Genomic DNA, 55,430 nt, shown 5'->3' with positions numbered 1-55,430 from the left:
CAAGCTTTGTTTTAATGAGTGCCTACAGAGCGTCCATTTTCCAAACAGCTCGCCGGAGATGGGTCCCGGCTCGCGCTGCGCTTGGCCGGGATGACAGGTTGAGAGTTTGAGCCAACAGAAACTTTAGCTCAACGCCCACTCCAGTGGTGGCGGCAAGTCTTTTGGGGAAAGATCGACATGGATTACGCGGCGTCGGCGCTCGGATGTCGAGGCTAGAGAGCGATGCACTATAGGCGTAGCCAGTATGACCGCATCCCCGGCTGACTGTTCGATGGCGACTGCCTTTCCCGCAGCAGCAGCACTGGCAGTCTCCGCGTCTGAAAGGCGGCCAAGACAATGTGATCCGGAAATGACTTCCAAGGCTCCATTCGTCTTATCTACATCGTCCAGATGCAACCGCATCGTTAGCATATCTTCCATGAACCGGAAGGGGGGCTCGACATGCGGCACACCACCTTTTGTGCTCCACACCTGAAACTCCGGCAACTCATGCCTCTCACGCACAGCGATGGTCCGGTCCTGATGCCAGCCCAATGTCCAGTTTCGACCCGGCTTCTTGTCAAACAGGATAATCCGTACCGGTCGTATGTCCTGAGTGGACCGCTCGGCCACCAAGGAGAGCATCGGACCGAACACAGTTTCGCGTAATTTTTCTTGCGGCTCAAACACACGACAGCCAGCTGCCTCGAAGGACAGCTGGCTGATCAGTTCTGTAATCTGGATAGTGTCTATAACAGCAGACAGTTTCTCATAACCATCTACTGCGAGACTTGGCATATAGCCTAAACCCACCACTCGTCCGGCTTGGCCGTGAATCCGGCGGACTGCTCCAGCGCGTCCGCACCTTTCAGCAACGTCTCCTCGTCGAACGGACGGCCGATCAGCTGCAGGCCGAGGGGCAGGCCCTGGCCGTCGAGACCGGCAGGCACCGAGATACCTGGGAGGCCGGCAAGGTTCGCCGTGACGGTGAAGATGTCGTTGAGATACATCTCGACCGGGTCGGCATTTTTCTTCTCGCCGAGACCGAAGGCGGCAGACGGCGTCGACGGGGTCAGGATCAGGTCGACCTGCTTGTAGGCTTCCTGGAACTCGTCGAAGATCTTCTTGCGCACCTTCTGTGCACGGATGTAATAGGCGTCGTAGTAGCCCGCCGAAAGAACGTATGTGCCGATCAGGATGCGGCGCTTGACCTCGTCCCCGAAACCGGCGGCGCGGGTCTTCTCGTACAGGGCGGTGATGTTGTCCTTGTCGTCGGCGACGCGCAGGCCATATTTCACGCCGTCATAACGGGCAAGGTTCGAGGACGCCTCCGCCGGGGCGACGATGTAGTAGACCGGCAGCGCATATTTCGTCATTGGCAGGGAGATGTCGACGATCTCCGCGCCAGCATCCCTCATCCAGTCGATGCCCTGCTGCCAGAGTTTCTCGATCTCCTCCGGCATACCGTCGATGCGATATTCCTTGGGCACGCCGATCTTTAGGCCCTTCACGCCCTGGCCCAGTACCGCCTCATAGTCCGGTACCGGACGGTCGATGCAGGTGGAATCTTTCGGATCGTGCCCGGCCATGGACTTCAGCATGATGGCGCTGTCGCGCACCGTGCGGGTGATCGGCCCTGCCTGGTCGAGCGACGACGCAAACGCGACGACGCCCCAGCGCGAGACGCGGCCATAGGTCGGCTTCAGGCCGACCGTGCCGGTAAAGGCCGCAGGCTGACGAATCGAACCGCCGGTGTCCGTCGCGGTCGCGCCAGCACAGAGCCGCGCGGCAACGGCAGACGAAGACCCACCGGACGAGCCGCCCGGCGTCAGCCCGCCAACGACTTTGCCCGCCTCGATGCGGGTGGCGTTATCGCCAGTGCGGCGCCACGGGTTGACGACATCGCCGTAATAGGACGTCTCGTTGGACGAACCCATGGCGAATTCGTCGAGGTTCAGCTTACCCAGCATCACTGCGCCGTCGGCGAACAGGTTGGTCGTCACAGTCGATTCATATTTCGGGTGGAAGCCGTCGAGGATGTGGCTCGCCGCCGTCGTCAGCGTGTCGCGAGTACAGAACAGGTCCTTGATGCCCAGCGGCACGCCTTCCAGCGCCCCGCCCTCGCCCTTGGCGAGCCTGGCGTCGGATTCAGTCGCCTTATCGCGGGCGATATCCGGCGTCGGGGTGATGAAGGCATTCAGCGCCGCCGCACCCTCGATCCGGGCGATATAGGCGTCGGTTACCTCGGCGGAAGTAAAGTCTTTTTTCTTCAGGCCGTCGCGCAGGTCGGCAAGGGAGAGTTCGGTATAATCAGTCATGTCGTGCAACTTCTTATGATATCAAAACTGGTCTGTATGCTTTCAGCAATCGTTTCACTTATCGGATCACCACCGCCGTCATCCGTGTAATCCTTCCAAACAGCATAGCCCTTTTCAAATTCTTCATCAGGCTGCTGATGGGTGCCTTTCAATCTGTCTACGCTTGAAAGTACAGCGGACTGAAGGAATGGCGTATGAAAGATATCCTCGGTTTGGCAATCATCCTTAAGCTTCGTGTGTCGGTCCTTCTGAACCGGCAGATTTCTGATCTTTATGGAAACGACTGTTTCCCCTCTGAATTCTTCTATGCGCCCAATCAGCATATCCGCCTCCTCCGGCAAGCCCTTCACTGACCAGACCTGCCCGACAGCTAATGAGACAGAATGGCTCTCACTCACTCCACCACCTTCGGCACGACGAAGAAGTGATCTTCCGTCTTCGGCGCATTGGCGACGATATCCTCCGGCTTGCCGCCGCCGGTATAGTCGTGGGTCAGCACATCCTCGCGCATCGGCAACTGTGTCTCTACCGTGGAGGCCATCGCCTCTACGCCCTCGACATCGACCTCGTTAAGCATCTCGATCCAGTCGAGAATGCCGGAGAGTTCCTTTGCGAGCGGTTCGAGGCGTTCCTCCGGCTCGGCGATGCGGGCCAGCTTGGCGACCTTGCGGACGGTTTCCTTGTCGATGGACATGGGGTTTCCCTGAATGCTTGTCGTGAAAGAATATCGTCACCGGTTAGCAAGCCCGCCCCGCAAGGGCAAGGGCGTTGCTGGGCCCAGAACCTCTAATGGGCGAGCTATAGAGAGCCCTCGAACAGGCCATCGACGATCAGGCGGCCATTGGCACCGGACCAGTCGGCGGTGACGAACTGGCGCAGCGACCGGGTGAAAGGCTCGCTGCCGGACCAGTCGGCGGCAAAGTCGTAGAACGCCTCGGCACTCTGACCGTCGCGGCGCTCAGCAGCAAAATCGGCAAAAGCCTTCCACGTAGAGACCACTGTCGCGCCCTCGCGCTGGGCCGACAACGCCGTCCACGTCATGACGCCGCAGGCATAGCTCGCCTCGTGGTCGCCGCGCGCGGCCGCCTTGTCGAGCGGACCGCCGGAAAGCGCATTGGCGCAATTTCGCTGGGCCCGGCCGAGCATCGCCGAATAATCGGCATCTGAATATTTCTCGGTGATGAACAGGCTCTCCAACCCGATCGCCTGGGCGCCGCCCTCATGGAGCCAGTCCGGCGCAGTGCCTACACCTTGGCGTTCCAGCTGCCAGAGATGGGCCATCTCGTGGGCGATATTCTCCAGCACCCGGCGCTGGGCTTCCTGCCCGACCTCGCCGAGGCCACCGCCGATGAAGCGGATCAACGCCTGCCCGCGCACACTGTCGCCCTCAATGGATATCTGTCCGGGCCGTCCGGCATCGTAGAGCATGTAGAGTTCAGGCCGGGTCGACAACTCCCCACCCAGCACACCCTTGTAGTAATCATTCAGCACGGCGATGGAATTACCGATCATGCCCTGCACAGCCTGCGGCATTGCACCCTCGTAGAGCATGACGATGTTCTCGCCCTCCCAGATCAGCGGCTGGCCGACCCACTGGAAACGCGGCCCCGCCGACTGCCCGGAGACACGATCACCATTGACCGCGACCGGCTGGAACGGCGCGATATTGATGACCGCCGCCTCGGTGCCGTATTGCACCAGCGGATAGGCCTTGGCCGGTGTCTCAAGCGAGCGGTCAAGAACGACGCTGACAAGGTCGAACGGCTCACTGCCCTCAAAGCCGATGCCGTTACCCTCGCCCGCCATGCTGACGATCTCGCCATTCATGGTGATCGTCAGCGCGGAGAGATAATCCGGTGACAGACCGATAGTCAGGCTCTCCACTGGCTCTTGCGGACGATAGCCAATTTCCACCCCCGCATCCGTCAGGAACGGATAAAGCTGCACGTGATAGCTCTGGCTCGTCTGAGGCGCAGGACGCAGGACCAGCACCAGCGCCAGAATGAACAAAGCCAGTACCCCCGCGCCCACCGCCAGGGTTGCCGCGCCGGGGTTTTTGCCCGATAGGACGCTCATGTCAGGAAATTTCATCGACCAGCTCTCAGCCTTTCCGCCGTCAGGGCCCGTCTTCGGGCTCGATCTCGGAACAAAGACAATCGGCATCGCCGTGTCAAACCCGGAAAGAAGCCTGGCAACGCCGGTCACCACGATCCGGCGCAAGAAGTTCACGCAGGACGCCGAGGCGATGCTCGCGCTGGCCACAGAGCGCCGTGTCACCGGCATCATCCTGGGCCTGCCGATCAACATGGACGGGACCGAAGGACCCCGCGCCCAGGCGACCCGCGCCTTTGCCCGCAATCTTGCGCGCCTGTCCGACTTGCCGGTCGCCTTCTGGGACGAGCGCCTGTCCACCGCTGCCGCTGAACGGGAAATGATCGCGCTGGACACCAGCCGCGCCCGCCGCGCCGAGACGATCGACGAGATGGCCGCGACCTATATCCTTCAAGGCGCCTTAGACCGAATGAAATCGCGCTAGCGAAACCACACAATTCCTGTGGCAGAATCTGCCAGTGCTGCTAGGGTAAGGCCCAGTAGTAATTGTCTGTGTGGGGCATCATGATCACTCGTCTCTTCATCATCCTGTCGTTGCTGGCTGTCGCTGCCTGCGCGACAACCGAAACTGCGACGCGCGCCGAACGCGAACCGGCGCTGACACAATTCGCACCGGCTCCTTCGGTCAATACGCGCCTCGATTACGAAGTCTGGGACGAGCTGCTGTCCGGCATGGTCTTCTCCTTCGGGCAGTCCCTGCGCACCCGGGCAGGCTCGCCGCCGCCAAAGACTGGCTCCAATCTGACGCCGGGCCATAACTCCCCCTATCGCCTGGAGGGCAACCGTGTCGTCTTTTCGCTTTTCACTGACGAGTACAAGGCGCTGATCGTCGAGTACCGCATCGCGCTGGAAGACATCGGCAACGAGATCGACATCACGACACTCAGCCGCAACGAGCAGCTGGCCTACTGGCTGAACCTGCACAACGCGCTGATGATCGAGACGATCGCCGTCAACTATCCGATAAAGCAGCCCCACCGCCTCCTCTTCGGCGATCCGGGCGTGCCCCTGGATGACGCCAAGCTGGTCACCATCCAGGGCGTGCCGCTGTCGCTGCGCGATATTCGCGAACGCATCGTCTATCCCCACTGGGACGATCCGCTGGTCATCTACGGCTTCTTCCGCGGCAATATCGGCGGGCCAAGTATCCACCGCGAGGCCTATGGCTCTTCGAATATCACCCGGAACCTGCGGTCCAATGCGACGGAATTCGTCAACTCCCTGCGCGGTGTGAGCGAGCGGACCAACACGATTGATATTTCGCAGATCTATTACGAGGCTGCGCCGTGGTACTTCCCGGACTTCGATGCCGACGTGAAGGCGCACCTTGCCCGCTATGCCACCGCCGATGTCACCGAAATTCTCGAAAACGACCGCCCCCTGCGCAAGGGCGTCTATGAGTATGACATCGCTGACCTTGCCGGCGGTGTCGAAGGCGGCTCGAGCTATTATGTCGTCGATGCCCTGAGCGGTCAGGAGGATATCAATATCGATGTGCCGCAGACGGTCACACGCCTGCTGAAAGAGTTCGAGAACAAGATCGAAACCGCCAACCGCCGCCGCCTGTTCGAGGGCCGCCCGCGTGGCACGGTGACGATCATCGACGGTGACATCGACGAGGTCGCACCTGAGATCGACTGAGGAAAACCGATCGCTGGCGGGCGCAGGATCGCGCTTGCCAGCGCCCGTCGATCACGCCTATATCCGGGGCTTGATGAGCCTTTATCCTGAACGCCCGACACCGCCCGATGGCGGCCTGTCCCGGATGCATCTGACCGGCATCAATGCCCTGTCGGATGGAGACCTGATTTTCCTGCTGAAGCTTGCCCAATATTACCGGGCGCTGGTGCGTGACGATCTCGATATCCCGCTGCGCCTGAAGGGCCGCACACAGGTGAACCTGTTCTTCGAAAACTCGACTCGTACGAACTGCTCCTTCGAACTGGCGGGCAAGAAGCTGGGCGCTGACATCATCGTCGTGCCGGTCGCCGCCTCCTCCGTCCACAAGGGCGAGGAGTTGCAGGACACGACCCAGACCCTTGCGGCGATGGGCGCGGATGCGATGGTCGTGCGCAACAAGGAGCACGACACGGCGGAGTTTGTCTCCTCGGCGCTGGGCAAGGCGAACATTCCCTGCGCCGTCATCAATGCCGGCGAAGGCACGCGCAGCCATCCGACGCAGGCGCTTCTCGACGCAGCGACAATGCTGGAAAGCCTTGGCCGCACGCCCGAGGAAGGGCTGAAGGGTATCACCGTCGCAATTTGCGGCGACGTTCGCCATTCGCGCGTCGCCGGGTCGAACGCCGAGTTGCTGCCCCGCCTGGGTGCAGAGGTGCGCTTTGTTGGCCCGGAGCAGCTGCACCCTGCCGCGAACCAGTACAGCCATGTCGAGCGCTATACCTCACTGAAGGAAGGCCTTGCCGGTTGCGATTTCGTCATGGCCCTCCGCATGCAGATGGAACGCATGGAAAGCGGCTATGGCATGACTAACGAAGAGTACCATGCAACCTTCGGCCTGACCCACGAGACGCTGGGCTTCGCCGCACTCACCGCAAAGGTCATGCATCCGGGCCCGATGAACCGGGGGATCGAGATTTCAGGGGCTCTCGCAGACGACCGGTCACGCTCACTGATCCTCGACCAGGTCGCCCATGGCGTGACGACCCGCATGGCCGTGCTCGACGCGCTTTTGACCGAACAGGAGTGACTTCAATGTCCGACACCGTGCTTGTAACGGGCGCATCAGGTTTCATCGCGCAGCACTGTATCGTGCAGTTGCTTGAAGCGGGGTATGACGTGCGGGGCACGCTGCGCAGCCCGAACCGCGAACAGGAAGTGCGCGATGCCATAAGCGCCATGCTGCCCAGCGGTGGCGAGAAGCTTTCCTTCGCCTATGTCGACCTGTTGAAGGATGATGGCTGGGAAGAAGCGATGGCAGGCTGCACTTACCTGCTGCATGTCGCCTCGCCCTTCCCGCTCGCGCAGCCGAAGGACGAGAACGAGATCATCCGCCCGGCGGTCGATGGCGCCCTGCGAGCACTGCAAGCTGCCGCCCGCGCCGGTGTGAGACGCACTGTCCTGACCTCGTCTCTCGTCGCCGTCATGTATGGCCATAACGGCCGCGAGCGCCCGTTCGACGAACACGACTGGTCGAACCTGTCGGGCGACGGCATCAGCGCCTATGCGAAATCGAAAACACTGGCAGAAAAGGCGGCGTGGGATTTCATCAGCACACCCCGCAATCGCGGCATGGAACTGGCCGTCATCAACCCCGGTCTCGTGCTCGGCCCGATCACGACGCCGGACACGTCGACCTCCATGGAGCCGCTGGTGCAGATGATGAGCGGGCAAATGCCGGCCCTGCCCCGCCTGTCCTTCCCCGTCGTCGATGTGCGCGATGTCGCTGCCGCCCATGTCGCGGCGATGACCGAGCCGGAAGCGGCGGGCAAGCGGTTCTGCTGTGCCGTCGATGAGCTCTGGTTCAAGGATATCTCGGACATGATTAAAGAACCGATGGTCGCCCATGGTATCAAGGTACCGACCACCGTCCTGCCGGACTTCGCCGTGCGGCTATTCGCCCTGTTCCGTCCGGACCTGAAGGCGCTGTTGCCGGACCTCGGCATCGAACGGAAGATCAACAACATGCAGATACGCCGTGTACTGAACTGGTCGCCGCGGAGCGCTGAGGAAGCAACCCTCGCCGCTGCGGAGAGCCTCGTTGCCGCCGGCGTCGTAAAGGCTAAATCATGATGCTCGTTCTCGCCCTCGTCCTCGGCTATCTGCTCGGCTCCATACCCTTTGGCCTTGTCATCACGAAGCTAGCCGGCCTCGGCGATATCCGTGCGATCGGCTCCGGCAATATCGGTGCGACGAACGTGCTGCGTACGGGCCGCAAGGACCTGGCGCTGGCAACACTGCTGCTCGACTCCGGCAAGGGTGCGATCGCGGTCATTATCATCGGGCTGATCACCGGCTGGGCGGAGGCCCCGATGGCTCTCGCCGGTGCTGCAGCCTTTCTCGGGCATTGCTTTCCGGTCTGGCTGAAATTCAAGGGTGGCAAGGGTGTCGCAACATTTCTCGGCACCCTGCTGGCACTCAATTTCTTTGCCGGGCTGATCGCCTGCGCCATCTGGCTTGTGACCGCTTTCATCAGCCGCATCTCGTCCCTGTCGGCGCTGGTTGCCGCTGCCGTGTCGCCGCTGGTGTTCTATGTCGGCTTCGGCGAGGCGATTACCGCAATCGCTGCCCTGTTCATGACAGTGCTTATTTTCATCCGCCATCGCGCCAATATCGAGCGCCTGATGGCAGGGACGGAGCCCAGGATCGGCGGCAAGAAATAATCCTTTCACCCGGCAAAACCGGGTTGAACATAACGGGAACACATGCGAGGTTGTGGACAAAGGGGAACACACCGCATGGATCTGCACGAGCTGTCTGAACGGGAAAGGCGCGACTGGCTGCGCCTGATACGATCCGAGCAGATCGGCCCCGTGACCTTTCACCAGCTGATCAAGCGCTTTGGCTCTGCGGGCGATGCTCTCGAACGTATTCCTGATATCGCAAACACCCGCAAGAGTCTGAAGCTGTGTTCTCCCGATCAGGTCGAGGCGGAACTTGAAGCGGCGGACCGGCTCGGTGTGCATCTGATCGCGTCCAGCGAGCCATCCTATCCGCGTGCCCTGCGCGCCATCAGCGATGCTCCGCCTGTGCTGTGCGTTGCCGGTGATCCCGGCCTTTTCCAGAGAAATGCAATCGCCATTGTCGGCGCAAGGAATGCCTCCGCCGTTGGGCGACGCATGGCAAGCGACCTGGCCCGTGACCTTGGGACCGCCGGTCTCGTCGTCGTCTCCGGTCTGGCCAGAGGCATTGATGGCGCCGCCCACGCCGCCTCTCTCTCATCGGGCACCATTGCCGCGGTGGCAGGCGGTATCGATGTGATTTATCCCCCTGAACACCGCGACCTGACAGAAGAAATCGCGAGGCGCGGCGCAGTTGTGTCGGAGCGGCCGATAGGGTTCAAGCCTACAGGCAAGGATTTTCCCCGCCGCAACCGGATCATCTCTGGTCTGTCGCTAGGGGTGATCGTCGTAGAAGCCGCGGTTAAGTCAGGCACGCTGATCACGGCGCGTTATGCGGCGGAACAAGGACGTGATGTCTTCTCCGTGCCCGGTTCGCCGCTCGATCCGCGATGCCAGGGCACCAACAGGTTGATCAGGGACGGCGCGATGCTGATAGAGAATGCTCAGGATGTCATCGACAGCCTGCAGGGAGCAACGAATGTCCTGAGGGAGCCGGCCGGCGATCTGTTCGACCATGCAGACGCAATGGCCATCGATGCCGATGCCGTCGCCAATGCGCGGCGAGAAATCGTGAGCCTTCTCAGCTACACCCCTGTGCACCGGGATATCATTTTGCGGGAAGCGACCGCCGCGCCTGCCATTGTTGCCGATGCCCTGCTCGACCTCGTCCTGTCGGGCGAGGCCGAGGAGCACACCGGTGGGCGGTTTAGCCTGTCATGCGATGCGAATTAGCGCCAAAACCATTATGGCGCTCCATCAGGCTGAGAGCCAGGCCGTACACCTCCGAAAGCGCAGACAGATTTTTTGAACTCGACATCTGTTTTAGCGCTCGAGTGGCATCACTCATGTAACTGATGAGGTCTGCTTCACTGATCTGACGAAGAAAGGCTTCGTCATGATCTTGAACTTGATATTCACTCATAGTTTCCCTCCTTCTGCCCGAAACAGCCTGCGACCACCAAGTAAACAAAATGTTACAGTTGTGTTACTGGGACCGTTAACAACTTAAAGTTATGGATTTTAGTTACCATGTCGCTTGATAGTGCGGGATATTGACTGACGCGCCTGCAGAAATACGGGCTTCAGATCATCATATCCCCTCATTTCACACATACTGGCTAACTCCTCTGACATATCGTGCATATAGCCGAGAATCTCTTCATCAGAAGCGGACTGGATAAAGTACTTATCGAGGGGGACCTTGCCCCTGCCATTCCCCGATCGACTCATAGAAGTGCTCCCCTTACGCGTCCCCCGGTATGCACTCCTTGCGCGATTCCATCAATATTTATTTACCATAAGTTGCGGCTTTGAGATTGCGTGTTGACAGGAAGCCCGCGCCCGACCACTTTCGCGAACCGCTGCCTGTACACTTATTTATCGCGCCGCCACACGCCTGCCGGGAACGGCAGATGGGGCGGACAGGGAAAAAAGATCGAATGCAAGTCGTCATCGTCGAGTCGCCATCAAAGGCCAAAACCATCAACAAATATCTCGGCAATGACTACAAGGTGCTCGCCTCCTACGGTCATATTCGCGACCTGCCTTCCAAGGATGGCTCCGTCGATCCGGAGCAGGATTTCGCGATGATCTGGGACATGGACGCGAAGTCGAAAAAGCGCGTCAGCGAAATCGTCGATGCGGTGAAAAATTCCGACGGCCTGATTCTCGCGACCGACCCCGACCGCGAGGGCGAAGCGATTTCCTGGCACCTGATGGAAGTGCTGCATGCCCGCAAGGCCATCAAAGACAAACCCGTTCGCCGCGTCGCCTTTAATGCCATCACGAAGAAGGCTGTCGCGGAGGCGATGGCGAACCCGCGCGATGTCGATCAGGCGCTGGTCGATGCCTATCTCGCCCGCCGGGCCCTCGATTATCTCGTCGGCTTCACCCTGTCGCCGGTACTATGGCGCAAGTTGCCGGGCTCGCGCTCTGCTGGCCGCGTCCAGTCCGTCGCCCTGCGGCTGATCTGCGAGCGTGAGCTGGAGATCGAAAAATTCGTCGCCGAGGAATACTGGTCGCTGGAAGCGCAGGTCACCTCCGGTGGGTCGTCGCCCTTCACCGCCCGCCTCGTGACGCTTGATGGCGAAAAGCTGACCAAGTTCTCGCTGGGCAATGCCGACGACGCCGCCCGCGCCAAGGCAGCGGTTGACGAAGGCACGTTCCGCATTGCCGATGTGCAGTCAAAGCCGGTGCGCCGTAATCCCTATGCGCCGTTCACGACCTCGACTCTGCAGCAGGAAGCGTCCCGCAAGCTCGGCTTCAACGCCTCGCGCACCATGCGGACGGCACAGCGCCTCTATGAAGGCATTTCCATCGGCGGCGAGACGGTCGGTCTTATCACCTATATGCGGACCGACGGCATCGACATGGCGCCGGAAGCCGTGCAGGACGCCCGCGCCGCGGTAAAAGGCACGTTCGGCGAGGAATATTTGCCCGACAGCCCGAGGATGTACAAATCCAAGGCCAAGAACGCCCAGGAAGCGCACGAATGTATCCGCCCGACCAGCTTCACCCGTCACCCGCGCGGGCTGAAGAATCTCGATACGGACGAATACCGCCTGTATGACCTGATCTGGAAACGTGCCATCGCCTCGCAGATGGAAGCGGCCCGCCTCGAACAGACGACGATCGAGATCGTGTCGTCCGATGACAAGACAGGGCTGCGCGCCACCGGGTCCGTCGTCGTGTTCGACGGCTTCCTCAAGCTCTACACCGAGACCCGCGACGATAGCGACAGCGAGGAAGATGGCGAAAGCCGGCTGCCGAAAGTCGAGGCAGGTGCAGGCGCCGACGTGCAGGACGCCAAGACCGAGCAGCACTTCACCCAGCCCCCGCCCCGCTTCACCGAAGCCTCGCTCGTCAAACGGCTGGAAGAATTGGGCATCGGCCGCCCGTCGACCTATGCGTCGATCATCTCGGTGCTGCAGGACCGCACCTACGTGACCATGGACAAGAACCGGTTCATCCCGGACGACAAGGGCCGCATCGTCACGGCGTTCCTGGAGAATTTCTTCGAGCGCTATGTCGAATATGATTTCACGGCAAACCTCGAGGAGACCCTCGACGAGATTTCCGACGGCAAGGCCGACTGGAAGCAGTTCCTGCGTGACTTCTGGCGCGAGTTCAACGCGACTGTCGAGAGCCTGTCGGACCTGCGCATCACCCACGTCCTCGACGCGCTGAACGAGGCGCTCGGCCCCCACATCTTCCCACCGCGCGAAGATGGCAAGCCGGCGCGGCTGTGCCCGACCTGTAACGAGGGCGAGCTGTCGCTGAAAATCGGCCGGTTCGGCGCGTTCATCGGCTGCTCGAATTATCCGGACTGCAACTACACTCGCCAGCTGGCGAAGTCAGAGGCTGACGATCCCGAACTCGCCGAAGGCAAGGTGCTGGGCGTCGATCCGAACACGTCGCTCGAGGTTTCCCTGCGCACGGGCCGGTTCGGGCCCTATGTGCAGCTCGGCGAGGAAAACAAGGAACTGAAGGAAAAGCCCAAGCGCGCGTCCATCCCCAAGGGCTGGGAGATCGCCGATATCGATTTCGACAAGGCGATGATGCTGCTCTCCCTGCCGCGCGAAGTCGGTCCGCACCCGGAAGATGGCGAGATGATTGAAGCCGCCATCGGCCGCTACGGCCCTTATATCAAGCACGGCAAGACCTATGCGAACCTCCCGAGCGCGGATGAAGTGTTCGAGATCGGTCTAAACCGCGCCGTCACGCTGATCGCCGAAAAGAAAGCCAATCCCCGCGGTCGCGGCCAGACGGCCAAGCCTCTGCGCGAACTTGGCGCCCACCCGGAAACCGAAGACCCGGTCAATGTGTTCGACGGTCGCTACGGCCCTTACGTGAAGCACCAGAAGATCAACGCGACCATCCCCAAAGGCATGGACCCGCAGAAGATCACGCTGGAAGAGGCTGTAACCCTGATCGCCGAGCGCGAAGCCAAGGGCGGCAAGAAGAAAAAGGCGACCAAGAAAAAAGCCGCCAAGAAGACTGCAAAGAAGAGCACGAAGAAGGCGGCCAAGAAGTCCACCAAGAAGGCTACGAAGAAAGCTACCAAGAAATCTACGTAACCCGATGAGGTGCCACTCCGGCGCCTGGAAAGAACCCAGTGGCTCGATTACCCTCGAAGAAGCAGATACGCGACTTCATCGAAGAAGCTCAGAACAATTCCGGCAAGGTGACCCGGCGCGAGATCGCGCGCGCCTTCAATATCAAGGGCGATGATCGCGCCTGGCTGCGCCAAACCCTGAAAGAAATGTCCGGTGACGGACTGATCGACCTGTCGGGCAAGCGCACCAGCGTCAAGGCCGACCTGCCGCCTGTTGCCGTGCTCGATATTCATACCGCAGACGATGAAGGCGACCTGCAATGCTTTCCGCCGGAATGGAAAGAGGACTACGCCCCGCCGACCATCATCCTGCCGTCCAGCTCCGCCGGGAAAACCCGTCCTGCGCTCGGTGTCGGCGACCGCTTCCTTGGCCGCCTGGCCCGCCAGAACGATGGCAGCTATATCGCCAAGCCGATCAAGCAGATCGGCCAGGCGGCAGAGCGCGTGCTCGGCGTCTTTCGCCCGCGCAAGGTTGGCGGTGTGATCCAGCCGGTTAACCGCCGCATCCGCCGCGACCTGATCGTCGAGCGAGGCGATGAAGGCGGCGCCGCTGACGGTGATCTCGTCTGGGCCGAGCAGAAACGCTCGCGCGGCTATGGCCCGAACAAGGCCCGCGTGCGCGAGGTCGTCGGCCAGATCGAAGACCAGTCGTCCTACTCCCTCATCGCCATCGCCAATCACGATATCCGCGTCGACTTCCCGCCAGAGGTGAACAAGGAAGCCAACGAGATGTCGCTGCCGGACCTCGAAGGCGGGCGCGAGGATTTGCGCAACCTGCCCTTCATCACCATCGACCCGGCAGATGCCCGCGACCATGACGATGCCTGCTTCGCCGAACGGGACCCCGATCCGAAGAACAAGGATGGCTGGCGCGTCATCGTCGCCATCGCCGACGTGTCGTGGTTCGTCACTCCCGGTTCGGAACTGGATCGCGAGGCGAGGAAACGCGGCAACTCCACCTACCTGCCCGACTATGTCGTGCCGATGCTGCCGGAGAAGCTGTCCAACGACCTCTGTTCACTAAAGGAAGGACTGGACCGCCCTGCCCTGTGTGCCGACATGCGCTTTGCCGCCGATGGCCGCAAGATCGGCCACCGCTTCTATCGCGCCATGATCCGCTCCCATGCCGGGCTCTCCTATAACGAGGCGCAGGACGCGATCGATGGCGCGATCAACGAACACGCCATGCCGGTCTATGAGAGCGTGCTGAAGCCGCTCTGGGCTGCCTACGCCGCAGTGAAAACCGCGCGCGACAAGCGTGCGCCGCTCGATCTCGACCTGCCGGAACGCAAGATCGTCTTCGACGACAACGGCCATGTCGAAGGCGTGAAGCTGCGCGAGCGCTTCGATGCCCATCGCCTGATCGAGGAATTCATGATCCAGGCCAACGTCTCCGCCGCCGAGGCGCTGGAGGAGACCAAGCTGCCGGTCATCTATCGCATCCACGACCAGCCGGACCCGGAAAAGCTTGAGGGTGTACGGACGTTCCTCGACAGCATGGATTACAACCTGCCCAAGGGCCAGAACCTGAAACCGTCCGCGCTGAACAAGATCCTGCAGGATTCCGCCGAGCGGGACGAGGCACGGATGATCAGCCAGGTCGTGTTGCGCTCGCAGGCTCAGGCGATTTACGATACGGACAATATCGGCCATTTCGGGCTGAACCTGCAGCGCTATGCGCACTTCACTTCCCCCATCCGGCGCTATGCCGACCTGACTGTCCACCGCGCCCTCGTCGCCTCCTTCAATCTTGGCAAGGGTGCGCAGACAGACCGTGAAGCCAAGGAACTGGACGCGATTGCCGAAGATATTTCCGTGCTTGAGCGCCAGTCCATGGCGGCAGAGCGCGAGGCGACAGACCGGTTCATGGCCGCCTGGCTCGCCGACCGGGTCGGCGCTGAATTCCGCGCCCATATCAATGGGGTCACCCGCGCCGGCATCTTCGTCACTCTCGATGAGACGGGTGCGGACGGGTTTGTGCCCATGCGCACCCTCGACGGCGAATATTTCCGCCACGAGCCTGACCTGAACATCCTGATCGGCGAATCGACCGGCGGCATCTATCGCCTCGGACAGGGTGTGACCGTCCAGCTGACCGAGGTCACGCCACTGCAGGGCGGGCTGTTGTTCAAGATGATCTCCGACCCGATGAAGGGCGAGAAACCGCCGAAATCATCCCGCAAGGGCGGCGGGCGCAAAGGTGAACGCCGGGATTCAGGAAAGCCCGGTGCTGGCCCCTCCTCGCGCAAGCGATCCCGCCGCAAGCCGGGTACCGCGCCCGGCGCCCGTGGCCCGAGCCAGAAGCCACGCGCCGACGAGGCGGGCGAACCCCGCAAGGGGCGGAAAGGTCCTGCCCGGAAAGGCGCAGGCCAGAAACCGGGCAAAAGACCTGGTCAGAAACCCCGAAAACGCTAGGCCTTTGCCCTCCTCCCACCGATGCATGTGAACCATGGACAGCCGGGGCTGTTCGGGGCTCTAATGGTGCAGGGAAACGAGGTTAACGCCATGAGAAAACTGCCAGTCCTGCTTTTTGCCGCTGTCTTGTGCCTGTCGGCCTGTTTTGGCGGCGATGAAGAACCCGATGACATCATTGTCGAAGAGGAGAAAAGCGAGCTCTTCTCGGCTGACGATGACAGCGACGGAGAGGCTCGGGAAGAAAGCGAGCCAGCCCCGACTGAACAGGAAGATGCCGTTGGCCCGTCTTCGCCAACCCCTGTCCGTTCCCTGCAGGCGGCTGGGGCCATGACGCAAGGCAGCTATACTGCCGTTTCTACCACAGCCATGGGCATCACCGGCGATATCAGCTTCGATTCCGACCTGATCAATTTTGGCAAGGGCCAGACGATGACGACGCGCCTGACAGAGATGGTGCCGGCGACAGAGGCTTATAATGTTAGCGGCGACAGCTGGGCGAGCCTGCTGTTCACCCCCGAAGTGGCCGAGATCGAGATCCGCGAAGTTGTGGGCATGACGACGTCAGAAGAGGCCCAGCCCCTGTGCAGTGAACCTCCCCAATGGGTTGGTGTCGGCTCGGACCGTGGCCTAAAAGACAGCTCGGTTTCCGTGTCCATCGCGCTGCTGACAGGCGACACACCGCCTGGCCCCGAGGCGCCGGAAGACAATGTCTGCGCCACCTACAGCTTCTCGAAATGACAGATTGACGCCCCGCCCTTGCGTCGTGACATGGCCAGGCGCATGTTCGCGCGATGAGCAATAATACACCCCTCGTATATGGCGGCCACGATGACGGCAAACGCAGCGTACGCAGCGCAATGTGGCGCGGCATGAAGAAACGCTGCCCGCAATGCGGCAAAGGCCACATCTTCAAGGGTTATACCAAGATCAAGGACCAGTGCGAAGAATGTGGCCTGGTCCTGTCCGGTCACGAAGCCGATGACGGCCCGCCCTATTTCACCATGCTCATCGCCGGGCACGCCATTATCCCGTTGATGCTGGAATGGAAACGCCATTTCCATCCGCCTGTCGGTCTGCAATTGCTCGTTTCGCTGACGCTCCTCGGGCTGGCTATCTGGTGGCTCTTGCCGGTGACGAAGGGTGCCCTGATCGGCATCCAGTGGGCCAATCGCATGCATGGCTTCTCGGATCATCCCGATGAAGACATAGAGGACAGCCTGCGGGCCGAGGAGCCCTCCCGCTAGACTACAGGCTGGGCGTCTTTCTTGCCGGAAATGCCTTGACTTTAGGTCGAAGGCCGGTATTTTCCGCGCTTCGCGCTAACGCGTTTCAAGGAGTTTTACGATGGCCAAACCGACAACCATCAAGATCCGGCTGAACAGCACGGCTGACACCGGGTATTTCTACGTCACGAAGAAAAACACCCGCAACATGACCGAGAAAATGGTCAAGAAGAAATACGACCCGATTGCGAAGAAGCATGTCGAGTTCAAGGAAGGCAAGATCAAGTAAGATCCGCCTGACCTGTTTTTCTGGCTACCAGAATCGAAAAAGCCGCCTCTTCCGGGCGGCTTTTTTCTTTTGTGGGCGTTTCACGAAATCTGATCAGGCTGCCGTATCATAAACAACGCGATTGCGGCCCTGTTCCTTGGCGCGGTAGAGCGCCTCGTCAGCACGCTTCAGAATCGCCTGAGGGGTATCGCCCTCATGGGACGTCGCAGCGCCGATGCTGACGGTTATTGGGATTGACTTATTGCGATCACTGCCAAGATCGAAAGGTTCTGCCTCGATCTCTTCGCGAATGCGCTCCGCCACGATGGAAACGGTTGCGGCATCGGTTTTCGGCATCAGCAGCACGAATTCCTCACCGCCATAGCGGCAGGCAATGTCCATGCCCCGAATCGAGCCGGTGAGACGCTTGGCCAGGCCCTGCAGCACCACATCGCCAATATCATGGCCATAGGTGTCGTTGATCGGCTTGAAGTGATCCACATCGATGATCAGCACGGAGGCTGGCATCTTCGCCTGTCCGCCGACATCGAACATGGTGCTCATGTGATTGGCGAGATAGCGGCGGTTATAGAGCCCGGTCAGCTGGTCTGTCACGGCAAGCTCCAGGCCCACCTGGAAGGACTCGCGCAGCTGGTCGATATAATGCTTGCGGCGCAGCTGGGTGCGTATGCGTGCGGTAATCTCGCCGGAATCGACGGGCCGCGTGATATAGTCGTTCACGCCGAGGTCGAGTGCCCTGACCAGTTTGCGCGTATCGCCCTGGCGGACAAGCGCGAGCAGCGGCGTAAGGCGCGTTTCATTCAGCGTGCGGACGGCAGAGCAGAAACGCAGCGAATCGTAACCTTCAAGATTGAGATTGACGATAACCAGATCGACTTTCTCGGTGCGAAGGATGTTCAGTGCTTCCTTGACGTCGGAGTAAATTTCGCGGCGGCAATTGTCCGGCAGCGGTGCGACGAGGCTCTCGTCAACATCGCCCGTGTCGTCGATGATCATTACCCGGCTATCGAGATTGTCGAACTCGGCCAGCTTGGCGTTGGTCAGGATACCGAGTTCGGCGCCGGTCGCGTGGGACAGGCGCAGCTCGTCGGTCATCATCTTCAGTCGGGTCAACGAACGCACGCGCGCGAAAAGCGCGACATCCTCGACCGGCTTGGTCAGGAAATCGTCAGCGCCAGCCTCGAGGCCGGCAACACGGTCAGCCTGCTGATCGAGTGCGGTGACCATAACGACTGGAATATGGCATGTCTCATGATCGGCCTTGAGCCTGCGGCAGGCTTCGAAGCCATCCATAACAGGCATCATGACGTCAAGCAGGATGATATCCGGCTGTTCCTTATGGGCGATCTCGATCGCCTCGGCGCCTGATAAGGCTGTGTACACCTCGAAATATTCCGCGCGCAGCTTCGCTTCGAGAAGCTTCACGTTAGGCTCGAGATCATCTACAACGAGTACTCTTGCAGTCATGGGACCACCACATCCTTCCGCTTGTTACGGAAGAGCCTAATCCAGATATCTTTTTATTTTCTCAATAAAAACGGGAACTGATATCGGTTTTGCTAAATAATCTTCACACCCGCCATCGCGGATGCGCTGCTCGTCACTCTTCATGGCGAAGGCGGTGACGGCAATGACCGGAATATTGGCAAGCTCGGGGTCTGCCTTGATGTCGCGGGTCACTTCAAGACCGGAACGCTCAGGCAACTGAATATCCATGAGAATCAGGTCGGGACGGTGCTCGCGGGCAAGCTCCAGCGCGTCGTGGCCGTTCTGGCTTTGAACAATGTCATAGCCGTTGGCCTCCAACAGATCGTTGAAGAGCTTCATATTGAGCTCGTTATCCTCAACGATGAGAATGGTTTTTGGCATGTTCGACAGGTCGAAATTCTCCATGCTTACCATGACGCACTTTCCGAATGATTCGGCTGCATAGCCCCTGACAGTTGCCATGCTTATGGGCCATAATGCTTAATCGAGCGTTTAAATCGGATTTCCGTGCCAGACTTGAGTCCTGGCGACCACACCCAATTAACCAATGTTTAACCGGATATGGCTTCGCAAGCGACAGAATTAAAGACAGCCCACTGGGATGGCCGTCACTCCGGATCGGCAGGGTTCTGCCGGGATTGCTTCACGCCGCAGCCCGATGCGGCAACGCGGCGTTGCCCCGCCTGCGGCGGCATGCGCCTGTTGCGCCATGAAGAGATCTACAGCCTTTCCATTGCCCATCTGGACTGCGATGCCTTCTTCGCCGCCGTGGAAAAGCGTGACAACCCGGAGCTGGCCGACAAGCCAGTGATTGTCGGCGGCGGCAAGCGCGGGGTCGTCTCCACCGCCTGCTACATCGCCCGCATCTACGGTGTCCACTCCGCGATGCCGATGTTCAAGGCGCTGAAAGCCTGCCCGCAGGCGGTCGTGATCAAAGGCAATTACGAGAAATATACCGAAGCCTCCCGCCAGATCAGGGCTGAAATGGAAGCACTCACCCCCCTCGTCCAGGCGATCTCGATCGACGAGGCGTTCATGGATCTGTCCGGCACGGAAAAGCTGCACCACGCCCCGCCCGCAGTAACCCTCGCCCGCCTCGCCAAGCGAATCGAGGAGACGGTCGGCATCTCGGTTTCCATCGGCCTGTCGCACAACAAGTTTCTCGCCAAGTCTGCCTCCGACCTCGACAAGCCACGCGGCTTTGCCGTGATCGGACGGGAAGAGACCCTCACCTTCCTGGCGGAGAAGCCGATCAGCTTCATCTGGGGCGTAGGCGCCAGTTTTTCGGGCAAGCTGGCCCGCGACGGGTTCAACACCATCGGCGACCTGCAGCGGGCCGACCCGCGCGACCTCGTCAAGCGGTATGGCGAGCATGGCTTGCGCCTCGCGCGCCTTTCGCAGGGCGAGGACTCGAGGCCCGTGAACCCGGAGCGGGAGACCAAGTCCGTTTCCGCGGAGACGACCTTCAACGACGACCTGCGCGACTATGCCCCGCTGGAGGATATCCTCTGGAAGCTGTGCGAGAAAGTCTCGCGCCGGATGAAGGAGAAGGGCTTTGCCGGCCGCGTCGTGACGCTGAAGCTGAAGACCGCACAATTCCGCAGCATGACACGGCGCTCGACACTCGACCATCACACCAACCTCGCCCGGGAGCTGTTCGCCGCTGGCAAGGCATTACTGCGCGAGGAGATCCCGGGCGGCCAGTCGCGCGACAGCTATCGCCTGATAGGGATCGGTTTTTCAGACCTCGTCGCTGCAGAACAGGCGCGCCAGTCCTTCTTCTTCATGGACGACCACATCAAGCTGGAAGCGCAGGAAAGCGCCATCGACCGATTGCGGGCGAAGTTCGGCGACGACATCATCGGCTCAGCGAGAGGACTGGACACAACCACGCCCAGGAACAACAAAGACAGGCAATAGTCTTCATCCTGGCGTATGTATCCGATTGGACACACTACGATGAAATTCGTTTTTCATTTTGATACCTGAACACAAATAAAATCAAGCATATAGACCGCCTCCGACGACCGTCTATCGAAAAACGTATTGCCAGCCCCCACGATTAGACACATCGTTTTATGGGCAGTAGCAAGAAAGCGGCGGCACCGGCTAAATTGCGCGGACCACTTGTCGACCCAGGATTGCCCACTTCTTATTATTCAGTTTGGAGATCCTGATGACACTCATCCGTCGCTTATGCGCGGGCACGTGTGCAATCGCACTCGTGGCCGGGTTTGGCACCGCTGGCGCCTATGCACAATCAACCGAGACAAACACTGAAGAAAACGCCAGTGACGACACGATAACGATTACCGGCTCCCGCATCCGCCGTTCCAATGCCACGGCGGCAATCCCGGTACAGGTCCTGAATGCACAGGCTGTGCAGGAAACAGGCTCGGTCGATGTCGGCGAGATCGTCACTCAGATTCCCGGTGTAAACTACGATTTGTCCCCGGAAAATACCGGCCTTAGCGTACAGAACCCGGGCCTCAGCACCGTGAATCTGCGCCGCCTCGGAGGCGACCGTACACTGACGCTGATCGATGGGCGCCGCGCGGTTTCGAACGCCGGGAATGGCGAACGCGTCAGCCTCGATACCATCCCGTCCGGCTTTATCGATTCCATCGAAGTGACCACTGGCGGCGCATCGGCCATCTATGGCTCCGACGCGATTGCCGGTGTCGTCAACGTGATCCTGAAGGATGACTGGGAAGGCTTCGAAGTCAACATGCGCTATGGCGAGGCAGAAGCCTCCGGCGAGGAAGAGACGAATATCGATCTGACTTGGGGCCGCAACTTCGCCGGCGGTCGCGGCAACTTCCTGCTCGGCTTCTCCTATGAGGAAGAAGGCGCGATTTTCGCTGACGAGACGCGCCCTGATTCCATTCTTGCCGTGAACTGGTCAGAGCCCGGCGATGAAGGCAACTTCAACGATGAGACGATCCTGCCCGGTTGCGACAACTCCGGCAGGTTCTGCATCAACCCGACAGGCAGCGCCTATCTGCCAGGCGGCAAGTTCGAGAGTGACGACGCCTGGAATGTCGACGGCGTGTGGTTCAACGACCAGTCCCTGCTGCCGAATGACGGGCGCACGTCCGCTGAAGCATGGGAAACATATCCTGATGGCTTCAACGACCGCATCGGTCGCACGCTGTCACCGGAATACGAAATCTACACGCTCGCGGCGAAGACAGATTTCGAGCTGTCGCCAAACATCTCCATCTTCTTCGATGGTCTTTATACAGAGCTTGAGACGATGACTCGGAACGCACCGGAAATCGCAACAGATGGCGACACTTTTGCCTTGCTTGATGCTAACGGGATGGCAATGCGCGATGCCGATGGCCGGGTCATCACCGATGAGCTTCGCCAGATCGCCTCGTCCCACCCGTTCATCCATCCGGCTGTTCAGGAAACCCGCGTCGGCGCCGTTGCCTGGGACCGCCGCTTCACCGAAATAGGCTGGGATGACAAGATCAACGAGCGCAATACGCTGAGAACCGCGTTCGGCTTTGAAGGCGATATCTGGGGAGATTGGGAATGGACGCTTTATGGCACCTATGGCCGCTTCGAACAGACCCAGACGACGCCGAACGAACTGAACCTGCGCAATATCAACTTCGCCCTCGACGTTGAAAGCGATGGAGGTAGCGGCTTCCAGTGCGCCGATGCCGGTGCCCGCGCAGATGGCTGCGTGCCGCTCGATATTTTCGGCACCAACTCCATCTCCGAACCGGCAGCGGATTACATCCGTTATACCGCCGTCCTTGAGCAGGAGCGTACACAGAAGACCTTTGCCGGGTCGATGAACGGCGATCTGTTCCAGCTGCCTGCCGGTATGGTCAAAACCGCTTTCGGATTCGAATATCGCGAAGAAGATCAAAAAACCTCCGGCCAGGACGGCGATCTGCTTCTCGTGACCACCACGACGGCCGTGCCGGATATCGAAGCGGGCTTTGATGTCACCGAGGTTTACGGTGAAATCGACATTCCGGTTCTCGACACGCTGTCGGCACAGCTCGCCCTGCGTGTCGCCGATTACTCGACCGTTGGCGAAGTCGTCAGCTACAATGTCGGCGGCAGCTGGTTCCCGACAGACGATATCCGCTTCCGGGCGCAATATTCCCGCTCGCAACGGGCGCCGACCCTTACGGAGTTTTTCTCTCCACCCCGCGGTGACTTCGACTCGCTGGACGACCCCTGCTCCGGCCTCAACGCCGATGGCACGGGCATTACCGCCCCGGCAGGCAGTGACGCCTCGACCGCCACGATCGCGGCGAACTGTCTGGCCGAAGCCGGTATCCAGGCCTATTTCGCCAACCCGGACAATGCCGGCCAGCCTTTCGAGGGTGATGGCAGCGTGCGCGGGCCGAACCAGGGCAACAGCAACCTTACCGAGGAAACGGCAGACACCTTCACAGCCGGTTTTGTTTTGACACCATCCGCTATCCCGAACCTGACTGTCATTGTCGACTATTATGACATCAAGGTCGAGGACGCGATCGGGTCAATCGAAACACAGCTCACAGCCGACCTGTGCTACACAGCGGCGGACTACCCCGATAACCGTTTCTGTAATGTCATCACGCGGAACGGGAACAGCGGTGAAATTGCTGAAGTCATCAACCAGGTCGAGAACCTGAACGAGCTGGTCGCCGAGGGCATCGATGCCGCCATCGACTATGAGTGGGAATTCGGTTTCGCCCCGGGTGAGTTCGATATCAATGTCATCTACACCCATTATCTGGAGAACAGCTTCACCTTTCAGGGCCTGAACGGGCCGGAGGAAGAGGAACAGCTCGGCCAGATCGATAATCCGGAAGACGAGTACCGGGCCAAGCTCGGCTACAGCATTGGCGATTTCCGGGCGACGTGGACAGCGCTTTATCGCAGTGGCGGCGTCGATGACCTCGATGTGGCCGATGATGCGCCGGACTATTTCAAGGCAGGCAGCCAGACCTTCCACAACCTCTATCTCAGCTACGTCCTGCGCGACGAACCGCGCGTGCGCCTCTATGGCGGCGTCAACAACGTCTTCGACGAGATCGGTCCATTGATCCCGTCCGGGCTGGACGCCGGCAGCTCACGCAACATCGTATCGTCGCTGAACGACACCGAGGGCCGCGAGTTCTTCGCCGGTATCAGTGCGCGCTGGTAATCTGCGACATCGCGAAAAGTAAAAGGGCGGTGCCGGCAACGGCCCGCCCTTTTTATTTGCCACCATTGCCACTGCAGGTGAAAACTTGCTTAGAAGGGTTATCGTCAGACGGGAGAATACAATGACCATCGAGGAAACCCTGAAAGCAAACGGACTGTCCCTGCCGGAGGCTGCCGCCCCTGTCGCCAATTATGTGCCTTGGGTCGTAACAGGCAATCTCGTGATTATCTCCGGCCAGATTTCCATGTCGCCGTCGGGGCTGATCACCGGCAAGGTCGGCTCTGACCTAGGCATCGATGAAGGCAAGGCAGCAGCGCTGCTGTGCGGCCTGAACCTGCTGGCCCAGTTAAAAGCCGCTTGTGGCGGAGATCTATCAAAGGCCCGGCGCTGCGTGCGCCTCGGCGGGTTCGTCAATTGCACGGCTGACTTCACCGACCACCCGAAAGTGATCAATGGCGCATCCGACCTGATGGTGCTTGCGATGGGTGATGCAGGGCGCCATTCCCGCGCTGCGGTCGGGGCCCCGTCCCTGCCCTTGGATGCGGCGGTCGAAGTCGACGGGATTTTCGAGATCGCCCCTTGAGGGGCGTGACGATCGCCAGAGCCTTCCTATCTTATAGGCATGGCAGACGGTTCATCGACATTAGCGGCACGCACCATCTCCTCCCTCGACGAGATCGACCGGGAAGCATGGGATGCGCTCGCCAATCCAGCTGATTGCCCCTACCACCCGTTCGTATCGTGGGACTTCCTGCACGCGCTGGAGGCCTCTGGCTCGGTCAGGCCGGAAACCGGCTGGCAGCCCTTTCACCTGCTTCTGGAGGAAGGCGATGCGCTGATCGGCGCAATGCCGCTCTATGTAAAGGGGCACAGCCAGGGCGAATATGTCTTCGACTATGCCTGGGCCGATGCCTATGAACGCGCTGGCGGGAAGTATTATCCCAAGCTGCTCTCAGCCGTGCCGTTCACGCCGGTCCCCGGCCCGCGCCTGCTCGCCCGCGATGACGGCGCACGGCTGCAGCTGGCGGGCGCGGCAACGCAAATCGCGGAGAAATTCGCCTTCTCCTCCCTGCATATCAATTTCCTGCAGCCGGAAGAGGCCCGCATCGGTGATGCCCTCGGCCTCTTGCGCCGGTCGGGGCAGCAATATCACTTCACCAATCACGGCTATGACAGCTTCGATGATTTTCTGGGCGAGCTTGCCTCGCGCAAGCGCAAGAACTTGCGCAAGGAACGCGAGAAAATTCCGGCAGAAGGCGTCGAGATAGAGTGGATCACCGGCTCCGATATAACCGAAGAACACCTCGATGCTTTCTGGATTTTCTATCAGGATACGGGCGCACGCAAATGGGGAACGCCCTATCTGACGCGCACCTTCTTCCGCCTGCTGATCGAACGCATGGCTGACAAGGTGCTGCTGGTGATGGCCAAACGCGATGGGCAATATATTGCTGGCGCGCTGAACATGATCGGCGGCGACACGCTCTATGGCCGCTATTGGGGCTGTACGGAGCATGTGCCCTTCCTGCATTTCGAGGTCTGTTATTATCAGGCGATCGACTATGCCATCGCCAACGGGCTCACCCGTGTCGAGGCCGGCGCGCAAGGAGAGCACAAGATCGCCCGCGGCTATGAACCGGTGGAAACGCACTCCGCCCACTGGATCAGGGATGACAATTTCCGCACGGCCATCGCCCGCTATCTTGAGGATGAACGCGCCCATAACGAGGCCGATATCGACATCCTCAAACACTATACGCCCTATCGAAAAGGGTGATAGGCTGGCGGGATGCAAACACTGGCCAAATATCTCAATCAGGAAGAAGCGCGCATAGCGCTCAGCTATCTTCGGGCCAATGATGTCGACGCTGAACTCGCCGATGCCAATGCTTATTCCGCCGCCTACCCAAATCTGGCGATGGGTGCCACCATGCTGCGTATCATGGTTCCGAAGCACCAGTTCGAGGCTGCTCAGACACTCCTTAAAACTGTCTCTTCCGGCGAAGCAGAATTCGATGGTGAGGACTATGATGATGAATTTTATGGAGAGCCTGAAGATGGGGAGCAGCCCGGAAAAGGTATCTTCATCCGTTATAAATGGCTGATGCTCGCCCTGCTCGCACTGGCCTTTGTCTTTCTCTACGTCCTGTGATGCGACCAAGGAAAACTCAATGAGCCTCAAGGAAACCTACGATACGGACAATATCTTCGCCAGGATCATCAAGGGCGAGATCCCGAGCGTGAAGATCCATGAGGATGACGAGGTTCTTTCCTTCATGGACGCTTTCCCCCAGACGCGCGGGCACACGCTGGTCATCCCGAAAAAGGCGCAGGCGACGAACCTGCTGACGGTCGACCCGGACGTTCTCTCAATGCTGATCCAGCGCACACAGATGATTGCAAAAGCCATTGACAAGGCCCTCGCGCCTGACGGCATCCGTATCGCCCAATTCAACGGCGCGCCTGCGGGCCAGAGCGTCTTCCACATCCATTTCCATATTATCCCGGTCTGGGAAGGCGGCGCGATGAAGCCCCATGCCGACCCGGCGAGCGGTATGGCCGACCCCAAGGCGCTGGAAGAGATCGCGGCCGAAATCCGGGCCGCGCTCTGACGCGCCTGTCTTGCTTGCAGAAGCGGCGATTTCGGCTTAATCCCTGCGGTCATGACTGAACAACACGACCTTTCCGGGCGCTATGCCCTCGTCACCGGCGCCTCGCGCGGCATCGGCCGCGCCGCCGCCCTCGCACTGGCCAAGGCCGGGGCCCATGTCATCATTCTCGCCCGTACCCAGGGTGCGCTGGAAGAGCTGGATGACGAGATCAAGGCCGCCGGCGGCAAGGCGTCTCTGATTGCCGTGGATCTCGCCGATTATGCCGCGCTTAACCAGCTCGCCCCGGCGCTGGAAGACCGCTTCGGCAAGCTCGACATCTTCATCGGCAATGCCGGCGTGCTGGGCGAACTGTGCCCGGTCACCGATATCGACAAGAAGACGTGGGACTCGACCCTCGGCATCAACTTCCTTGCCAACTGGCAGCTGACAGCCGTGCTGGACCCGCTGCTGCGCCAGTCCGACGCCGCCCGTGTCGTCTTTGTCACCACGAGCACGACAGAAAGCAACAAGCCCTTCTGGGGTGCCTATACGGTGTCAAAAGCGGCGATGGAGGCGATGGCGCTGACATACGCCCATGAGGTCGAGAAGACGAATATCCGCGTCAACCTGATGAACCCCGGCGCGACGCGCACCCAGATGCGGGCACGGGCGATGCCGGGCGAGGACCCCTCTACGCTGCCCCCGCCCGAAGACATTGCCGAATTGATCGTGGAAATGGCATCACCGGCTTTCACCGACAACGCCACACGGATCAATTATCGGGACTGGCGTCAGAGCCGCTGATCAGCTCCAGATATCTTGAGATCGCCATGAACTCCGCCTGCAGCGCCCCTTCGCGCTCGACGGCCTCGGCATCCTCGCCCCATTTTTCGGCCTGGTATTGCTCGTCGAGGCGGGAGACCTCGAAAATGTCTTCCGCATCGGCGGCGCGATAGCCGAGCGCCAGGGCCAGCACGACAGAGCCGGTAATTTCCGTTGCCGCGGCGAGGCAGCACAGTACTTCCTCATCCATCTCGGCAATCTGTGCGTTCAGCGCCTGCAACGCTTCCGGCGGCTGGTCGACGGCGAGAACGCCGGTCGTCGTCTTGAGCTTGATCGACAGCGTATCCTTGGCCCATGCCAGATAGGCATCCCAAACGCGGGTCTGGCGCTGGACCAGCTCTTCCGGCGCACCGGCACGATAGCACAGAAGGTCAGTCTGCAGATAGTTGCGCATACCGTCGGCCCATTTGTCCCGATCCTGCTTGCCACGGTCCTGCACAAGCATCAGGCGCTGGGTCAGCGGCATGCTGGACGGGTTGACGTGTTCGCCCTGTGCATTCCATTCATCGGCAATGGCGCGGGCCAGTGCTTCGTGGATGGTCGACAGCCGTTTGCCGACCGGCGTTTTCGCCGTGCGCCCGTCCAGCGTGATGTTCCAGCATTCATCGACATAATCGACGTCTGCCGTCTTGTAGAAGCGCTTTGGCAATGGTGTCTGCTCGATACTCATGTCAGTCATCCGTCTTCGCCCTTCATGATCGGGCCAGTCCTTCAGTTGTTATGCGGCCAGATGATCTCCGGCTTTCGTTCGAACCCGAATAGGGTCCATGTCTTGTCCATATGGCCGGTCAGGTCGGCCCGTAACATCATCCTCTTGCCGGTCTTGGGATGAGGAAAGCTCATCGCCCGGCAGAACAGGTGCATCTTCGCCGATATGCCTTCGACCTTCGCCTTCTCGCCCCCATATTTCCCGTCCCCGATGATCGGGTGCCCGATGGCGGCGGTGTGCACGCGCAACTGGTGGGTCCGCCCGGTCAGCGGCCTCAGCGCGACGAAAGAAACCTTGCCGCCGGCCTCCCCGACCACCTGATAATCGGTCAGTGCCCGTTTCGCGTCATTGTCGTCATCATCGGCGGGAATCACCCGCTCCTGATCCTCTTGCATGATCCGCACCATTTTCTTGGCGATCGGCATGTCGATCTGTCCCTCCATGGGATGCGGCATCTTCCAGCACAACGCCCAGTATTCCTTGTCGACCTGGTGCTTCTGAAAAAACTCCGACAGGCGCGCCGCCGCCTTGCGGTTCTTGCCCAGCAGCAGAAGCCCGCCCGTGTCACGGTCGAGCCGGTGGACGAGCCGCGGGCGCTCCCCGCCCGGCTGCTGCAGACCATCCAGCATGCCGTCGATATGGCGGCGGGTCTTCGCCCCGCCCTGCACGGCGATGCCGAACGGCTTGTTGATGGCGATCAGCGCGTCATCCTCGTAGATGACGAGCGAGCGGATATATTTCTTGTCGGCCTCGGAGCTTTCGGCCTTTACAGCCTGCTCCGGCGTGCCGACCGGCGGAACGCGAACGGTCTCGCCGGCGACAAGGCGACGGTTGGACTTGATCCGGCCGCCATCGACGCGGATCTGTCCCTTTCGCAGCATCTTCTCCAGCTCGCCATGGCGCACATGCGGGTAATGCTGGCGGAACCACCGGTCCAGCCGCATGCCGTCATCGGCATCCTTTACCTCGACATTATTCACACCGCTCATCACAACGCTCTTTCAAACAGGCTGCGCCCGGCAGCAAGACCGGCAAACAACGCAACGATCGACAGAATGACGGATGCCCCGACGTATAGGCCGGCGGTCATCATCGCCTTGCGCTCATACAGCGTTACCGCGTCGAGCGCAAAGGTCGAAAACGTGGTGAACGCGCCAAGCAAGCCAACGGCGAGAAATGCTCTCACACCCTGCCCTGCAGGCTCGCGCGCGACGAGCCAGGCGATGACGAGGCCCATGGCGAGCGAGCCGAGCACATTGACCGTCAGCGTACCCCAGGGGAAGTTCGGCCCCAGCAGCCGCATGGCGAGCTGGCCGACCGCATGCCGCGCCATGGCCCCTATCGCGCCGCCTGCGGCGATCACCAGCCAGATCATATAGCCCTGCATCATTCTTCTCCCATGCGGTGCCCACTCCCGCGAAAGGGCTGCACAATAAGCCCGCCGAGCGAAATGTCACCTGCATCATCAAGACCGATGGGCAGATTCGCCGTGCGCTGCGTTGCGCTGCGCGTGCCGAACAGCGGGTCCCAGAACGAGAATATCGTGCCGTAATTCGAATTTGTATCAGAACGGATCACATGGTGGTGCACCCAGTGGATCGAGGGTGTGATGATCACAAAGCTCAACGGCCGCTCCAGCCAGCGCGGCAGGCGGATATTGGAATGGTGCAGCGTGACGATGACGGCGGCGACAGTCTCGAACACGATGACGCTCGACAGCGGCATGGCGAGCGCGATGATGAACGCCGCCCTGACGGAGGCTGACAGGATCACCTCGGCGAAATGAAACCGGAAGGCGGATGTCGCATCAAGAAAACCGTCGCGGTGATGGATCTCGTGAAACCGCCACAGGAACGGCACGCGATGGAAAGCGCGGTGCATCCAGTAGATCCACAGATCGAGCAGCAGGATATCTAGGGCGAGGCCCCCGAGACCACCATCTGCCCCGCTCCACCAGTCCGGCCGCTGCCACAGGGCATGGCTCACGGCGAACGCCGTGATCGGAATGACGATCAGGGGCGAGACCGGCACGGTGATCAGCCACAGACCGACATTGCGGATCAGGCGATTGCGCTTTTCCGCGCCCTGTTCCGGCTGGCGGGCGAAACCGGCGAGCCGTTCACCGGCAAAAAGCAGCGCGAAGACGCCGAAGACGATGATGGCCTTGCTGGCAATCAGGGCTTCCATCACCCCTCCCCGCCGTTATCCCTCGGCTTGCGACGAGCATTCCAGAAATCGATCCGCTTGCGGATATCTTTCTCCATCCCGCGCGGCACTGGCTCATAGAAAGACTGGCGTTCCATGTCCGGCGGGAAATAGTCGAGCCCGGCAAACGCATCCGGCGCGTCATGGTCATAGACATAGCCATCAGAATAACCGAGATCCTTCATCATCTTGGTCGGCGCGTTCATGGCGTATGGCGGCGGCATCAGAGAGCCGGTCTCCCGCGCAGCCCGCTGAGCCCGTCTGAAGGCCGAATAGGCGGCGTTCGATTTCGGTGCCGTCGCCACATAGATCACGGCTTGCGCCAGTGCCAGTTCACCTTCCGGGCTCCCCAGAAAATCATAGGCCTCTTTCGCGGCGAGGCAGACGGTGAGCGCATTCGGGTCAGCCATGCCGATATCCTCGCTCGCCATGCGCACGACGCGGCGGCACAGATAGAGCGGGTCTTCCCCGCCCGCCAGCATGCGCGCCAGCCAGTAGAGCGCCGCATCCGGATCCGATCCGCGAACGGATTTATGCAGGGCACTGATGAGGTTGTAATGCCCCTCCTGCGCCTTGTCATAGACCGGGGCGCGGCGCTGGACGATGCGCGACAGCGCGTCAGGCTCCAGGTCCTCGCCATCGACCGGCTCTGCAAAGATGTCCTCGACAAGGTTCAAAAGGAAGCGTCCATCGCCATCGGCCATGGCCTTCAGGCTTTCTCGCGCGGCAGTGGTCAGCGGCAAGCGCTGGTCTTCCTCTTCCTCGGCGCGGGCGAGCAGCTTGTCTAGAGCCGCATCGTCCAGCCGCTTCAGCGTCAGAACTTGCGCCCGCGAGAGCAAGGCGGCGTTTAGTTCGAAGGACGGGTTCTCCGTCGTCGCACCGACCAGTGTGATCAACCCACTTTCGACATGAGGCAGAAAACCGTCCTGCTGGGCGCGGTTGAAACGGTGGATCTCGTCGACGAATAACAGCGTGCCGCGACCAGTGCGGCGGCGGGCTTCCGCCTCAGCGAACACCTTGCGCAGATCGGCAACGCCGGAAAAGATCGCCGAGATCTGGTGAAATTCGAGATCGGCCTTGTCGGCCAGCAAGCGGGCAATGGTCGTCTTGCCGACGCCGGGTGGCCCCCAGAGCACAATTGAAGACAGCCGCCGCGCGTCGAGCATGCGCTTGAGTGGCATGCCCTCACCCAGCAAGTGATCCTGACCGACGACCTGATCCAGCGTCTGCGGGCGCAGCCTGTCTGCCAGCGGGCGCGGTGCACCCTTCTCTAGACCGGCGGACTGGAACAGGTCATCCGACATCTAGCGGTTGATGCGCAGGGTCGAGACCTGCCCCCGCGGGCTTTGCGTCTGGATGACCCAGCCCCGGCCAGCCTCGGCAAGCGTGTCTTGCAGCTGGTCGACGGTTTCCACATCCGTGCCGTTGACCGACAGGATCTTGTAGCCCTTGCCGATACCGAAGCGTCCGGCATAGCTGCCCTGGCTGGCATCGAGCACAACGACGCCCTTGTCGGTCAGGTCACGGCTAAGCTCCATGTTTACCGCTGGCGACAGGTTCGCGACCTTCAGCCCGGTGAACGGGTTTTCGCCCTCAATCAGTGTCTCGTCCCGCGCCGGATTTTCCGGTGGCAGGGACAGGCGGACATTGACCGTACGCTGATCACCGTCACGCAGGTAGACGACCGGCACACGGGCGTTGGCTTCTTTCGTGGCGACGCGATAGCGCATGGCGTCTGAGTCGAAGATGTCCTGCCCGTCGATCGAGATGATAACATCCCCTTCCCTGATACCGGCCTGTGCCGCCGGGCCGCCATCGAAGAGCTGCGCGACGAGCGCACCGGATGGCCGGTCGAGGCCGAGTGCCGTCGCCATGGTGCCATCGATATCGCGGGCCGTTGCGCCGATCCATGGCCGCATGATCGTGCCGCCGCCATCAACCGCCGTCGCGACGACCTGGCGCACCAGATTGCCGGGGATGGCAAAGCCGATGCCGTTAGAGCCGCCGGAGCGTGAATAGATCGCCGAGTTGACGCCGAGCAGCTTGCCGTCAACATCGACCAGCGCGCCGCCGGAATTACCCGGGTTGATCGCCGCATCGGTCTGGATGAAGAACTGATAGTCGGTGATACCGACCTGGGTACGGGCGAGCGCGGAAACGATGCCTGTCGTCACCGTCTGGCCGACACCGAACGGGTTGCCGATGGCAAGAACGATATCCCCCACCTCGGCAACGTCGGAATTGGCGAATTCGAGGAAAGGAAGCGCCTCGTCACTCTCGATACGGAGGATCGCGATATCGGTCTGCGGGTCCGTCAACAACACCTGCGCCTCATATTCGCGCCGGTCGGCGAGCACGACCTTGATCTCCGACATGTTCTCTATGACATGGTTGTTGGTGACCACGATCCCCTCAGGCCGCACGATGACGCCGGAGCCAAGTGATTGGGCAACACGATCACGGGTCATCCCGCCGAAGCCACCAAACCCGCCGAAGAAATCATCAAACGGGCTGCGCACACGCTGGCGGACGACACCGCGGGTGTAGACATTGACGACCGCCGGAGCGACATCCTTCACCACGGGCGAAAAGCTGGCCTTCAGCTGCATGGAGTCCTGTGGCACAAAGCGCTCTGCCTCCTGAGCACCTGCAGGCTGAAAGATGAATAGCGTGGCGGCGGCGATGGCGGTGATGACCGGTAATCTCATGAAATCAGACCCTTACCCTCAAATTCCCTGATACTAAGAAACCAATATAAAACAAAACGGCCCCCCGTGAAGGAGGGCCGTTCATGATAAATCAGTAAGCAAAAGCCACGTTATGCCGTGGCTTCAACTTCGTCCTGATCGGCATACATGGTCGGACCGGAATCCTGGCCTTTGGCGGTCTCGTCGCGGTCAACGAACTCGATGACGGCGATCGGCGCGTTGTCGCCGTGACGGAAGCCGGCCTTCATGATGCGGATGTAGCCGCCATTGCGCTCTTCATAGCGCGGGCCGAGGGTGTCGAACAGCTTGCCGACCATGGCAACGTCGCGAACCTTGGAGATGGCCTGACGGCGGGCATGAAGGTCACCCTTCTTGGCCAGCGTGACCAGCTTCTCTACGATCGGACGCAGTTCCTTGGCTTTCGGCAGCGTCGTGACGATCTGCTCGTGCTTGATCAGGGACGCAGCCATGTTGGCGAACATCGCCTTGCGGTGGCTCGCGGTCCGGTTCAGCTTGCGGTGCGCAAATCCGTGGCGCATGGATTACTCTCCTTTGGAAGAGATCAGCCCTGGTGGTGCTGATCCTCATATTTCTTGGCAAGTTCTTCGATATTGTCTGGCGGCCAGTCCGGCACGTCCATGCCCAGATGCAGACCGAGCTGGGCCAGCACTTCCTTGATCTCGTTCAGGGACTTGCGGCCGAAGTTCGGCGTGCGGAGCATTTCCGCTTCGGTTTTCTGGATCAGGTCGCCGATATAGACGATGTTGTCGTTCTTCAGGCAGTTTGCCGAGCGAACGGACAGCTCCAGCTCGTCGACCTTGCGCAGAAGCGCTGCATTGAAGAGAAGCTCTTCTTCGCTGCTCTCTGCAGATTCCTTCGTGGGCTCTTCGAAATTGACGAAGACCTGAAGCTGGTCCTGCAGGATACGCGCGGCATAGGCAGCGGAATCTTCCGGCGTGACAGCGCCATTGGTCTCGATTTCCAGAACCAGACGGTCATAGTCCAGAACCTGGCCCTCACGGGTGTTCTCGACCTTGTAGGCGACGCGCTTGACCGGCGAATAGAGGCTGTCGACCGGGATCAGGCCGATCGGCGCATCTTCCGGACGGTTACGGTCGGCCGGGACATAGCCCTTGCCGTTCTGGATGGTCAGCTCCATGCGCAGGTCGGCACCCTCGTCGAGGGTACAGATCACGTGATCCTTGTTGAGGATCTCGATATCAGCCGTTTCCTGGATATCGGCAGCGGTAACGACGCCCGGGCCTTGCTTGTGCAGGGTGACGCGTTTCGGGCCTTCTGCATGCATGCGCAGGGCCAGCTGCTTGATGTTCAGGACGATGATGGTGACATCTTCGCGAACGCCCGGAATGGACGAGAATTCGTGCACCACGCCATCGATATGAATGGCAGTGACGGCGGCGCCCTGTAGCGACGACATCAGGATGCGGCGCAGGGAGTTACCCAGCGTCAGGCCGAAGCCGCGCTCCAGCGGCTGGGCAATGATCGTGGCCTTCTTGGCCGGATCATACCCGGGCTGAACGTCGAGCTTGTTCGGTTTGATCAGTTCTTGCCAGTTCTTTTCCAGCACTTGTTTCTCCGTTTCAGCGCGCTTGTCGCGCCGTTGGACAGCCCCCGTTCCCAAGGGCTCAGACTATTCGGTCGACCAGATCAGACGCGGCGACGCTTGCGCGGACGGCAGCCGTTATGCGGGATCGGCGTCGTATCCTGAATCGTCGTAACGGTCAGGCCGGCAGCCTGCAGGGCGCGCAGTGCGCTCTCGCGGCCCGAACCCGGACCTTTGACCTGGACGTCGACATTGCGCAGGCCATGTTCCATGGCCTTCTTGGCGGCGTCTTCAGCAGCCATCTGAGCGGCGAACGGGGTCGATTTGCGCGAACCCTTGAAGCCCATGTGACCGGCCGTCGACCATGAGATAGCATTGCCCTGCTCGTCAGTGATGGTGATGATCGTGTTGTTGAACGTCGCGTTGACCTTGACGAGGCCGTTGGTGATGTTCTTGCGCTCGCGGCGGCGGACGCGTGTTGCGGGTGCCTTGGCCATGTTGTCCTCTTACTTCTTCTTGCCGGCGATGGGCTTGGCCGGGCCTTTGCGGGTGCGCGCATTGGTGTGCGTGCGCTGACCGCGAACCGGCAGGTGACGACGGTGGCGAAGACCGCGATAGCAGCCAAGGTCCATCAGGCGTTTGATGTTCACCGCAACCTCACGGCGCAGGTCACCCTCGACGATATAGCCTTCGTCGATAGCCTCACGGATTTTCAGCACTTCAGCGTCAGACAATTCGTTGACGCGGCGCGTTGATTCGATGCCGACCTTTTCACAGATCTCGCCAGCCTTGGCCGGGCCGATACCGTGAATATAGGTCAGCGCGATCGGGACGCGCTTGGCCGTCGGAATGTTCACACCAGCAATACGAGCCACTTTGAACCTCTTAAATTCCGCCCTTCATGGGCATTCTTTCCAAAACGAAAACCCCTGCACTTACATGCACGGGGAACATACCTTTTGGGCGAAGTGGCGTATGTATAGCGACGCCGTCCCGCCCGTCAACCGAAAACCGAGCCAAAAGCCCGGAATTTCACCCCTTTTGCACACCATCGAGAATGGCGTCGATCTCGCCCGCCACCTTGTCGATAGAGCCCATGCCATCAACCACTTTCAAAAGCCCCTTTTCCGCATAAAACGGGATCAGGGGAGCGGTCTCGGCGTTATAAACGTCCAAACGCTTGCGGAATGTCTCCTCATTGTCGTCGGAGCGCACTTCACCGCCAGCTTCCTTTGTTTCGCGAATCCGATTGTTGAGCCGGTTGATCAGCTCGCCATCGTCGACCCGCATTTCCAGCACCACGTCCAGTTTCAGGTCGTGATTGTCGAGAATCGTATCCAGCATTTCCGCCTGCACCAGAGTGCGGGGAAAACCGTCGAGCATGAAGCCCTGTTCACAATCCGGCTGCTCGATACGCTCGGCAACGATGCCGGCAACGATATCGTCTGAAACCAGTTGGCCGGCATCCATGACCGCCTTGGCTTTCTTGCCGATTTCTGTCTGGTTGGCGACGGCCGCGCGCAGCATGTCGCCGGTCGACAGCTGGGGAATGCCCCGCGTCGAGGCAATCCGCTTTGCCTGGGTGCCCTTTCCGGCGCCCGGCGGTCCGAGGAAAATCAGGATCATCGCTTCGCCCCCCTCAGGCGCGATTTCTTGATCAGGCTCTCATATTGCTGGGCCAGAAGGTAGCCCTGGATTTGTTGAACCGTGTCGAGCGTCACCGTGACCGCGATCAGCAGCGAGGTACCGCCGAGATAGACCGGGATGGAACCATTCGATTGCGAGCGCAGGATTTCCGGCAGCAGGCAGACGGCAGTCAGATAAGCAGCACCGATGACGGTCAGGCGGGTCAGCACGAAGTCGATATATTCTGCCGTACGCGGACCCGGCCGGTAGCCCTGGATATAGCCACCGTATTTTTTCAGGTTGTCGGCCGTATCGCTCGGGTTGAACACGATCGATGTGTACAGGAAGCAGAAGAAGATGATGCCGACGGCATAGAGGCCCATATAGAGCGGCTGACCAGGCGTGAAGAGACCTGCCAGGTTCTGGAGCCAGAGCGGTGCCCCCTCACCCAGCGCTCCCACGGCGGTGGCCGGCAGGAACATCAGGGACGAGGCAAAGATCGGCGGGATAACGCCGGATGTGTTCAGCTTCAGCGGCAGGTGCGATTTCTCACCCTGGGTCATGCGGTTGCCCTGCTGGCGGCGCGGATACTGCACCAGCAGGCGGCGCTGCGAGCGCTCCATGAACACGACAAAGGCGATGATTGCGATCGCGCCGATAATGATGGCGATGATGACGCCGGCATTGATCTGGCCGGATTTCGCCTGCTCCAGCAGGAAGGCGGCAGCACGTGGCAGTTCGGCGATGATACCGGCAAAGATGATCAGCGAGATACCGTTACCGACACCGCGGGCGGTGATCTGCTCGCCCAGCCAAAGCAGGAACATCACGCCGCCGACAAGCGTGATCGTTGTCGTCGCCATGAAGAAAATGCCGGGGTTCGAGACGGCAGGCAGCCCGTTGGAGTTGGTCGTCATCAGCGTCTGCGCGATGAACAGGCCCTGCACGATCGCGAGCGCCACTGTCAGCATGCGGGTGTAATGGTTGATCTGGCGGCGGCCCTGTTCGCCCTCTTTCTTGATGGCTTCCAGCGAGGGAACCATCGCCGTCATCATCTGCATGATGATGGAGGCGGAAATGTAGGGCATGATATTGAGGGCAAAAATCGCCATACGCTCGATGGCGCCACCGGCGAACAGGTTGATCTGGCCCAGAATGCCCTGTTGCTGGCTCTGGAACGCAGCACCGAATACTTCAGGATTTACGCCCGGGATCGGAATATAGGTGCCAAGACGATAGACGATCAGCGCGCCAAGCGTGAAAAGCAGACGCTTTTTCAGCTCATCGGCCTTGGCGAAGTTCCGGATGTCGAAATTTGACGTAAACTGTTCGGCTGCTGATGACATAATCTTCCAACTGTTCGGCCGGAACGGCCCTGCCTTGGTGAGTTGTTAACTCCAAGCCATGTGGCGGCGGCAGGACGCGATAACAACCCCTGCCGCGGACAATGGCGGGGCCGTATGACCGGCCCCGTTTCCCTTAGTCGGCTTGTTCTGCAGACGCTTCAACGCGGGTCATGGTGACCGAGCCGCCAGCTTTTTCGACAGCGGCTTTCGCAGCGGCAGTCGCATAGACGACTTCGATTTCGAGCTTGGCGGACAGTTCGCCCGAACCCAGCAGGCGTACGCCGTGATAAGCGCGTTTCAGCAGGCCGGCCTCGATCAGGGCTGCGGCATCGACCCTGGAGCCGGCGTCGAGCTTCTTGGCATCGACGGCAGCCTGCAAAGTGCCAATGTTCACTTCAGCGAATTTCGCCCGGTTCGGCTTGTTGAAGCCACGCTTCGGAAGGCGCATGTGCAGCGGCATCTGACCGCCTTCAAAGCCCTTGATAGCAACACCGGAACGGGATTTCTGGCCTTTTACACCGCGGCCGCCGGTTTTGCCCTTGCCGGAACCGATACCGCGACCAACGCGTTTCTTGTCCTTGCGGGCACCTGGATTGTCTTGCAGGTCGTTCAGTCTGATAGTCATGTTTTCCTCTTTGACTTGCGGCGGCCCACCCTTCCCTTGGGAAATGATGGCCGCCTCGCCTATAATGTCTGAAATAGAATCAGAACGTGTCTGATAGCCTATTCTTCGACAATTTCAACCATGTGGCTGACCTTGCGGATCATGCCACGTACAGCTGGTGTATCTTCCAGTTCACGCTCACGGCCAACCTTGTTCAGGCCAAGGCCGACAAGCTGGGCGCGCTGACGGGAATCGCGACGGATCGGGCTGCCGGTCTGGCGCACTTTCAGGGTTTTCTTCTCAGCCATCGGTGTTCTCCTTGGGCCCCGTTACTAGGCCGCGTCAACCGGGGACGCATCGTCTTGCGCACCGGCACGGCGGGAAATGATTTCGGAGACCTTCATGCCACGCTTGGCAGCAACCGAGCGCGGATTGGTCTGGTTTTTCAGCGCGTCGATCGTGGCGCGAACCATGTTGTACGGGTTCGACGTACCGAGCGACTTGGCAACGACGTCCTGGACGCCCAGCGTCTCGAAAACGGCGCGCATCGGACCACCGGCGATAACACCGGTACCCGGAGGAGCCGTGCGGATGACGACCTTGCCGGCACCGTGACGGCCCTGGGCGTCGTGATGCAGCGTGCGGCCTTCGCGCAGCGGGACGCGAACCATGTTGCGCTTGGCTTCCTGCGACGCCTTGCGGATCGCCTCAGGCACTTCGCGGGCCTTGCCCTTGCCATAGCCAACGCGGCCTTTCTGGTCGCCGACAACGACGAGCGCAGCAAAGCCGAAGTTCTTGCCGCCTTTGACCACTTTCGCGACGCGGTTGATCGCTACGAGACGATCTACAAACTCGTCCCGCTCTTCTTCGCGTTCGCGGCGATTGCCTCTGGGTTCGCGTGCCATAATCGTCTCCTAAAATTTCAGGCCGGCTTCGCGAGCCGCCTCGGCCAGGGCCTTCACCCGGCCATGATAGATGTATGCGCCGCGGTCGAACACGACTTCCTCGATACCGGCTTGCTTAGCGCGTTCCGCAACCAGCTTGCCGACTTCAGAGGCAGCCTCGACATTGGAGCCCTTGCCGACTTTGGCCAGCAGGTCTTTCTCCAGCGAGGAGGCAGAAGCAACAGTCTTCGACTGCTTGTCGTCGATGATCTGTGCCGTGATGTTCTTGGACGAGCGGAAGACGGACAGACGCAGCTTGCCTTTGGAATGCCTGGCAAGCTTGGCCCGGGTCCGCCCGGCGCGCTTAAGTAAAATGGATTTATCCTGAGCCATAATGCACCAATCCTGAAAAGAGCCTCAGCCCTATTTCTTTTTGCCTTCCTTGCGGAAGATGTATTCACCTTCGTACTTGACGCCTTTGCCCTTGTACGGCTCGGGCGGACGGAAACCGCGGATGATCGCAGCAGTCTGGCCAACAGCCTGCTTGTCGATACCGGAGATCTCGATCTCGGTCGGTTTCGGCGTCTTGATCTCGATGCCTGCGGGCACGTCGAAGTCGATGTCATGGCTGTAGCCGAGCGCCAGGCTCAGTTGCGCGCCTTTCATCTGGGCACGGTAACCAACGCCGACGAGTTCCAGTTTACGGGTGAAGCCGTTGGTAACGCCCTCACAGATATTGGAAATCATCGTGCGGCACATGCCCCACTGCGAACGGGCTTCCTTGGACTTGTTGACCGGTTCGACCTTCACGCCGTCATCGGTCATCGCAACGGTGCAAAGCTCGTTGACGACGAATTCCATCTGCCCTTTCGGGCCTTTCGCCTTCACGGTTTGTCCGTTCACTGACACTTCGGCGCCCTTGGGAACCGCTACTGGTCTTTTGCCTATACGAGACATGGCTGCCTCCAACTCCTGTTATTTCAGCTCATACCCTGATCTTAGTAGATCTGGGCGAGGACTTCTCCGCCGACATTGGCTTCACGGGCGGCGGCGTCGGACATGATGCCCTTGGACGTCGACACGATGGAAATGCCAAGACCGTTGCGCACCGGCGCCAGGTCGTTGACCGCGGAATAAACGCGGCGGCCCGGCTTGGACACGCGCTTGATGTGCTGAATGACGGGCTCGCCATCGAAATATTTCAGCTCGATCTCGAAATGCGCCTTGTTGCCGGCTTCCTCGACACGGGTGTAGCCGCGGATATAGCCTTCACGCTCAAGCACGTCGAGTACCCAACCGCGCACTTTCGATGCCGGGGTCATCGCTACCTTGTGCCCACGCATTTGCGCGTTGCGGATGCGGGCCAGCATATCACCTACTGGATCATTGATCGCCATGATTGATGCCCTCCCTTACCAGCTGGACTTCACGAGACCCGGGATCTTGCCGTGGGAGCCAAGCTCGCGCAGCGCGATACGGGACATTTTCAGTTTACGGTAGTAACCACGCGGCCTACCGGTCACGAGGCACCGGTTGCGGATCCGCGTCGGAGACGCGTTGCGTGGAAGCTCAGCCAGCTTGAGAGCTGCCTTGAAGCGATCTTCAGGAGAGGAATTCTCGTCCTTCATCACCGCCTTGAGCGACTGCCGTTTGTTTTCGTACTTCTTGGCCAGCCTGCGTCTTTTCAGATCGCGTTCGACCATACCTTTTTTAGCCATTTAATATCCTCCGTTAAGCCGGTTTCCAGACCAATTCCGGACCTTGCCTAGTTGCGGAAAGGGAAGTTGAAATGTTTCAGAAGCGCTTTTGCTTCCTCGTTCGTCGGGGCCGTGGTGCAGACAACGATGTCCATACCGCGAACCACGTCTACCTTGTCGTACTCGATTTCCGGGAACACGATGTGCTCTTTCATGCCCATCGCATAGTTGCCACGACCATCGAAGCTCTTGCCGTTCAGGCCGCGGAAGTCGCGGACGCGCGGCAGCGCGATGGTGACCAGGCGGTCCAGAAACTCGTACATGCGGTTCTTGCGCAGGGTCACCTTGACGCCAAGAGCCATCTCTTCGCGAACCTTGAAGCCGGCGATCGACTTCTTGGCCTTGGTGACGACCGGGCGCTGACCGGCGATGAGGGTCATTTCCTCGAACGCCTTGTCGATCGACTTGCGGTCGTTTACCGCATCGCCGACACCCATGTTCAGCACGATCTTGTCCAGTTTCGGCACCATCATCGGGTTCGCGTAGGAGAATTCCTCCTGCATCGCAGCCCGGATGCGATCCTGGTACAGCACCTTCATGCGCGGTGTATATGTTTCAGCCTCAGCCATCGATAACCTCACCTGAGCCTTTGGCGACACGAACCTTCGTGCCGTCATCGTTGATCTTGAACCCGACCCGCGTCGGCTTGCCGGTTTTCGGGTCTTTCAGCGCCACATTCGAAATGTGAATCGGCGCTTCCTTGGAAATGATGCCGCCATTGTTCATCTGGCTCGGGCGCGTGTGGCGTTTGATCATGTTGACCTTTTCCACCAGAACGCGGTCCTCTTTCGGCATGACCTGGAGGACAGTGCCCTCCTCGCCTCGGTCCTTGCCGGTCAGGATGATGACGGTATCGCCTTTTTTAATCTTCGCAGCCATTGCTTTCGCGCTCCTTACAGCACTTCCGGTGCCAGCGAGACGATCTTCATGTGCTTGGCAGCACGAAGCTCGCGCGTGACCGGCCCGAAGATACGGGTGCCGATCGGCTCCTTGTTGTTGTTGATCAGGACAGCGGCGTTGTTGTCGAACCGGATGACCGACCCGTCGCGACGCTTGATATCCTTGGCGGTGCGGACAACCACTGCCTTCATGACCTGGCCCTTCTTGACCCGGCCGCGCGGCATGGCTTCCTTCACCGATACGACGATGATGTCGCCGACGGAGGCATATTTGCGCTTGGCACCGCCGAGCACTTTGATGCACTGGACGCGCTTGGCGCCAGAATTGTCAGCGACATCCAAATTTGTCTGCATCTGGATCATGACGACCCTCCTTCAAAAACACTCGCAAAGGAGTGCTGCAAATAACCTGTCCTGGTGACTAGCCTTTCGAGCCTTCACCGACGACTTCCCAGCGCTTCAGTTTCGACTTCGGCGCACATTCCTGGATGACCACGAGATCACCCTCTTTATACTGATTGCTCTCGTCATGGGCATGGTAGCGCTTGGAACGACGAACGATCTTCTTGAGCAGCGGGTGCTTGAAGGTCCGTTCGATATTCACGACTACGGTCTTGTCACCCTTGCTGCTGACAACCGCGCCCTGCATCACTCGCTTCGGCATTTCTTGGTTCTCCTGTCCCTTACGCGCTGGCCTGATCGGCCTTCTGGCGCAGGATGGTTTTGACCCGCGCGATATCCTTGCGGACCTCGCCGATGCGGGAAGTTTTTTCCAGCTGACCGGACGCTTTCTGGAAGCGCAGGTTGAACTGCTCTTTCTTCAGCTCAAGCAGTTTGGTCTTGAGCTCGTCTTCGGTCATATCGCGTACTTGTGCGGCTTCCATGATGAACTCCTATTCGCCAATGCGCTTGATGATGCGCGTCTTGACCGGCAGTTTCGCGGCGCCCAGCAGAAGGGCTTCGCGCGCGATATCTTCCGGCACGCCATCGATTTCGAACATAACGCGGCCAGGCTTCACCTTGGCGGCCCAGAACTCGACAGAGCCCTTGCCTTTACCCATGCGAACCTCGGTCGGCTTTTTCGTGACCGGCACATCCGGGAAGATGCGGATCCATACGCGCCCTGCCCGTTTCATGTGGCGGGTAATGGCACGACGAGTCGCTTCGATCTGACGCGAGGTCACGCGCTCCGGCTGGAGTGCCTTCAGGCCAAAAGAGCCGAACGCCAGCTCGGTACCGCCCTTGGCGTTACCCTTGATCCGGCCTTTGTGCATCTTGCGGAACTTCGTCCGTTTCGGTTGCAGCATTTCTTATTCTCCAAATCCCAACTGGCCTGGTTAGCTTGCGCTGGCCGGCGCAGGACGGTTACCCCGTGGGGCACGATCGCGGTTGTCGCGGCCGCCACCCGGATTGCCACCGGTCTGGCTGTCGACGATGCGTTTTTCCTGGGCCATCGGGTCATGTTCCATGATCTCGCCTTTGAAGATCCAGACCTTGATGCCGATAGCGCCATAGGTTGTGCGGGCGGTTGCGACACCATAATCGATGTCGGCGCGCAGCGTGTGAAGCGGCACGCGGCCCTCACGGTACCATTCCATCCGCGCGATCTCTGCACCGCCAAGACGGCCGGAGCAGTTGATGCGGATGCCGAGGCCACCCATGCGCAGTGCAGTCTGCATCGCGCGTTTCATGGCGCGGCGGAAAGCGACACGGCGTTCCAGCTGTTGCGCGATGTTCTCGGCAACCAGCGTGGCGTCGATTTCCGGCTTGCGGATCTCGACGATGTTCAGGACGGTCTCCGACGAAGACAACTTGGCCACTTCGGAGCGCAGCTTCTCGATGTCTGCACCCTTCTTGCCGATGACGACACCCGGACGCGCCGTGTAGATCGTGATGCGGCATTTCTTGTGCGGACGCTCGATGACGATGCGAGACACACCGGCAGCAGCCAGTTTCTTCTGCAGGAACTCGCGGATGCGCAGGTCTTCGTGCAGCAGATCGCCATAGGCTTTCTTGTCCGCGTACCAGCGGGAGTCCCACGTGCGGTTGATGCCCAGACGCAGACCGATCGGGTTAACCTTCTGACCCATTAGACGGCCTCCTCAACTTCTTTGACGATAATCGTCAGTTCCGAAAACGGTTTCTGGATCCGGCCGACGCGACCACGCGCGCGGGCTTTCCAGCGCTTCATGACCAGGTTCTTGCCGACGAAGGCCTGATCGACAACCAGCGAGTCGATATCGAGATCGTGGTTGTTCTCGGCGTTCGCGATGGCGCTTTCCAGAACCTTCTTCACGTCAATCGCGATGCGCTTGCGCGAAAATTCCAGCTCGGCGAGAGCCTTCTCGACCTTCTTGCCGCGGATCAGCTGAGCGACGAGGTTCAGCTTCTGCGGGCTGACGCGCATCATACGAGCCTTGGCCATGGCCTGGTTGTCGTCGATGCGACGGGGATTTTGTGCCTGTCCCATTGTTGCCTCTACTTCCGCTTCGCTTTCTTGTCCGCCCCGTGACCGTAATAGGTGCGGGTCGGCGAGAATTCGCCCAGCTTGTGACCGACCATGTCTTCCGTGACGTGGACGGGGATGAATTTGTGGCCGTTATAGACGTTGAACGTCAGCCCGATGAATTGGGGCAGGATCGTCGAACGACGCGACCAGGTCTTGATGCCGCCTTTATGGCTGCCGGACGAGGATTCCTCGGCCTTTTTCAAGAGATACCGGTCTACAAACGGACCTTTCCAGACTGCACGTGACATAATTTATCTCCTACCGGCCCTTCTTGCGTGCGTGACGCGAGCGGATAATCAACCGGTCGGTCGCTTTGTTATTCCGTGTACGTTTACCTTTGGTCGGCTTACCCCACGGCGTAACCGGGTGACGGCCACCGGAGGTACGACCCTCACCACCACCATGCGGGTGATCGATCGGGTTCATCGCGACACCGCGAACGGCCGGGCGTTTGCCCATGTGACGCTTGCGGCCGGCCTTGCCCAGGCTGGTGTTCGAATGGTCCGGGTTGGACACGGCACCGATGGTGGCCATGCACTCTCCCGAAACGAGACGGACTTCACCGGACTGCAGGCGCATCTGCGCGTAACCGGCATCGCGACCGACGATCTGGGCATATGTACCGGCGGAACGGGCCATCTGGCCGCCCTTGCCCGGCTTCAGCTCGACATTGTGGACAATGGTACCGACCGGGATGCGCTTGAGCGGCATCGCGTTGCCAGGCTTCACGTCGACCTGGGCACCGGAAACGATCTTGTCACCAACGGCCAGACGCTGCGGCGCCAGGATGTAGGACACTTCACCGTCGTCATATTTGATCAGCGCGATGAAGGCCGTGCGGTTCGGGTCATATTCCAGACGCTCGACCGTTGCCTCGATGTCGTGCTTGGCGCGGCGGAAGTCGACCTTGCGGTACAGCTTCTTCGCACCGCCGCCCTGACGGCGAGCCGTGATACGGCCGGTGTTGTTGCGACCGCCCTTGTTGGTCATGCCCTCGACCAGTTTCTTCTCCGGACGCCCTTTCCAGAGGTCCGAATGATCCACCAGCACCAGTGTGCGGCGGCCCGGCGAGGTCGGATTGAATGTCTTCAAAGCCATTTTCTCAGATCCTGGTTCGCGTTAAAGGCCGGTCGTGATGTCGATGGAATGGCCTTCCTCGAGCGTCACAATCGCCTTTTTCACATCGGAGCGGGTATACGGACGACCGCGGAACCGCTTGTTCTTGCCTTTGGCGCGCAGGGTGTTGACCGACTTCACCTTAACCTTGAACAGGCTCTCGACCGCTTCTGCGATCTGCGGCTTGGTCGCGTCCAGCGCTACCTTGAATACAACCTGGTTGTTTTCCGAAGCGATCGTGGATTTCTCCGTGATCATCGGGGCAACAATCGTGTTGTAGTGTACTTCTTTGATCTCGCTCATTTCTGGGCCTCACCTTTAAGACGGGCCTCAAGCCCTTCAACGGCGGATTTCGTCAGAACCAGTTTCGACCGGCGCAGGATGTCATAGACGTTGGCGCCGATAACCGGCAGGACGTCGACACCCGGCACGTTGCGGGCAGCCTTGCGGAAGTTCTCGTCGATTTCGGAATCAACGATCAGCGCATCGGTCAGGCCCAGCTTGGCAAAGGTCGAAACCAGCGCCTTGGTCTTGGCTTCTTCCAGCTTGGCATCATCGATGATGATCAGCTCGGAAGCACCGTGTTTGGCCGACAACGCATGACGCAGGGCCAGCTTGCGGACCTTTTTCGGCAGGTCGATCGCATGGCTGCGCACGCGCGGGCCGTGGGCAACGCCGCCGCCGACGAAGATCGGGGCCTTGCGGTTACCATGACGGGCACCGCCGGAGCCTTTTTGGCGGACGAATTTCTTCGTCGTGCCGGCAACTTCGCCGCGTTCCTTGACCTTGTGCGTGCCCTGCTGGCGCTTGGCAAGCTGCCAGGTCACACAGCGATGGAGAATGTCCTTGCGTGGCTCAAGACCGAAGATCGCTTCGTCGAGTTCGACGGAGCCGGCCTTTTCGTTAGCAAGAGTGACGACATCGACTTTCATTATGCGTCTCCCTTGGAGTCGTCAGCGGCCTGAACGTCAGCTTCAGTAGCTTCTGCCTCAGTCGCGGTGTTTTCTGCTTCAGCCGGAGCTTCTTCCTCGGCCTTCGGCTGTTCGGCACTGCGCAGGCCGGCAGGCATCGGAGCCTCTTCCGGACGGGCACGCTTCACAGCATCGTTGATCAGGACCCAGCCGCCCTTGGAGCCCGGTACCGCGCCCTTGATCAGGACGAGGTTGCGGTCCAGGTCGATACGGACAACTTCCAGGTTCTGGGTCGTGACGCGAACGTCCCCCATGTGCCCAGCCATTTTCTTGCCCTTGAAGACCTTGCCCGGATCCTGGCACTGGCCAGTGGAGCCGTGCGAACGGTGAGAGATGGAAACACCGTGCGAGGCGCGAAGACCACCGAAATTGTGGCGCTTCATGCCGCCGGCGAAGCCCTTACCGATCGAGGTACCCGTCACGTCGACCTTCTGGCCCGGAACGTAATGTTCAGCAGACAGCTCGGCACCGATCTCGACCAGGTTTTCCGCGCTGACGCGGAACTCGGCCAGCTTGCGCTTGGGTTCTACGTTGGCTTTGCCGAAATGGCCGCGCAGCGCCTTGTTGGTGCGCGATACCTTGGCTTTGCCGGCACCCAGCTGCAGGGCAGTGTAACCGTTCGTTTCTTCCGTACGCTGAGACACGACCTGACAGCCGTCAATCTGCATGACGGTGACAGGAACATGGGTGCCGTCTTCGCGGTAGACCCGTGTCATGCCCAGTTTTTTTGCAATGACGCCCGTGCGCATCGTCAAGTCTCCTTACGCACCCAGTTTGATTTCAACGTCGACGCCAGCCGACAGATCGAGCTTCATCAGCGCGTCGATCGTCTGCGGGGTCGGCTCGAGAATGTCGAGCATGCGCTTGTGCGTGCGCATCTCGAATTGCTCGCGCGATTTCTTGTTTACGTGCGGCGAGCGCAACACCGTATACTTGTCGATGTGCGTTGGCAGCGGAATCGGCCCGCGAACCTGAGCACCCGTGCGCTTGGCGGTGTTGACAATCTCAACCGCGGACGCATCGAGAACCCGATGATCGAACGCCTTCAGCCGTATACGAATATTCTGTTGCATATCGCTTTACTTCTTTTTGAGTCAAAAAGGCAGGCCGCAAAAGTCGCTCACGGCCTGCCCGCTAATGGTTATTGCTACTCGATGATCTTCGAGACGATACCGGCACCAACGGTGCGGCCACCTTCACGGATAGCGAAGCGGAGCTTCTCTTCCATGGCGATCGGCACGATCAGCTCGACGTTCAGGTTCACGTTGTCGCCCGGCATGACCATCTCGGTTCCTTCCGGCAGCGTGCAGATGCCGGTCACGTCGGTCGTGCGGAAGTAGAACTGCGGACGATAGTTGTTGAAGAACGGCGTGTGACGGCCACCTTCGTCTTTCGTCAGGATGTAGGCCTCTGCCACGAATTTCGTGTGCGGAGTAACCGAACCCGGCTTGCAGAGAACCTGGCCGCGCTCAACGCCTTCACGCTCGACACCACGAAGCAGAACACCAACGTTGTCGCCAGCTTCCCCGCGGTCCAGCAGTTTGCGGAACATTTCAACGCCCGTGCAGGTCGTTTTCTTGGTGTCCTTGATGCCGACGATTTCGATTTCGTCGCCAACGTTGATGACACCACGCTCGACACGGCCGGTCACAACCGTACCACGACCGGAGATCGAGAACACGTCTTCGATCGGCATCAGGAAGGTCTGGTCGACCGGACGCTCCGGGGTCGGGATGTAGCTGTCGACAGCTTCCATCAGTTCCTTGATCTTGTTTTCGCCGATTTCCGGATCACGGCCTTCAAGAGCGGCCAGGGCGGAACCTGCGATGATCGGAATATCGTCGCCCGGGAATTCGTAGGAAGACAGGAGTTCGCGAACTTCCATCTCGACGAGCTCGAGCAGCTCTTCGTCATCGACCTGGTCAACCTTGTTGAGGAAGACAACCAGCGCCGGAACGCCAACCTGGCGGGCCAGGAGGATGTGCTCGCGGGTCTGCGGCATCGGGCCGTCAGCAGCGTTAACAACCAGGATACCGCCGTCCATCTGGGCAGCACCGGTGATCATGTTCTTGACGTAGTCAGCGTGACCCGGGCAGTCGACGTGCGCATAGTGACGGTTGTCGGTCTCGTACTCGACGTGTGCAGTCGAGATCGTGATGCCGCGTGCTTTTTCTTCCGGAGCTGCGTCGATCTGGTCGTACGCACGGAAGTCACCGAAGTATTTGGTGATCGCTGCCGTCAGCGTGGTTTTACCGTGGTCGACGTGACCAATCGTGCCAATGTTGGCATGCGGTTTTGTACGTTCAAACTTTTCCTTAGCCATGTCTTATTCTCCGTAAACTGTCGACTGACCTGTTAAACCAATTTCTTCATTAGGCTGGCGGCCCGTCATAGGCCGCCTCACCCGACATTAACCTGCGATCTTCGCCCGGACTTCGTCCGCCACTGCCTGCGGGACGCGCTCATAATGATCGAACTGCATCGTGTACTGGGCGCGGCCTTGAGTGGACGAGCGCAGCGCGTTGACGTAGCCGAACATGTTGGCGAGCGGCACCATGGCATTCACCACAGTTGCGTTACCACGCATCTCCTGACCCTGGACCTGGCCACGGCGGGAGTTGAGATCGCCGATAACCGTGCCCGTATAGTCTTCCGGGGTCACGACTTCAACCTTCATGACAGGCTCGAGCAGGGCCAGACCAAGCTCGCCCTTGTGCTCACGCAGGGCACCGCGGGCGGCGATCTCGAAGGCCAGCACGGACGAGTCAACGTCGTGGAAAGCACCATCGTAAAGCTCGACCTCGAAGTCGAGGATCGGGAAGCCAACCAGAAGGCCTGCTTCCTGAACGGATTTGAGGCCCTTCTCCACGCCCGGGATATATTCCTTCGGAATAGAACCACCGACGATAGAGTTGGAGAAAACAAAGCCCGTACCCGGCTCGCCCGGCTTGACCTTCATTTTCACGCGGGCGAACTGACCCGAACCACCCGACTGTTTCTTGTGGGTATAATCGATGTCTGCGTTCTTCGTGATCGTCTCGCGATAAGCGACCTCAGGCTGGCCGACATTGGCGTCGACCTTGAACTCACGGCGCATACGATCGACCAGGATATCGAGGTGAAGCTCACCCATACCGGCGATGATCGTCTGGCCGCTCTCCTCGTCCGTGCGGACACGGAAAGACGGGTCTTCGGCAGCAAGACGGTTCAGGGCGATACCCATTTTCTCCTGGTCGGCCTTTGTTTTCGGCTCGACAGCCAGGGAGATAACCGGCTCTGGGAATTCCATGCGCTCGAGAATGACCGGCTTCAGCGGATCGCAAAGCGTGTCCCCTGTCGTCGTGTCTTTCAGGCCGGCGATGGCGACGATGTCACCAGCATAGGCATTCTTGATCTCTTCCTGGGTGTTGGAGTGCATCAGCAGCATACGGCCAACGCGCTCTTTCTTGCCCTTTACCGTGTTCATCACGGATGTGCCCTGCTCCAGGTGACCGGAGTAGATACGGCAGAAGGTCAGCGTACCAACGAACGGGTCGTTCATGATCTTGAACGCCAGCATGGAGAGCGGCTCGCCATCGGACGAGATGCGCTTCACTTCGGTGTCGGTATCCGGCAGCACGCCGCGGATCGACGGAACGTCGACCGGGGACGGCAGGAAATCGACAACGGCGTCAAGCAGCGGCTGTACACCCTTGTTTTTGAAGGCCGTACCCAGAAGGACCGGGTGGAAGTCGACATTGATCGTGCCCTTGCGGATCAGCGCACGGATCGTGTCATTGTCGGGCATATCGCCTTCCAGATACGCTTCCATGGCCGCTTCATCGAGCTCGACGATCGTCTCGATCATCTTTTCGCGATACTCTTCAGCCTTCTCTTTCAGGTCAGCCGGGATCTCTACGCGGTCATAAGACGCGCCGAGGCTCTCGTCGTTCCAGATTATGGCGTCCATCTCGATCAGGTCGACGACACCCTTGAAGTCGCTTTCCATACCGATCGGCAGCTGCAGGACAACAGTCTTGGCAGCGAGACGATCGTGAATGGATTCAACGGAGGCGTAGAAGTCAGCGCCGATCTTGTCCATCTTGTTGACGAAGAACATCCGCGGGACCTTGTACTTGTCGCCCTGGCGCCAGACGGTCTCGGTTTGCGGCTCGACACCGGCGTTGCCGTCGAGCAGCGCAACAGCGCCGTCGAGAACGCGCAGGGAGCGCTCGACTTCAATGGTGAAGTCAACGTGACCCGGGGTGTCGATGATGTTCAGGCGGCGCTTGTTGCCGTCACGGCCCGGCCAGAATGTGGTCGTCGCAGCGGAGGTAATCGTGATGCCACGCTCCTGCTCCTGCTCCATCCAGTCCATGGTTGCAGCACCGTCATGGACCTCACCGATCTTGTAGCTCTTACCGGTATAGTAGAGGATACGCTCGGTCGTGGTCGTCTTGCCGGCATCGATGTGGGCCATGATGCCGAAGTTACGGTAGTCTTCAATCTTGTATTCGCGGGACATGGGAATAATACCTTAAACTTCGATCTACCAGCGGTAATGGGCGAAGGCGCGGTTGGCCTCTGCCATGCGGTGTGTGTCTTCGCGCTTCTTGACGGCGGCGCCACGGTTCTGTGCGGCGTCCATCAGCTCGTTGGAGAGGCGGTCGACCATGGTTGTCTCGTTGCGCTTGCGGGCTGCGTCGATGATCCAGCGCATGGCCAGAGCAACCTTGCGGTCCGGACGAACCTCGACAGGCACCTGATAGGTTGCACCACCGACACGACGCGAGCGAACCTCGATCGACGGCGTTACATTCTCCAGAGCCTCATGGAACAGCTCGATCGGCGGGCGCTTCAGCTTGGCTTCGACACGGTCAAAAGCACCGTATACGATCTTTTCAGCAGCCGGCTTCTTGCCGTCCAGCATGACGTAATTCATGAACTTGGAAACGATCTTGTCGCCGAACTTCGGGTCCGGGTGAACAACACGTTTTTCTGCGCGGTGACGACGTGACATTCTCTAAATCCTTACTTCGGACGCTTCGCGCCATATTTCGAACGGCGCTGCTTACGGTCTTTCACGCCCTGGGTATCCAGAACGCCGCGGATGATGTGATAGCGCACACCCGGCAAGTCCTTCACACGACCGCCACGGATCATGACGACGGAGTGCTCTTGCAGGTTATGGCCTTCACCCGGGATGTAGCCGATGACTTCGTAGCCATTGGTCAGGCGGATCTTGGCAACCTTCCGAAGGGCCGAGTTCGGCTTCTTCGGCGTCGTTGTGTAGACGCGCGTGCAAACGCCACGCTTCTGCGGGTTGCCCTCCATGGCGGGCACCTTGTTGATTTTCCGCTTCGGCTGACGCGGCTTGCGGATAAGCTGTTGGATCGTCGGCATTAAAGGTCCTCTTGGATCCCGGTTAAATCTCAAAATCGGTGCTGAACAAACCGAATAAGTTCCAGCACCTCAAACAGGCGCAGCTCCTTAAAGGAACCGCGCCATACTTACAAGGCGCAAATACAAAAATGTTCGGCGTGCTTGGGAGCGTTTCAGAAGACTGACGGCCACCCTTTCAGCGTGGCGCGGAACCTATAAAGAGTAGGCCCTCGGGTCAAGGTCTTTTGTTAGGAAAATTCGCTTTTCGCGGAGCGCCGCTTCAAGGAAGGATAGCCGGCCAATTTACTGACAGGAACGGCCGATATAATCCCCCTTTTGGGCAGATTGTTCCAGCGGCTTTCGTCAGCCACGCCGACGGCGCGCAAGGGCATGGGCAATGCCCGCCAACAGGGCCGGTTTCTGCACCGGTTTTACCAAGTGATCGTCCATTCCAGCCGCCAGAGAAGCCTGGCGATTCTCTTCATTGCCGAGCGCAGTGACGGCAATTATCGGCCGCGGGTCGATGCCTGCGTCTGATTCGGCCTGACGGATCAGCATTGCCGCCTCATGACCATCCATTTCCGGCATCTCGATATCGAGCAGGACGACATCAGGTGGGCCCCCCTCTTCCACCATGCGGATGAAGGTCTTGACCGCCTCGGCGCCATCTTCGGTCATGACAAGGTTGAAGCGCGGATCGCCCAGCATGTTGGACAGCACCATCATGTTCACCGAGCTGTCCTCGGCGATCAGGATCGTCGTCACATCGGCACTGGATGGCGCGGCTGTATGGCGCTTTTCCAGCTCTTCCCTGACAGCGGCAACCGCCCTCGCCTGTTTCAGCTCCCACCTGCCTGCCAGCCAGCTGAGAAGCACGGTGAAGACCGAAAGGGCGAGCAGGATTTCCAGCTCTCCCATCGGTGTGATGAAGCGCGATGAAGATGCCCAGTAATAGCTCGTGGTAAACGTGCCACCTGCAACAAGCCCAGTGAGGTCCATGGCGAGGCGTGCGCCGACAGCGACCCCGCCAGTGAACATCACCAGCTTCGGGTCTGTGTGGAAGCCATAGAGCACCAGAAGTGCAAAAAGGAACATGAAGGTCGGGGCGCCGGTCGCCGCAGAGACGAGCCCGCCATAAAGGAGGGCGATCGACCAGATGAGGAAAGAAAACAAGAGGATGCTCAGGCCGGCAAAAGCCCAGACCTCGGCCCGTGAAACAGGCGTCCTTATATACTGGGCGACAGCGCAGACCAGAAACAGGACGATGCCAACAGATCCCGCGGTGATGACTGGCAGCCCTGTGCCGAAAACCAGCCCCGCCCCATAGCCGAGCAGCAACAGCACACCGAATGCGATCTGCAAGACGGCAATGCGGCGCGAAACGTCCGGTTCGTAATGGGGCAAGCCCTGCTTAACCATAATCCCTCTCCGGCATGAGGAGATAAGCTGCACTCGTTAACAAGCGCTGAAATAATAGGACCAATCACGAAAAAGCCGCCCCGAAGGGCGGCTTTTCAGGTGTTTTACAAGCTTACCTATTCGGCCGGCTGATCGTCCTCTGCAGTCGAGGTCTCGTCGCTGCCATCCTCGGCCTCGGCGAAGACGGCGGCGTCTGCCGGCGGCAGGGCCGCAGCGGAGCGGACTGCCCGCTCCTCGATCAGCTTGGCGTCACGCTCGTCGGCGAGGCGCTGGTGCTTGGACATCATGCCACCAGTACCGGCCGGGATCAGGCGACCGACGATGACGTTCTCCTTGAGGCCTTCCAGCGTGTCGACCTTGCCCTGTACCGAAGCCTCGGTAAGGACACGGGTCGTCTCCTGGAACGACGCAGCGGAGATGAACGAGCGCGTCTGCAGCGACGCCTTGGTGATGCCGAGCAGTACCGGCTGGCCGACAGCCGGGTTCTTGCCCTGGTCTTCCAGCTTCTCGTTGACCTCGTCGAACTCGATCTTGTCGACCTGTTCGTCTTTCAGGAAGCCGGAATCGCCCGGATCGGAGATTTCAACCTTCTGCAGCATCTGGCGAACGATCACCTCAATGTGCTTGTCGTTGATCGGCACGCCCTGCAGGCGGTAGACCTCCTGGATCTCGTTGATGAGATAGTCGGCCAGAGCCTCGATACCCATGATCGACAGGATATCGTGCGGCGCCGGATTGCCATCGAGCAGGTATTCGCCCTTGGCGATCAGGTCACCATCCTGAACGGCGATGTGCTTGCCTTTCGGTACCAGATATTCCACCGGCTCCAGGCTCTCATCGGTCGGATTGATCGAGATCTTCCGCTTGTTCTTGTAATCGCGGCCGAATTCGACGCGGCCATCAACCTCGGCGATGATCGCGTGATCCTTCGGACGACGGGCTTCGAACAGCTCGGCAACACGCGGCAGACCACCGGTGATGTCGCGCGTCTTGGCGCCCTCGGTCGGGATACGGGCCAGCGTGTCACCCGGACGGATGGCATCGCCCTCCTCGACCGACAGGATGGCGTCGACCGGCAGGACATAGCGGGCTTCGTTGCCGTTCTCGAACTTCAGCGGCTCACCATTGTCGTCAACGATGACCATGGCCGGACGCAGGTCGGACCCGCGCGGGGATGCCCGCCAGTCCATGACCACGCGAGAGGTCAGGCCCGTCGCTTCGTCGGCGACGAGATTGACGGACACGCCTTCGGTCAGGTCCTCGAATTTCACCTTGCCAGCAATCTCGGTGAGGATCGGCAGGGTGAACGGGTCCCAGTCGGCCAGGCGCGTGCCGCGCTCGACCTTGGTGCCGTCATCGACACGCAGTTTGGTACCATAGGTGACCTTGAACGAGGCCTGGTCGTTGCCGTCCTTGTCCTGAACCTTGATGAGCGTGTTACGGCCCATGACGATCAGGTCGCCATCGGAGTCCTTCACGACGTTCCGGTTCTCAAGCTTGACCGTGCCTTCATGGCTCGATTCAACGAATGAGACGTCACCGACCGTCGCAGTACCACCAACGTGGAAGGTCCGCATGGTCAGCTGGGTACCAGGCTCACCGATGGACTGGGCAGCGATAACGCCGACAGCCTCACCGATATTGACGTGGGTACCGCGGGCGAGATCCCGGCCATAGCACTTGCCGCAGACGCCGAACTTGGTCTCGCAGGTCAGCACCGAACGGGCACGGACTTTCTGGACACCGGCAGCCTCGATCGCTTCCGACTGGCTCTCGTCGACCTCGTCACCGGGATTGCCGATAACCTCGCCTGTGTCCGGATGCTTGATTTCATCAAGCAGCGTACGGCCAAGGATTCGCTGGGACAGCGGCACGACGATGTCGCCACCGTCGATCGCAGCCTCGATCGTGATGCCCTGGTCGGTACCGCAATCGACTTCCTTGATGATGCAGTCCTGGGCAACGTCGACGAGACGGCGTGTCAGGTAACCGGAGTTCGCGGTCTTCAACGCCGTATCGGCCAGGCCCTTGCGGGCACCGTGGGTAGAGTTGAAGTATTCAAGAACGGTCAGGCCTTCCTTGAAGTTCGAGATGATCGGCGTCTCGATGATCTCACCCGACGGCTTGGCCATCAGGCCGCGCATGGCGGCGAGCTGGCGCATCTGCGTGGGCGAGCCACGGGCACCGGAGTGGGACATCATGTAGACCGAGTTCGGCTCCAGCTGACGCTCCGTCTCCGGATCGTATTTGGTGCGCGAAATCTCTTTCATCATCTCGTCGGCGACCTTGTCGGTGCATTTCGCCCAGGCGTCGACGACCTTGTTGTACTTCTCACCACGGGTGATGAGACCGTCAGCATATTGCTGCTCGTACTCTGCGACGAGCGAGCGGGTCTCCTCCACGATGCCTTTCTTGGTATCGGG

General features: G+C 60.0%; 65 protein-coding genes (1 of these 65 running past the window's edge). 18 read left to right on the top strand and 47 right to left on the bottom strand.

The genetic code is table 11. The annotated features are described in order from the left end of the window. Positions 1–123: 123 nt before the first annotated feature. The 5 genes from FF098_RS05635 to FF098_RS05615 form a co-directional block, all read right to left on the bottom strand. Positions 124–777, bottom strand: coding sequence for a phytanoyl-CoA dioxygenase family protein (locus tag FF098_RS05635; protein ID WP_155138281.1), 654 nt, complete (start codon positions 775–777; stop codon positions 124–126). Between the two features lie 5 nt (positions 778–782). After that, on the bottom strand, positions 783–2,297 hold the full coding sequence (gene gatA / locus FF098_RS05630; protein ID WP_155138280.1) for an Asp-tRNA(Asn)/Glu-tRNA(Gln) amidotransferase subunit GatA: 1,515 nt from the start codon (positions 2,295–2,297) through the stop codon (positions 783–785). Beyond that, the gene (locus FF098_RS05625) at positions 2,294–2,620 is read right to left on the bottom strand and encodes a hypothetical protein (protein WP_155138278.1); all 327 of its coding nucleotides are present in this window, start codon (positions 2,618–2,620) and stop codon (positions 2,294–2,296) included. The genes gatA and FF098_RS05625 overlap by 4 nt, the downstream gene beginning before the upstream one ends. Before the next feature lie 71 nt (positions 2,621–2,691). Next, entirely contained in the window at positions 2,692–2,991 is a 300-nt protein-coding gene (gene gatC / locus FF098_RS05620; protein ID WP_155138276.1) for an Asp-tRNA(Asn)/Glu-tRNA(Gln) amidotransferase subunit GatC, read from the bottom strand. A gap of 104 nt (positions 2,992–3,095) precedes the next feature. Next, the gene (locus FF098_RS05615) at positions 3,096–4,373 is read right to left on the bottom strand and encodes a gluzincin family metallopeptidase (protein ID WP_155138273.1); all 1,278 of its coding nucleotides are present in this window, start codon (positions 4,371–4,373) and stop codon (positions 3,096–3,098) included. Here FF098_RS05615 and ruvX point away from each other — a divergent pair. The 6 genes from ruvX (at position 4,372) to dprA (ending at position 9,940) form a co-directional block, all read left to right on the top strand. Beyond that, positions 4,372–4,833 carry a Holliday junction resolvase RuvX gene (gene ruvX, locus FF098_RS05610; protein ID WP_155138271.1) on the top strand — a complete coding sequence of 154 codons (462 nt, stop codon included), beginning with the start codon at positions 4,372–4,374 and terminating at the stop codon, positions 4,831–4,833. The genes FF098_RS05615 and ruvX overlap by 2 nt on opposite strands. A gap of 80 nt (positions 4,834–4,913) precedes the next feature. Beyond that, on the top strand, positions 4,914–6,050 hold the full coding sequence (locus FF098_RS05605; protein ID WP_155138269.1) for a DUF547 domain-containing protein: 1,137 nt from the start codon (positions 4,914–4,916) through the stop codon (positions 6,048–6,050). Between the two features lie 34 nt (positions 6,051–6,084). Continuing rightward, entirely contained in the window at positions 6,085–7,116 is a 1,032-nt protein-coding gene (locus FF098_RS05600) for an aspartate carbamoyltransferase catalytic subunit (RefSeq protein ID WP_205967397.1), read from the top strand. A 5-nt stretch (positions 7,117–7,121) separates the two neighbouring features. Continuing rightward, on the top strand, positions 7,122–8,159 hold the full coding sequence (locus tag FF098_RS05595) for an SDR family oxidoreductase (RefSeq protein ID WP_155138267.1): 1,038 nt from the start codon (positions 7,122–7,124) through the stop codon (positions 8,157–8,159). Further along, positions 8,156–8,749 (top strand): glycerol-3-phosphate 1-O-acyltransferase PlsY, encoded by a 594-nt coding sequence (gene plsY / locus FF098_RS05590; RefSeq protein WP_155138265.1) that lies wholly within the window; start codon positions 8,156–8,158, stop codon positions 8,747–8,749. The genes FF098_RS05595 and plsY overlap by 4 nt, the downstream gene beginning before the upstream one ends. Positions 8,750–8,824: 75 nt before the next feature. Continuing rightward, positions 8,825–9,940, top strand: coding sequence for a DNA-processing protein DprA (gene dprA / locus FF098_RS05585; RefSeq protein ID WP_155138263.1), 1,116 nt, complete (start codon positions 8,825–8,827; stop codon positions 9,938–9,940). Here dprA and FF098_RS05580 read toward each other — a convergent pair. After that, entirely contained in the window at positions 9,915–10,130 is a 216-nt protein-coding gene (locus FF098_RS05580; RefSeq protein WP_155138261.1) for a hypothetical protein, read from the bottom strand. The genes dprA and FF098_RS05580 overlap by 26 nt on opposite strands. A gap of 517 nt (positions 10,131–10,647) precedes the next feature. Between FF098_RS05580 and topA the strand changes: the two genes are divergently transcribed. The 5 genes from topA (at position 10,648) to rpmG (ending at position 17,249) form a co-directional block, all read left to right on the top strand. Continuing rightward, positions 10,648–13,284 (top strand): type I DNA topoisomerase, encoded by a 2,637-nt coding sequence (gene topA, locus FF098_RS05575; RefSeq protein ID WP_155138259.1) that lies wholly within the window; start codon positions 10,648–10,650, stop codon positions 13,282–13,284. Between the two features lie 38 nt (positions 13,285–13,322). Beyond that, positions 13,323–15,737: a ribonuclease R gene (gene rnr / locus FF098_RS05570; protein WP_166426346.1), complete on the top strand. Its 2,415-nt coding sequence runs from the start codon at positions 13,323–13,325 to the stop codon at positions 15,735–15,737. Positions 15,738–15,827: 90 nt separating this feature from the next. Continuing rightward, complete coding sequence (locus tag FF098_RS05565) at positions 15,828–16,475, top strand: hypothetical protein (protein ID WP_155138257.1); 648 nt, start codon at positions 15,828–15,830, stop codon at positions 16,473–16,475. A gap of 53 nt (positions 16,476–16,528) precedes the next feature. Continuing rightward, positions 16,529–16,981 carry a DUF983 domain-containing protein gene (locus FF098_RS05560; RefSeq protein WP_155138255.1) on the top strand — a complete coding sequence of 151 codons (453 nt, stop codon included), beginning with the start codon at positions 16,529–16,531 and terminating at the stop codon, positions 16,979–16,981. A gap of 100 nt (positions 16,982–17,081) precedes the next feature. Then, positions 17,082–17,249: a 50S ribosomal protein L33 gene (gene rpmG, locus FF098_RS05555; RefSeq protein ID WP_155138253.1), complete on the top strand. Its 168-nt coding sequence runs from the start codon at positions 17,082–17,084 to the stop codon at positions 17,247–17,249. A 93-nt stretch (positions 17,250–17,342) separates the two neighbouring features. Here rpmG and FF098_RS05550 read toward each other — a convergent pair whose 3' ends face one another. Together FF098_RS05550 and FF098_RS05545 are read right to left on the bottom strand one after the other, a co-directional pair. Next, a complete protein-coding gene (locus FF098_RS05550) occupies positions 17,343–18,716 on the bottom strand; it encodes a PleD family two-component system response regulator (protein ID WP_155138251.1) in 1,374 nt (457 codons plus the stop codon). 36 nt (positions 18,717–18,752) lie between these two features. Continuing rightward, positions 18,753–19,118, bottom strand: a complete 366-nt coding sequence (locus FF098_RS05545; protein WP_155139422.1) for a response regulator — start codon at positions 19,116–19,118, stop codon at positions 18,753–18,755. Positions 19,119–19,298: 180 nt separating this feature from the next. On the opposite strand from FF098_RS05545, the gene FF098_RS05540 reads away from it, so the two are divergent. From FF098_RS05540 to FF098_RS05510, 7 genes are all read left to right on the top strand, one after another. After that, positions 19,299–20,657, top strand: coding sequence for a DNA polymerase IV (locus FF098_RS05540; protein WP_155138249.1), 1,359 nt, complete (start codon positions 19,299–19,301; stop codon positions 20,655–20,657). A gap of 256 nt (positions 20,658–20,913) precedes the next feature. After that, positions 20,914–23,895 carry a TonB-dependent receptor plug domain-containing protein gene (locus FF098_RS05535; protein WP_155138247.1) on the top strand — a complete coding sequence of 994 codons (2,982 nt, stop codon included), beginning with the start codon at positions 20,914–20,916 and terminating at the stop codon, positions 23,893–23,895. Positions 23,896–24,016: 121 nt separating this feature from the next. After that, positions 24,017–24,478: a RidA family protein gene (locus FF098_RS05530; protein ID WP_155138245.1), complete on the top strand. Its 462-nt coding sequence runs from the start codon at positions 24,017–24,019 to the stop codon at positions 24,476–24,478. 39 nt (positions 24,479–24,517) lie between these two features. Continuing rightward, positions 24,518–25,672 (top strand): GNAT family N-acetyltransferase, encoded by a 1,155-nt coding sequence (locus FF098_RS05525; protein WP_155138243.1) that lies wholly within the window; start codon positions 24,518–24,520, stop codon positions 25,670–25,672. Positions 25,673–25,684: 12 nt separating this feature from the next. Then, positions 25,685–26,047 carry a hypothetical protein gene (locus FF098_RS05520; protein ID WP_155138240.1) on the top strand — a complete coding sequence of 121 codons (363 nt, stop codon included), beginning with the start codon at positions 25,685–25,687 and terminating at the stop codon, positions 26,045–26,047. Positions 26,048–26,066: 19 nt separating this feature from the next. Then, entirely contained in the window at positions 26,067–26,507 is a 441-nt protein-coding gene (locus FF098_RS05515; RefSeq protein WP_155138238.1) for an HIT family protein, read from the top strand. Positions 26,508–26,558: 51 nt separating this feature from the next. Continuing rightward, positions 26,559–27,290 carry an SDR family NAD(P)-dependent oxidoreductase gene (locus FF098_RS05510; protein WP_155138237.1) on the top strand — a complete coding sequence of 244 codons (732 nt, stop codon included), beginning with the start codon at positions 26,559–26,561 and terminating at the stop codon, positions 27,288–27,290. Here FF098_RS05510 and FF098_RS05505 read toward each other — a convergent pair. The 39 genes from FF098_RS05505 to rpoC form a co-directional block, all read right to left on the bottom strand. Beyond that, positions 27,259–28,008: an ATP12 family chaperone protein gene (locus FF098_RS05505; protein ID WP_155138235.1), complete on the bottom strand. Its 750-nt coding sequence runs from the start codon at positions 28,006–28,008 to the stop codon at positions 27,259–27,261. The two genes, FF098_RS05510 and FF098_RS05505, sit on opposite strands and share 32 nt — an antisense overlap. Positions 28,009–28,040: 32 nt before the next feature. Next, positions 28,041–29,027, bottom strand: a complete 987-nt coding sequence (locus FF098_RS05500; protein WP_155138233.1) for an RluA family pseudouridine synthase — start codon at positions 29,025–29,027, stop codon at positions 28,041–28,043. Further along, entirely contained in the window at positions 29,027–29,428 is a 402-nt protein-coding gene (gene crcB, locus FF098_RS05495; protein ID WP_205967396.1) for a fluoride efflux transporter CrcB, read from the bottom strand. Before crcB ends, FF098_RS05500 begins: the two co-directional genes overlap by 1 nt. Then, positions 29,425–30,225 (bottom strand): sterol desaturase family protein, encoded by an 801-nt coding sequence (locus FF098_RS05490; protein WP_155138231.1) that lies wholly within the window; start codon positions 30,223–30,225, stop codon positions 29,425–29,427. Before FF098_RS05490 ends, crcB begins: the two co-directional genes overlap by 4 nt. After that, positions 30,225–31,547, bottom strand: coding sequence for a replication-associated recombination protein A (locus FF098_RS05485; RefSeq protein ID WP_155138229.1), 1,323 nt, complete (start codon positions 31,545–31,547; stop codon positions 30,225–30,227). The genes FF098_RS05490 and FF098_RS05485 overlap by 1 nt, the downstream gene beginning before the upstream one ends. Beyond that, the gene (locus tag FF098_RS05480; RefSeq protein ID WP_155138228.1) at positions 31,548–32,951 is read right to left on the bottom strand and encodes a Do family serine endopeptidase; all 1,404 of its coding nucleotides are present in this window, start codon (positions 32,949–32,951) and stop codon (positions 31,548–31,550) included. It abuts the gene before it with no gap. 110 nt (positions 32,952–33,061) lie between these two features. Beyond that, positions 33,062–33,490 (bottom strand): 50S ribosomal protein L17, encoded by a 429-nt coding sequence (gene rplQ, locus FF098_RS05475; RefSeq protein ID WP_155138226.1) that lies wholly within the window; start codon positions 33,488–33,490, stop codon positions 33,062–33,064. A 23-nt stretch (positions 33,491–33,513) separates the two neighbouring features. After that, complete coding sequence (locus FF098_RS05470) at positions 33,514–34,539, bottom strand: DNA-directed RNA polymerase subunit alpha (protein WP_166426345.1); 1,026 nt, start codon at positions 34,537–34,539, stop codon at positions 33,514–33,516. 80 nt (positions 34,540–34,619) lie between these two features. Then, positions 34,620–35,012 (bottom strand): 30S ribosomal protein S11, encoded by a 393-nt coding sequence (gene rpsK / locus FF098_RS05465; RefSeq protein WP_155138222.1) that lies wholly within the window; start codon positions 35,010–35,012, stop codon positions 34,620–34,622. Positions 35,013–35,021: 9 nt separating this feature from the next. Continuing rightward, entirely contained in the window at positions 35,022–35,390 is a 369-nt protein-coding gene (gene rpsM, locus FF098_RS05460) for a 30S ribosomal protein S13 (RefSeq protein ID WP_166426344.1), read from the bottom strand. Positions 35,391–35,547: 157 nt separating this feature from the next. Further along, on the bottom strand, positions 35,548–36,141 hold the full coding sequence (locus FF098_RS05455; protein WP_155138220.1) for an adenylate kinase: 594 nt from the start codon (positions 36,139–36,141) through the stop codon (positions 35,548–35,550). Continuing rightward, a complete protein-coding gene (gene secY, locus FF098_RS05450) occupies positions 36,138–37,487 on the bottom strand; it encodes a preprotein translocase subunit SecY (RefSeq protein ID WP_155138219.1) in 1,350 nt (449 codons plus the stop codon). Before secY ends, FF098_RS05455 begins: the two co-directional genes overlap by 4 nt. A gap of 133 nt (positions 37,488–37,620) precedes the next feature. Further along, a complete protein-coding gene (gene rplO / locus FF098_RS05445) occupies positions 37,621–38,106 on the bottom strand; it encodes a 50S ribosomal protein L15 (RefSeq protein WP_166426418.1) in 486 nt (161 codons plus the stop codon). Between the two features lie 104 nt (positions 38,107–38,210). Next, the gene (gene rpmD, locus FF098_RS05440; protein ID WP_155138215.1) at positions 38,211–38,399 is read right to left on the bottom strand and encodes a 50S ribosomal protein L30; all 189 of its coding nucleotides are present in this window, start codon (positions 38,397–38,399) and stop codon (positions 38,211–38,213) included. A 24-nt stretch (positions 38,400–38,423) separates the two neighbouring features. Further along, positions 38,424–38,996, bottom strand: coding sequence for a 30S ribosomal protein S5 (gene rpsE, locus FF098_RS05435; protein ID WP_155138213.1), 573 nt, complete (start codon positions 38,994–38,996; stop codon positions 38,424–38,426). Between the two features lie 9 nt (positions 38,997–39,005). Continuing rightward, on the bottom strand, positions 39,006–39,368 hold the full coding sequence (rplR, locus tag FF098_RS05430) for a 50S ribosomal protein L18 (RefSeq protein WP_155138211.1): 363 nt from the start codon (positions 39,366–39,368) through the stop codon (positions 39,006–39,008). A 30-nt stretch (positions 39,369–39,398) separates the two neighbouring features. Then, entirely contained in the window at positions 39,399–39,932 is a 534-nt protein-coding gene (rplF, locus tag FF098_RS05425; RefSeq protein ID WP_155138209.1) for a 50S ribosomal protein L6, read from the bottom strand. A 41-nt stretch (positions 39,933–39,973) separates the two neighbouring features. Continuing rightward, the gene (gene rpsH / locus FF098_RS05420) at positions 39,974–40,372 is read right to left on the bottom strand and encodes a 30S ribosomal protein S8 (protein WP_155138207.1); all 399 of its coding nucleotides are present in this window, start codon (positions 40,370–40,372) and stop codon (positions 39,974–39,976) included. 15 nt (positions 40,373–40,387) lie between these two features. Beyond that, positions 40,388–40,693 carry a 30S ribosomal protein S14 gene (gene rpsN / locus FF098_RS05415; protein ID WP_155138205.1) on the bottom strand — a complete coding sequence of 102 codons (306 nt, stop codon included), beginning with the start codon at positions 40,691–40,693 and terminating at the stop codon, positions 40,388–40,390. A 47-nt stretch (positions 40,694–40,740) separates the two neighbouring features. Further along, a complete protein-coding gene (gene rplE, locus FF098_RS05410) occupies positions 40,741–41,301 on the bottom strand; it encodes a 50S ribosomal protein L5 (RefSeq protein WP_155138203.1) in 561 nt (186 codons plus the stop codon). Beyond that, complete coding sequence (rplX, locus tag FF098_RS05405; RefSeq protein ID WP_155138201.1) at positions 41,294–41,611, bottom strand: 50S ribosomal protein L24; 318 nt, start codon at positions 41,609–41,611, stop codon at positions 41,294–41,296. Before rplX ends, rplE begins: the two co-directional genes overlap by 8 nt. Positions 41,612–41,625: 14 nt before the next feature. Next, a complete protein-coding gene (gene rplN, locus FF098_RS05400; RefSeq protein ID WP_155138199.1) occupies positions 41,626–41,994 on the bottom strand; it encodes a 50S ribosomal protein L14 in 369 nt (122 codons plus the stop codon). 58 nt (positions 41,995–42,052) lie between these two features. After that, positions 42,053–42,295, bottom strand: a complete 243-nt coding sequence (rpsQ, locus tag FF098_RS05395; protein WP_155138197.1) for a 30S ribosomal protein S17 — start codon at positions 42,293–42,295, stop codon at positions 42,053–42,055. A 19-nt stretch (positions 42,296–42,314) separates the two neighbouring features. Continuing rightward, on the bottom strand, positions 42,315–42,515 hold the full coding sequence (gene rpmC / locus FF098_RS05390) for a 50S ribosomal protein L29 (protein ID WP_155138195.1): 201 nt from the start codon (positions 42,513–42,515) through the stop codon (positions 42,315–42,317). 9 nt (positions 42,516–42,524) lie between these two features. Continuing rightward, positions 42,525–42,938, bottom strand: coding sequence for a 50S ribosomal protein L16 (gene rplP / locus FF098_RS05385; protein WP_155138193.1), 414 nt, complete (start codon positions 42,936–42,938; stop codon positions 42,525–42,527). 30 nt (positions 42,939–42,968) lie between these two features. Further along, on the bottom strand, positions 42,969–43,721 hold the full coding sequence (rpsC, locus tag FF098_RS05380) for a 30S ribosomal protein S3 (RefSeq protein WP_155138191.1): 753 nt from the start codon (positions 43,719–43,721) through the stop codon (positions 42,969–42,971). Continuing rightward, complete coding sequence (gene rplV, locus FF098_RS05375; RefSeq protein ID WP_155138190.1) at positions 43,721–44,101, bottom strand: 50S ribosomal protein L22; 381 nt, start codon at positions 44,099–44,101, stop codon at positions 43,721–43,723. The genes rpsC and rplV overlap by 1 nt, the downstream gene beginning before the upstream one ends. An 8-nt stretch (positions 44,102–44,109) precedes the next feature. Next, entirely contained in the window at positions 44,110–44,388 is a 279-nt protein-coding gene (gene rpsS / locus FF098_RS05370; protein ID WP_155138188.1) for a 30S ribosomal protein S19, read from the bottom strand. A 10-nt stretch (positions 44,389–44,398) separates the two neighbouring features. Further along, complete coding sequence (gene rplB / locus FF098_RS05365; protein ID WP_155138186.1) at positions 44,399–45,238, bottom strand: 50S ribosomal protein L2; 840 nt, start codon at positions 45,236–45,238, stop codon at positions 44,399–44,401. A 21-nt stretch (positions 45,239–45,259) separates the two neighbouring features. Beyond that, positions 45,260–45,559 carry a 50S ribosomal protein L23 gene (locus tag FF098_RS05360; RefSeq protein WP_155138184.1) on the bottom strand — a complete coding sequence of 100 codons (300 nt, stop codon included), beginning with the start codon at positions 45,557–45,559 and terminating at the stop codon, positions 45,260–45,262. Beyond that, the gene (gene rplD / locus FF098_RS05355) at positions 45,556–46,188 is read right to left on the bottom strand and encodes a 50S ribosomal protein L4 (RefSeq protein WP_155138182.1); all 633 of its coding nucleotides are present in this window, start codon (positions 46,186–46,188) and stop codon (positions 45,556–45,558) included. The genes FF098_RS05360 and rplD overlap by 4 nt, the downstream gene beginning before the upstream one ends. Continuing rightward, the gene (gene rplC / locus FF098_RS05350; RefSeq protein ID WP_155138179.1) at positions 46,188–46,976 is read right to left on the bottom strand and encodes a 50S ribosomal protein L3; all 789 of its coding nucleotides are present in this window, start codon (positions 46,974–46,976) and stop codon (positions 46,188–46,190) included. Before rplC ends, rplD begins: the two co-directional genes overlap by 1 nt. Before the next feature lie 12 nt (positions 46,977–46,988). Next, positions 46,989–47,300 (bottom strand): 30S ribosomal protein S10, encoded by a 312-nt coding sequence (gene rpsJ, locus FF098_RS05345; protein WP_155138177.1) that lies wholly within the window; start codon positions 47,298–47,300, stop codon positions 46,989–46,991. Positions 47,301–47,374: 74 nt separating this feature from the next. Next, positions 47,375–48,550 (bottom strand): elongation factor Tu, encoded by a 1,176-nt coding sequence (gene tuf / locus FF098_RS05340; RefSeq protein ID WP_155138175.1) that lies wholly within the window; start codon positions 48,548–48,550, stop codon positions 47,375–47,377. 87 nt (positions 48,551–48,637) lie between these two features. Continuing rightward, entirely contained in the window at positions 48,638–50,731 is a 2,094-nt protein-coding gene (gene fusA, locus FF098_RS05335) for an elongation factor G (RefSeq protein WP_155138173.1), read from the bottom strand. 24 nt (positions 50,732–50,755) lie between these two features. Continuing rightward, positions 50,756–51,226 (bottom strand): 30S ribosomal protein S7, encoded by a 471-nt coding sequence (gene rpsG / locus FF098_RS05330; RefSeq protein ID WP_155138170.1) that lies wholly within the window; start codon positions 51,224–51,226, stop codon positions 50,756–50,758. Positions 51,227–51,237: 11 nt separating this feature from the next. Further along, positions 51,238–51,609, bottom strand: coding sequence for a 30S ribosomal protein S12 (gene rpsL / locus FF098_RS05325; protein ID WP_155138168.1), 372 nt, complete (start codon positions 51,607–51,609; stop codon positions 51,238–51,240). A 342-nt stretch (positions 51,610–51,951) separates the two neighbouring features. Continuing rightward, positions 51,952–53,007: a response regulator gene (locus tag FF098_RS05320; protein WP_155138166.1), complete on the bottom strand. Its 1,056-nt coding sequence runs from the start codon at positions 53,005–53,007 to the stop codon at positions 51,952–51,954. 116 nt (positions 53,008–53,123) lie between these two features. Continuing rightward, positions 53,124–55,430: the 3' portion of a DNA-directed RNA polymerase subunit beta' gene (gene rpoC, locus FF098_RS05315; RefSeq protein WP_155138164.1), read on the bottom strand. Its footprint extends 1,938 nt past the window's final position; the window shows 2,307 of its 4,245 coding nt (coding positions 1,939–4,245); the start codon falls outside the window, past its right edge; the stop codon is at positions 53,124–53,126.

The organism is Aquisalinus luteolus (assembly GCF_009712425.2).
GTDB lineage: Bacteria > Pseudomonadota > Alphaproteobacteria > Caulobacterales > Parvularculaceae > Aquisalinus > Aquisalinus luteolus.
The sequence above is the reverse complement of the archived record's forward strand: the minus strand, read 5'-3'. Positions and strand labels throughout refer to the sequence as shown.

Excerpts from the sequence above, each read along its gene's own strand:
- FF098_RS05635 (WP_155138281.1), bottom strand. The coding sequence starts at position 777 with ATGCCAAGTCTCGCAGTAGATGGTTATGAGAAACTGTCTGCTGTTATA.
- gatA (WP_155138280.1), bottom strand. The coding sequence starts at position 2,297 with ATGACTGATTATACCGAACTCTCCCTTGCCGACCTGCGCGACGGCCTG.
- FF098_RS05625 (WP_155138278.1), bottom strand. The coding sequence starts at position 2,620 with ATGCTGATTGGGCGCATAGAAGAATTCAGAGGGGAAACAGTCGTTTCC.
- gatC (WP_155138276.1), bottom strand. The coding sequence starts at position 2,991 with ATGTCCATCGACAAGGAAACCGTCCGCAAGGTCGCCAAGCTGGCCCGC.
- ruvX (WP_155138271.1), top strand. The coding sequence starts at position 4,372 with ATGTCAGGAAATTTCATCGACCAGCTCTCAGCCTTTCCGCCGTCAGGG.
- FF098_RS05615 (WP_155138273.1), bottom strand. The coding sequence starts at position 4,373 with ATGAGCGTCCTATCGGGCAAAAACCCCGGCGCGGCAACCCTGGCGGTG.
- FF098_RS05605 (WP_155138269.1), top strand. The coding sequence starts at position 4,914 with ATGATCACTCGTCTCTTCATCATCCTGTCGTTGCTGGCTGTCGCTGCC.
- FF098_RS05595 (WP_155138267.1), top strand. The coding sequence starts at position 7,122 with ATGTCCGACACCGTGCTTGTAACGGGCGCATCAGGTTTCATCGCGCAG.
- plsY (WP_155138265.1), top strand. The coding sequence starts at position 8,156 with ATGATGCTCGTTCTCGCCCTCGTCCTCGGCTATCTGCTCGGCTCCATA.
- dprA (WP_155138263.1), top strand. The coding sequence starts at position 8,825 with ATGGATCTGCACGAGCTGTCTGAACGGGAAAGGCGCGACTGGCTGCGC.
- FF098_RS05580 (WP_155138261.1), bottom strand. The coding sequence starts at position 10,130 with ATGAGTGAATATCAAGTTCAAGATCATGACGAAGCCTTTCTTCGTCAG.
- topA (WP_155138259.1), top strand. The coding sequence starts at position 10,648 with ATGCAAGTCGTCATCGTCGAGTCGCCATCAAAGGCCAAAACCATCAAC.
- FF098_RS05565 (WP_155138257.1), top strand. The coding sequence starts at position 15,828 with ATGAGAAAACTGCCAGTCCTGCTTTTTGCCGCTGTCTTGTGCCTGTCG.
- FF098_RS05560 (WP_155138255.1), top strand. The coding sequence starts at position 16,529 with ATGAGCAATAATACACCCCTCGTATATGGCGGCCACGATGACGGCAAA.
- rpmG (WP_155138253.1), top strand. The coding sequence starts at position 17,082 with ATGGCCAAACCGACAACCATCAAGATCCGGCTGAACAGCACGGCTGAC.
- FF098_RS05550 (WP_155138251.1), bottom strand. The coding sequence starts at position 18,716 with ATGACTGCAAGAGTACTCGTTGTAGATGATCTCGAGCCTAACGTGAAG.
- FF098_RS05545 (WP_155139422.1), bottom strand. The coding sequence starts at position 19,118 with ATGCCAAAAACCATTCTCATCGTTGAGGATAACGAGCTCAATATGAAG.
- FF098_RS05540 (WP_155138249.1), top strand. The coding sequence starts at position 19,299 with ATGGCTTCGCAAGCGACAGAATTAAAGACAGCCCACTGGGATGGCCGT.
- FF098_RS05535 (WP_155138247.1), top strand. The coding sequence starts at position 20,914 with ATGACACTCATCCGTCGCTTATGCGCGGGCACGTGTGCAATCGCACTC.
- FF098_RS05530 (WP_155138245.1), top strand. The coding sequence starts at position 24,017 with ATGACCATCGAGGAAACCCTGAAAGCAAACGGACTGTCCCTGCCGGAG.
- FF098_RS05525 (WP_155138243.1), top strand. The coding sequence starts at position 24,518 with ATGGCAGACGGTTCATCGACATTAGCGGCACGCACCATCTCCTCCCTC.
- FF098_RS05520 (WP_155138240.1), top strand. The coding sequence starts at position 25,685 with ATGCAAACACTGGCCAAATATCTCAATCAGGAAGAAGCGCGCATAGCG.
- FF098_RS05515 (WP_155138238.1), top strand. The coding sequence starts at position 26,067 with ATGAGCCTCAAGGAAACCTACGATACGGACAATATCTTCGCCAGGATC.
- FF098_RS05510 (WP_155138237.1), top strand. The coding sequence starts at position 26,559 with ATGACTGAACAACACGACCTTTCCGGGCGCTATGCCCTCGTCACCGGC.
- FF098_RS05505 (WP_155138235.1), bottom strand. The coding sequence starts at position 28,008 with ATGACTGACATGAGTATCGAGCAGACACCATTGCCAAAGCGCTTCTAC.
- FF098_RS05500 (WP_155138233.1), bottom strand. The coding sequence starts at position 29,027 with ATGAGCGGTGTGAATAATGTCGAGGTAAAGGATGCCGATGACGGCATG.
- crcB (WP_205967396.1), bottom strand. The coding sequence starts at position 29,428 with ATGATGCAGGGCTATATGATCTGGCTGGTGATCGCCGCAGGCGGCGCG.
- FF098_RS05490 (WP_155138231.1), bottom strand. The coding sequence starts at position 30,225 with ATGGAAGCCCTGATTGCCAGCAAGGCCATCATCGTCTTCGGCGTCTTC.
- FF098_RS05485 (WP_155138229.1), bottom strand. The coding sequence starts at position 31,547 with ATGTCGGATGACCTGTTCCAGTCCGCCGGTCTAGAGAAGGGTGCACCG.
- FF098_RS05480 (WP_155138228.1), bottom strand. The coding sequence starts at position 32,951 with ATGAGATTACCGGTCATCACCGCCATCGCCGCCGCCACGCTATTCATC.
- rplQ (WP_155138226.1), bottom strand. The coding sequence starts at position 33,490 with ATGCGCCACGGATTTGCGCACCGCAAGCTGAACCGGACCGCGAGCCAC.
- rpsK (WP_155138222.1), bottom strand. The coding sequence starts at position 35,012 with ATGGCCAAGGCACCCGCAACACGCGTCCGCCGCCGCGAGCGCAAGAAC.
- FF098_RS05455 (WP_155138220.1), bottom strand. The coding sequence starts at position 36,141 with ATGATCCTGATTTTCCTCGGACCGCCGGGCGCCGGAAAGGGCACCCAG.
- secY (WP_155138219.1), bottom strand. The coding sequence starts at position 37,487 with ATGTCATCAGCAGCCGAACAGTTTACGTCAAATTTCGACATCCGGAAC.
- rpmD (WP_155138215.1), bottom strand. The coding sequence starts at position 38,399 with ATGGCTGAGAAGAAAACCCTGAAAGTGCGCCAGACCGGCAGCCCGATC.
- rpsE (WP_155138213.1), bottom strand. The coding sequence starts at position 38,996 with ATGGCACGCGAACCCAGAGGCAATCGCCGCGAACGCGAAGAAGAGCGG.
- rplR (WP_155138211.1), bottom strand. The coding sequence starts at position 39,368 with ATGGCTCAGGATAAATCCATTTTACTTAAGCGCGCCGGGCGGACCCGG.
- rplF (WP_155138209.1), bottom strand. The coding sequence starts at position 39,932 with ATGTCTCGTATAGGCAAAAGACCAGTAGCGGTTCCCAAGGGCGCCGAA.
- rpsH (WP_155138207.1), bottom strand. The coding sequence starts at position 40,372 with ATGGCGATCAATGATCCAGTAGGTGATATGCTGGCCCGCATCCGCAAC.
- rpsN (WP_155138205.1), bottom strand. The coding sequence starts at position 40,693 with ATGGCTAAAAAAGGTATGGTCGAACGCGATCTGAAAAGACGCAGGCTG.
- rplE (WP_155138203.1), bottom strand. The coding sequence starts at position 41,301 with ATGGCTGAGGCTGAAACATATACACCGCGCATGAAGGTGCTGTACCAG.
- rplX (WP_155138201.1), bottom strand. The coding sequence starts at position 41,611 with ATGGCTGCGAAGATTAAAAAAGGCGATACCGTCATCATCCTGACCGGC.
- rplN (WP_155138199.1), bottom strand. The coding sequence starts at position 41,994 with ATGATCCAGATGCAGACAAATTTGGATGTCGCTGACAATTCTGGCGCC.
- rpsQ (WP_155138197.1), bottom strand. The coding sequence starts at position 42,295 with ATGCCGAAGCGAGTGATGCAGGGCGCGGTTGTCAGCAGCAAGGGTGAC.
- rpmC (WP_155138195.1), bottom strand. The coding sequence starts at position 42,515 with ATGGAAGCCGCACAAGTACGCGATATGACCGAAGACGAGCTCAAGACC.
- rplP (WP_155138193.1), bottom strand. The coding sequence starts at position 42,938 with ATGCTGCAACCGAAACGGACGAAGTTCCGCAAGATGCACAAAGGCCGG.
- rpsC (WP_155138191.1), bottom strand. The coding sequence starts at position 43,721 with ATGGGTCAGAAGGTTAACCCGATCGGTCTGCGTCTGGGCATCAACCGC.
- rplV (WP_155138190.1), bottom strand. The coding sequence starts at position 44,101 with ATGGGACAGGCACAAAATCCCCGTCGCATCGACGACAACCAGGCCATG.
- rpsS (WP_155138188.1), bottom strand. The coding sequence starts at position 44,388 with ATGTCACGTGCAGTCTGGAAAGGTCCGTTTGTAGACCGGTATCTCTTG.
- rplB (WP_155138186.1), bottom strand. The coding sequence starts at position 45,238 with ATGGCTTTGAAGACATTCAATCCGACCTCGCCGGGCCGCCGCACACTG.
- FF098_RS05360 (WP_155138184.1), bottom strand. The coding sequence starts at position 45,559 with ATGAGCGAGATCAAAGAAGTACACTACAACACGATTGTTGCCCCGATG.
- rplD (WP_155138182.1), bottom strand. The coding sequence starts at position 46,188 with ATGAAAGTCGATGTCGTCACTCTTGCTAACGAAAAGGCCGGCTCCGTC.
- rplC (WP_155138179.1), bottom strand. The coding sequence starts at position 46,976 with ATGCGCACGGGCGTCATTGCAAAAAAACTGGGCATGACACGGGTCTAC.
- rpsJ (WP_155138177.1), bottom strand. The coding sequence starts at position 47,300 with ATGCAACAGAATATTCGTATACGGCTGAAGGCGTTCGATCATCGGGTT.
- tuf (WP_155138175.1), bottom strand. The coding sequence starts at position 48,550 with ATGGCTAAGGAAAAGTTTGAACGTACAAAACCGCATGCCAACATTGGC.
- fusA (WP_155138173.1), bottom strand. The coding sequence starts at position 50,731 with ATGTCCCGCGAATACAAGATTGAAGACTACCGTAACTTCGGCATCATG.
- rpsG (WP_155138170.1), bottom strand. The coding sequence starts at position 51,226 with ATGTCACGTCGTCACCGCGCAGAAAAACGTGTTGTTCACCCGGACCCG.
- rpsL (WP_155138168.1), bottom strand. The coding sequence starts at position 51,609 with ATGCCGACGATCCAACAGCTTATCCGCAAGCCGCGTCAGCCGAAGCGG.
- FF098_RS05320 (WP_155138166.1), bottom strand. The coding sequence starts at position 53,007 with ATGGTTAAGCAGGGCTTGCCCCATTACGAACCGGACGTTTCGCGCCGC.